This is a genomic window from Nocardiopsis sp. NPDC050513, assembly GCF_044457925.1.
In the GTDB taxonomy this organism is placed as follows: Bacteria; Actinomycetota; Actinomycetes; order Streptosporangiales; family Streptosporangiaceae; genus Nocardiopsis.
The window spans coordinates 228244-285627 of sequence record NZ_JBITHK010000001.1 but is presented as its reverse complement, the minus strand read 5'-3'; the positions used below and the strand labels follow the sequence as shown (position 1 = coordinate 285627).

Sequence of the window (57384 nt, the reverse complement as noted above, 5' to 3'; positions counted from 1 at the left end):
GCCGCGCTGCTGATCGGCAACACGATCCGCCTGTCCGCGTACAGCCGCCGCCGGGAGACGGGAATCATGCGGCTGGTCGGCGCGTCGAACTTCTACATCCAGCTGCCGTTCCTCCTGGAGGGCGCGATCGCCGGTCTCATCGGCGGTCTCATCGCGTCGGGGTTCATCGTGGCCACCCGGTTCACGCTGCTCACCCAGATCGAGGAGTGGTTCCAGTTCGACATCGCGCTGGACACCGGCGCGCTGCTCTACGTCATCGGGGTGTCGATCATCCTCGGCGTGCTGCTGTGCACCATCACCTCGTTCCTCACCCTGCGCCGCTACCTGAAGATCTGATCCGACGGTCGTCGGAAGGGGGCGCGCGGGGTACGGGGGCCGTGTGCCCCCTGACCGTATGAAGGGAATCCACTGTGGCACGGGAGACCGGTCGCAAGCCCATCGCGCAGAATCGGCGTGCCCGGCACGATTACCACATCGACGAGACCTACGAGGCGGGCCTGGTGCTCACCGGAACCGAGGTCAAGTCGCTCCGTGAGGGCCGGGCGTCGCTCGTCGACGGGTTCGCGCACATCAACAACGGTGAGGTGTGGCTGGAGAACGTCCACATCCCCGAGTACTCCCAGGGAACGTGGACCAACCATGCGGCCCGCCGATCCCGTAAGCTACTCCTGCACCGCTCGGAGATCGCCCGGCTCATCGGCAAGACCAATGAGCCCGGACGCACGCTGGTGCCGCTGTCGCTGTACTTCAGCGACGGACGGGCCAAGGTCGAGATCGCTCTGGCCCGCGGTAAGCGTCAGTACGACAAGCGCCACGACATCGCCGAGCGCGAGGCGAAGCGCGACATGGAACGCGCGCTTCGCCGCCGTCGATGAGGCGCCCGAAAGGAACACACACGGTGTCCCCCCGTCCCCTCGGCCGCGTCGCGGCCGCCGGAAGCGGCGTGGTCATGGCCCTCACCCTGGCCGCGTGCACACCCAATCCCAGCCCCGAGGTGGCTGTCCGCTCCTTCCTTCTGGCCTGGCAGAACGGGGACCACGAGACGGCCGCCGCGTACACCACCGGTGACCCCGGCGAGGTGGCGGCCACACTCGCCGACGTGCACGAGCAGTTGGACCTGGCGAGCCTGAGCTTCGGCCTGGGGCCGATCGAGCGCGGGGACGACTCCGCGACCGCCGAGTTCGACGTCACCGCCGACCTCGGGATCGGCGACCCGACATGGAACTACACCGGCCGCATGCCGTTGGAGTGGGGTCCGGACGGGTGGCGGATCACGTGGTCGCCGTCCGTGGTCCACCCCGACCTGGGCGAGGGCGAGCGGCTGGCGGTCAGCTACGAGATCCAGGAACGCGGCCAGATCCTGGACCGCGAGGGCGAGGCCCTGGTCACCACCGAGAGCGTGACCGCCTTCGGCGTGTACCCGGGGCGGATGGAGGACGCCGAGGCGGGCGTGACCGAGCTCGCCGACCTCCTCGACGAGGACCCCGGCCCCCTGCTCGACCGGGTGCGCTCGGCGCCGCCCGAGCAGTTCCAGCCGCTCGTGCTGATGCGCGACGCCAACGTCGGCCAGGCCCTGCTCGGACAGGTCGCGGCGATCCCCGGAGCGGACACCCAGGCGGTCGAGATCAACCTGACGCCGTCGGTGGCCCCGGCCGTGCTGGGCGAGGTCGCCGGGACGGCGGAGCACCGGGTGTCGTCCCGGGTGCCGGGCGCGTACCAGGCGGGCGACACCGTGGGCCTCAACGGCCTCCAGAACATCTTCCAGAACGAGCTGGCGGGGTCGGCCACCACGCAGGTGGTCTCCCTGGACGCCGACGGCCAGATCACGGACGTCCTGGAGTCCTGGCAGGGCGACCTCAGCGGCGGCATCGCCACCACGCTCGACGCCGGGATCCAGCGGTCGGCGGAGGCCGCGTTGGAGGCCATGCCGGGAAACGGGTACCTGGTCGCGGTCGACGTGGGCAGCGGTGACGTCCTCGCGGCGGCGGCGCGGCAGTCGGACGGGACCGGAGGGACCACCGACGACGCGGCCCTGACCGGTTCCTACGCTCCCGGCGGAGTGTTCACCATCGTGTCCGCCCTGGCCGCACTGGAGTCGGGCGCGGTGGCGCCGGACGCCGAGGTGCCGTGCGGCTACCAGACCGAGATCGGCGGACAGACCTTCACCAACCCGGACAACGGCGCGCTTCAGGTGGACCCGACGCTGGCCCGCAACCTGGCGTTCCAGTGCACCGTCGGTTTCGCGGACCTGAGCGGCGAGGTGGGCGCCGAGGCGCTCGCGGACACCGCCGGGCGCCTGGGCCTGAACACCGAATGGCAGCTGGCGCTGCCGGCCAACCCCGGTGGGGTGGACATCGGCGACGGTGCGGCCGACCTGGCCATGGCGATGAACGGCGACCGGGGCGTGCGGGTCAGCCCGCTGTCCATGGCGCTCGTCGCCGCGGCCGTGGCCGACGGGACCTGGAACGCGCCGTCCCTGGTCCGCGAGGAGGGTCCCACCCCGATCGCGCCGACCGAGCTGGACCAGGCCGACCTGGAGGTGGTCCGCGAGGGCATGCGCCAGGCGGTCGCGCAGCGGATGTCGCTGCTGAACGCGTACGGCGAGGAAGTCCTGGGGCAGGCCGCCCGGACCGAGCAGGACGGGACGGCGTTGCACTGGTTCGTCGGCTACCAGGGCGACGTGGCCTTCGCGGTGCTGGCCGAGGTGGACCCGGCGGTGACCCTGGTCAACCAGCACGCGGTGAGCTCGGCGGCGTCCTTCCTGAACTACCTGGCCAACGGCGTGCCGGAGGCCGCCGCCGCCACGGCGACCGACGGCGCGGTCGACCAGGGCACGGCCGGGGCCGGTACCACGGGGGCGACCGAGGGTACGGGGGCGACCGGGGCCACGACGGGCGGCACCGCGACCGGAGGAGCCGCGGGCGACACCACGGGGCAGACGGGTTTTTGACCGGGCACCGGCGTGCGCGCCGGACCGATCCGACGCGAACGGTCCTCCGGGGCAACCTCCCGGAGGACCGTTCGCGTCTTCCCCTATGACTGGAGCCGCGACAGGGGGTAGCGGCTCAGCCAAGGAGACAGGACCTCATCTCGGGGGAGGCTCTGTCGGTTCCCAAGGTCGGCCCGACCCTGCCGACCGCCCCCGTGGGCCGCGTCGACCTGTCTTGCGTCCGCACCCGCGGGGGTTTCTCCCTGTCCGGAGGGTGCGGACCCGGCGGGAATCCGCTTGGTACCCGCGTCGTTGTACCGGTAGAGTGAGGGTCAGCGAGCGCGCGCCGCTCGCGTGTCGGCCACCCGGCGACGGGGGGCTTTGACAACTGCACAGGGGGTGATCGGTTTCGACTTCGGTAGTCGTTCCAGGGGAAGCGGGTCGAGGGTTGCGTTTGTGACCTCGCAAATCCTGCATTCGCGTAAATTCAAGTGCCAATAAGAAGCACTCCGAGTTCGCTCTCGCTGCCTAAGCGATAGCGACTCTGTCGCTCTGAGCTCGTCATCGGCCCAGGTAGCGGCATCAGCTAGATGACTTACCACCCGGATCAGGCCACGAGGCCCGGGTGGGACACCTTCGTGGCTGGGCCTGTCAGCGATGTGTCCGTGCAAGCGCTGGGGCCGAGTAGAACGGCATCGCGGACTGCACCCGGAGAAGCCCTGGCTCGGTGCTGAAGGACGCGGGTTCGATTCCCGCCACCTCCACTCGTCGACGGGACGGCCCCGCTCGCAAGCTGTGCTTGCCCGCGGGGTCGTCCCGTCGTTTCCCCTGGGGGCGACCCCGGGGAACACCGTCGTGAGAACGCCTCCGACCAGTGGGAACCCCCACAGGCCGGGGGCGTTTCGTGCTTCATGTCCGTGTTTCAGGATGTCTGAATCAGATGACTTCGATGTCGGCTGACGTCTGTGCACCGCGCTTGACGCGTTCGTCGGCGGTGATGAGCGGGACACCGAGATCCTCGGCCAGCGCGACATAGGCCGCGTCGTATCCGCTCAGGTTGGCTGACAGCCCGCGCATACGGGGCCACAGGTGATGCAAGCCGTTTCGGACGATGGTGAGCCGCCGGTAGGACTCCATGACACGGTCACGCTCACCGGGAGCGAGCTTGGGTTTGCCTCCACGAGTGCCCTTCGACAGCGACAGGAGAACGGAAGCCACCTCCCAGTCGACGAGAGAGGGCGCGGCCAGTTCCTCGGGGCCCAATCGCTCCCGTGCGGCGCGGCCCGCGTCTTCCGTGCTGGTCAGTGCATTGACCAGGACTGAGGCGTCCACGATGATCACAGGTCCCCCCGAGCGTCGTCGACGGCCTCGGTGATGTCCTCGCGAGTCAACTGGGCGCCGATCGCGTTGCTGCTTTCCTCGAATACTTGGGCGTTGGCGCGCGTGATGTTGACGGGATGCAGGGTGATGGTGCCGTCCTCGTCCTTCGTCACCTCATAGTAGGGTTCCGTGGCGACCTTCTCACCCAGGGTGACGCGGCCTCTGCTTCCAGTCTTGACGAGCTCCATGTCGCCTCCTCTGTTTCCCAGTGTGGGCAATGCCCACAGTACCAAACGGGGTTCTTTGTGGGAGTTCTCCGACTCTGACTCTGGCGATGCGGACTGTCCCGGGCCGGAGTCCGTCCACGGCAGCACGCGGCCTCGCGCTCAGGAACGTCCCCGCAGTGCGGCCGCGAGGTGGTCGCGGGCGTCGGTCAGCGAGGGCCCGTACCAGGTCAGGGCGCGGCCGTCGACGCACACCGCGGGCAGGTCGGGGAAGGCCTCGGGGCCGTCGTCGGGACCGAAGCGGTAGGGCTCGTCGGGCAGGACGACGAGGTCCGGCGCGGCCGCCGCGATGACGTCCGGCGTGACCCTCGGGTAGCGGCCCTCCGCGTCGGCGAACACGTTCACCGCGCCGAGCCGGGCCAGGACGTCGCTGGAGAAGGTGTCGCCGCCGATGACCATCCAGGGGTTCCGCCAGATCGGGACCGCGACGCGCGGGCCCCGCTCCGGGACGGGCGCGCTCCACACGGCCTCCGCCTCCGCCAGCCAGTCGGGCGCGGGTGGTCCGCAGACCTCGGTGAGCAGGCGGCGCAGCGAGGCGAACGCGCCCGCGACCGTGCGCACGTCGGTCACCCACACGGGCATCCCGGCCTCACGCAGGGCGAGCACGTGCCGTTCCCGGTTCTCCTCCCGGTTGGCGACCACCACGTCCGGGGCCAGTTCGACGATGCGTGCGACGTGCGGGTTCTTGGTGCCGCGGACGCGTTCGACGGCGAGGTCGGCGGGGTGCGTGCACCAGACGGTGGCCGCGATGAGCAGACCGGGTGCGGTGCGGGCGATCGCCTCGGTCAGGGACGGGACGAGCGACACCGCGGTCTCCACCCGGTCCGGCAGCCGTACCGGGTGGCCGAGGTCGTCGAGCACGGTGCGGGCCACGGTTCCTACCGTAGGCGCTCCCGGGCGGCACGCACGAGCGCGTCGGCCACGGCGTTCGGAACGTCAGGCCTCCCCGAAGGCACGGGCGAGCGCGTCGGCCTCGGCGTAGGTGGGCAGACCGTCCGGGACCGGCAGGTCCTCGGCCACCGCCAGGGCCGCGGCCACCGTCGCCTGGAGGGCCGCCCGGAACAGCAGCGAACCGCAGCTGACGCGCCGCACGCCCAGATCGGCCAGGGCCCGCAGGGACGGGCCGCCGGGCGCGTACAGGATGTTGAGCGGCACGTCCAGCGCGTCGACGAGCGCGGCGATCGCCTTCTCGTCGCGCAGCCCCGGCACGAACACCCCGTCGGCGCCGGCCTCCCGGTAGGCGGTCACGCGCGCGGTCGTGTCCTCCCCGGTCCCCGGAAGCCAGTGCGTGTCGGTCCGGGCGTTGACGAACAGGTCGGGCGCCGCGCGCTTCACCGCGCGGATCACGGCGCACTGGTGCCCGCGGTCGGCGAGCCCTCCGCCGGGCCGCCCGTCCTCGATGTTGACCCCGACGACGCCCTCCTCCGCGAGCACGCGGACGAGTGCGCCCACCTCGCCGGGGTCCTCGCTGAACCCACCCTCGATGTCCACGCTGACGAGGGCGTCCATGCGGGCCAGGCCCAGGGCGAGCGCCACGGTCTCGGCCCGGGTGCCGCCCGCGGCGTCGGACTTCCCGGCCGCCGAGGCGACGCCGAGGCTGGTCGTCCCCACGGCGCGGAACCCGGCGGTGACCAGGGCCGCGGCCGAGGCGTGGTCCCAGGCGTTGGGCAGCACCAGCGGCGCGCCGGTGCGGTGCAGGTCGCGGAACTCCGCGTAGGCGTTCATCGGTTCTCCGTGCGTTGTCAGGCGGCCCGGGAGGGCCGGGCGCGGTCGGTCAGGTGTGGTCGTCAGCGGTCGCGAAGGAGGGGCCGTCCGGCGCTCCGGGCGCGGACTCCTCCAGGAGGACGTCGAGCACTCCGCACGCCAGCGCCGTGGCCAGGGCCGAGGCGGGGCAGGCGCGGCGGCCGTACCCGAAGGTGAGATGTCCGGGCGCCGGGTCGCCGAGGGCGGGGCGGTCGGGGTCGGAGAACACGTTCGGGTCCCGGTTGGCGGCGGCGAAGTCGAGCACGACCTCGGCGCCCTCCTCCACCGGCTGTCCGGCGAGGACGGCCCCGGGCAGGGCACGGCGGCGGGTTCCGGGGACCGGGGACGTGAGCCGGAGCGCCTCGGTGACGAGCGCCTCGGTCGCGGGGCGGCCCGGGCCGGAGAGGCCGAACTCGTCGACCACGGCCAGGACGCCGCGGATGAGCCCGGCGGTTCCCTCGCAGGACTGGACGAGCAGGGCGACGCGCTGGGCGACCTCCTCCGGGTCGCCGTCGGGCAGCAGGGAGACCAGGGCCGCCACCGCGTCGTCGGCCGGAGCGGTCGCGTCGGCGGGCGCGCCCGTCAGGTAGACCGCCGCCACCGTGCGAACGGCCGGGACGACCTGGGACAGGGCGGCGTGGGAGACGCCGAGGCATGCGGCGAGGACTTCGACGGGCACGTACGGGGCGGTTCCGGCGGGCGTCGCGCGGGCGCGGGTCCGGGCACGCGCCTGCAGGTCGTCGGGGTCGAGGCGGGCGAGGAGGCCCTCGACGACCGCGCGGCGGCGGTCGTGGGCGGCGCCCTCGGCGAACCGGACGGTGGTCCGCCGCAGCCAGCCCAGGCCGCCGACGGCGTGGGGTCCCTCCGGGACGGGGGGTACCGCGAAGCGGCGGTCGGCGAGGACCTCGCGGACCCCGGCGTGGTCGCGGACGTGGAGTGGAGGCGTCATGCCGCGACTCTAGGGCCGCGACGCTTCGGCGGTCGCCGAAGTGTCGTCGGGTCCGCGGAGGCCCGGGCGCGCGGGCGGATCCCGGACCTCGTCGGACACGGGTTCCGTCCCCCGGCTACGCCTCGCCGCCGGCCGTCCACCGGCCCCGGTACATGACCGCCTCGACCGCGAGATCCTCGGACAGGAGCACGAGGTCGGCGTGGCCTCCGACCTCGATCCGGCCCGCGCCGTCGAGCCCCAGCGCCGCCGCCGGGACCGAGGAGGCGGACCGCACCGCCTCGGGCACCTCCACGCCGAGGTCGCGCACCGCGGTGCGCACCGCCTGGGGCAGGACGATGGTGCTGGAGGCGATCGCGCCCGTGTCCACCAGGCGGGCCTCGCCTCCGCTGACCCGTACGCGCAGGTCGCCCAGGGTGTACTCGCCGTCGCCCAGTCCGGTCGCCGACATCGCGTCCGTCACCAGCGACACCCGTGCGGCCCCGGCGGCGTCGAAGACCAGCCGCGCCGCGCCCGGGTGGACGTGCACGTTGTCCGTGATCAGCTCGACCGTCACCCGCTCGTCGCGCAGCGAGGCGGCGATCGGCCCCGGATCGCGGTGGCCCAGCGGCCGCATCGCGTTGTACAGGTGGGTGGCGACGGTCGCCCCCGCGTCGAAGGCGGCCAGGGTCTGCTCGTAGGTGGCGTCGGTGTGGCCGACGGCCGCCACGACACCCGAGGACACCGCCGCGCGGACGAGGTCCAGCGCGCCCGGCAGCTCGGGGGCCACCGTGATCATGCGGACGTGGCCCCGTCCGGCCTTGAGCCAGTGGTCGAACTCGGAGGTGTCCGGGTCGCGCAGCAGCTCCGGGTCGTGCGCACCGCACCTGGACCGGGCGATGAACGGGCCCTCCAGGTAGATCCCCGCCAGCTCGCCCGCCTCGCACAGCTCCGCCAACGCCGACACCTGGCGCACGGTGGCCTCCGGAGAGGCCGCCACCAGCCCGGCCACGACCGACGTCACGCCGCGCGCCCGGTTGAACGCGACGATCTCCCGCGCCCCCTCCGGATCGGCGTCGGGGAACGCGTGCCCGGCACCGCCGTGGATGTGGGTGTCGACCAGGCCGGGGGCCACCCAGCCCCATCCGGCGTCGTGGGTCGGTCCGGCCGGAGGCGGACCGGCGCCGAGTTCGGCCACACGGCCGTCCTCGACCCGCAGCCAGCCGTCGTGGACGCCGCCGGGTGTGACCACCCGCGCGTGCGTGAGCGTGAGGGAGGTGTGCATTCGGGCTCTCTCTGGGTCTCGGAAGGGCGTGACGCGGCCTGTGTGTCGCAAATTACACCGGGTTCCCGGCGCGGTCCGGCGCGGGGCCCGGCGGCCCCCTCCCGCGCCCGGGATCCCCGGCGGAGCTGGGAAATCCTGATCCGTGGGACGGCCTGTCCACGACGTGGACGCCCAGGTCCGGGGTGTCCGCGGGGTGGCGGAAGGGTCGACACGCATTGACGATAGCGGTCGGTGCGCCGCATCATGGGTGCATGTCCGCCGGTGAGCTGCTTGTCCAGCGCCTGCACGTCGATCTTCGACAGCAGGCGAGCGCGCTCTGTCGTAGCTAGCGCTGAGCGGGGCCCGCGCCCCGCGCCACGGGTGTACCCCGTGCCCTCCGTGCCCTCGCAGACACCGGACACTCAGCTCTCCCAGCTTCTGGGTCCCGGGCCGCATCTCGGCCCGACGAGCACCCCTGCCAGGCCCGCACCACGTCTCGGACGACGGCGTCCGCGCCTGGTGTCGGCAGGGGAACGACGTCTCCTCCGGTGTCGACCAACGAACACCGCCCCTGACGCTTCCTCCGGTCGAACCCGGCAGGCTCTGACCGAACCCAGGAGTTCCGCATGACCCGCATCACCGTGCTCGTCGCCGCACCGCAGACCCGTTCCTCCGTCCGCGCCGCCGCTCTGGACGCGGCCGCGGAGATCTCGTCCCGCGTGGGCGTCGACGCCCGCCCCGCCGTGGTCGACCTCGCCGAGATCGGCCCCGACCTGCTCACCGACTCCGCTGCCTCCGTCGACGCCGCCTTGGAGCGCGTGCGGGAGAGCGACGTCCTCCTGGTCGCCTCCCCGCAGGTGCACGGCACCTACACCGGCCTGCTCAAGGTCTTCCTGGACCGTGTGCCGGAGCTGGGTCTCGGCCACACCGTCGCGGTCCCGCTGGCGGTCGTCGAGGACCTGCGCAACAGCCGCGGAATCGAGGAGGACCTGCGCGTCCTGCTCGCCGACCTGGGCGCCTGGGTGGCCGAGCCCGGCCTGGTGCTGTCCGCCGACGAGACCGACCGGCCCGGCGGCGTCGTGCGGGCGTGGGCCGACGTCGCCGCGCCCGGCCTGCGCGAGGCCGTGGCCGTCGCGGCCTGACCCCGGAGCCCGACCGGAGGCCGGAACCCGGCCCGGGCCTCGGATCCCGGCTCTGGTCCGGGCCGCGCGGGGGCGCGGCCCGGACCGCTCAGTCACGGGCGTGCGAAGCCGCCTCCGGGGTGACGGGACCGGCGGCGCGGCGGCGGCTGGTGTCGGCCTCGGCGCTGGCCGCGTTCCCGCGCACCAGGACGACCACGACCAGGGTCAGCGCGAAGCCGCCGATCCGCAGAACCAGCGTGACCGGGTCCTCGGGCAGGCTCTCGCCGAAGAGGACCGTCCCCGCCACGACCATGAACACGTTGCCGACCACGTTGGACACCGGTGCGGTGATCGAGGCGCGCGAGCGCTGCAACGAAGTCTGGAACAGCACGATCCCCACCGCCCATCCGAGCGCGTACAGGTAGGGGAACGGCGAGGTCAGCGCGGGCAGAACGGCCGCGACCACGCCGTGCTCGGCGAGCAGCCCGCCCAGGCCCTTGCCCTGGAGCCCGGCACTGCCCTGCGCCAGCCCCGCCGCCGCGCCCATCGCGGCGGCCGACACGTACCTGCCGCCGCGTCCGACGGCGCCCATCACCGCCACGCACGCGACCACGGTCACCAGACTGACGGCGACCAGGACCGGGGTGTTCGCGGAGGTCCCCGTCTCACCGCCGTCGTTCGTGGACAGGGAGAGCAGGCCGAGGGCGACCGGCATGACGCCGAGGGCGACGTACTCGCCCCGGGTGATGCGCTCACCCGTGAGCAGCGTCGCGACCAGGAGCGTGGCCGCCACCCCCGCGGCGAAGGCCGGTTGGGCGACCGACACCGGCGCCAGGCCCAGGGACACGATCAGGCCCACGCTGCCCAGCGCGGCGAACACGCAGCCGAACACCCAGCGCGGATTGCCCAGAAGGACGCGGGCCAGGTGGAGCGGGCGGTGGACGGAGATCGGCTCCGATCCGTGCAGGGCGCGTTGTTCGACGGACAGGCCGAGGGTGTAGACCACGGCGGAGGTCAGCGCGACCAGGAGTCCGATCACGGTGGGGCCCTTCGGTCGGGACGACGTGCGGACTCGCAATGTATAACAGGTTCTAGTCTGCGCGTCGCCAGGGGCTCTCGCGGAGGGCAGGTCACGATCGACGTATTAACCTGTTGAGGAGCCCCCTGTCCTCGTGTAACCGGCCGTGAACGGGGGAACCGTCCGTGACGGGTGAGAACCGGTTCCGGATCCATCCGCACGACGCCGCAGCGAGGAATGGGGCACGGTGCAGGACCCAGACGAGCCCGAGAGGGACGCGCGTGAGGCCGAGCCCGGGCCGGAGACCGAGGACACGGACGGCGCGCCGGACCGCTGGCGTACCCTCGTCGGCCTGGCCGCGCACGTCCTCCACCGCTTCGACCGCCTCCTGCCCGGTTCGTGGCGGGAACGCCCCTCGCGCTTCGAACCCGGACCGCTCGGACTGCTCGGCGTCATGCTCGCCGCCATGGCCGTCACCCTCCTGCTGCTCCAGACCGGCTCCGGCGGCGCGGGAGCGGCGCGGGGCGGCGGGGAAGGGCCCGTGGAGGTGCCCGGACAACCCGAGGGGCGGCTCCGGATCATGGTGGCGGGCGGCTCGCTGACCCAGGGCAGCAGCGGGGACTACACCTGGCGGTACCGGTTGTGGCGCCACCTGGCGGAGTCCGGGGTCGACGTGGACTTCGTCGGTCCCCACGACGACATGTACCGGCTCGCGGACGGCGGGTTCGGCGACCGCGGGTACGCCGATCCCGACTTCGACACCGACCACGCGGCCCGCTGGGGCGCCACCGCCGGCGACCTCGCCGACGGGATCGCCCGCGTGGCCGCCGAGCACGAACCCCAGTACCTCCTGCTCCTGGCCGGGATGGAGGACATCCTCGGCGGCGGAAACGCCGACCACGCCCTGGAGGGGGTCGGCGGGACCGTCTCGACGGTGCGGGTCGCGCTGGGGGAGGTCCGCTTCGTCGTCGGGGAGCTTCCGGCCGTGGCGGGGACCGGGGACGACGCCCGGGTCAACCGGGAGATCGAGCGGTTCAACATGGGTGTGGTCGACCTCGCCCAGCAGCTCACCTCCGAGACCTCGCCCGTGGTCGTCGCCCGGGTGGCGGCCGGATACGAGCCCACCCGTGACAACTGGGACGACGTGCACCCCAACGCCCGGGGCGAGGTGCGGATCGCGGCGGCGTTCGCCGACGCGCTCGCCGAGCCGCTCGGAGTGGGGGAGGGCTACCCGAGGCCGCTGCCGGCCATGGCGGTCGGGCCGCGGACCGCTCCCGAGCCGGAGGCCGAGGAGTCGGCGGAGGGGTTGGTGCTGAGCTGGGACGCGGTGGACGGCGCGACCGACTACCGGGTGGTCCAGCGCAGGGTCGATCCGGATCCCGACGAGGCGGTCGTGCTGCCCGCCGAGGTCGAGGCGGACGGGGACCGCCGGAGGGTGCTGGTCGGGGCGCTGCTGAGCGGGGCCCGGTACGAGTTCGTCGTGCGCCAGTACAAGGGGCGGGACGAAGGCGCGCGGTCCGCGGCCCTGAGCCTGGTGTGGAACTCCGACCCGCCCGCCGCCCCGACCGGTGTGCGCGTCGTCGACGGAGGGGCGGCGGTGCGGTGGGACGCGGTCGGGGACGCCACGCACTACGAGGTGTGGGTGCGCGCGCTGGCCTGCTCGCCGAGCGACGACTCCCGGACACCCGGGTACGGGGACGACGGGGAGCCTTCGGGGCGGCCGGACGACGACGAGCCGTCGGGACGGCCGGACGACCAACCCCCGCGGGGCGAGCCGGACCCCGAACCGAGGTCCACGCCGACCCCGGCGCCGGTTCCCGAGCCGACCACGGCCCCCGAGCCGACCGCGGGTCCCGAGCCGACCCCCGACCCGGGGCCGACGACTCCGCCCGCGCCCCAGGAGCCGGAGTGCGTTCCGGTCGACGACCGGGGACCCGGCAGCGGCCAGGGGTGGCGTCCCCAGGGGCCGACGGGAGCCGAGCCGCGCTGGACGGTGAGCGTGGGCGGGCCCCACGAGGTCGTGGTGCGGTCGCACCGGGACTACGTAGCGGGCGGCTACTCCGGGGCCGTCGAGCTGGGGGGCGGGTGAGTCCGGTGCGCTGGTGGGACCGATGGCTGCCGTGGGCGGTGGGTGTGCTCGCCGGCGCCGTGGCGCTGGGCCCGGCACTGGGGCGCGGGTACGTGCTGCGCTACGACATGGTCTTCGTCCCCGACCTGTCGCTGCGGGCCGTCCTGCGCGGCGCCGACGGATTTCCGCGGGCGATCCCGAGCGATGCCGTCGTCGCGGCGCTGTCGGCGCTCGTCCCCGGGGACGTGGTGCAGGCGGGGGCGCTGTTGGCCGTGTTCACCGTGGGGGCCGCGGGGGCGGCCCGGCTGCTGTGGGGTTCGCTGTGTCGGGGCGGGGACCAGGAGGGGGCTGACGAAGCCGGTGGCGGCCGGGGAGGCACGCCAGAAGGACTCGGGCCCGGTACGCCGGATGCGTCGGGGGGTGTGGGCTCCCCGGACGATGCGGGAGTGCGCGGTGGCACGGGTGCGGCAGAGGGACGGGAGCGACCGGATACCCCGGGTGGCTCCGGCTTCGCGGCCGACGCGACGGCGCCGTGGGCGATGGCCGCCGCGCGCGTGGCGTCGGCGGCGGCGGGGATCGCCTATGTCTGGAACCCCTTCGTCGCCGAACGCCTCCTGCTCGGGCAGTGGGCGATGCTTCTGGGATACGCGGGCCTCCCGTGGGTCGTGGGGGCTGTGGTGCGTCTGGGGCCGACCCGGCGGGCCACCGGGTTCGCCCGACTCCTGTGCTCCCTGATCCCCGCCGCCGTGGGCGGCTTCTCCTCCGTGCTCCTCACCGCGCTCACCGCCGGTCCCGTGGCGCTCGCCCGGCGCGGCCGGGTCGTGGCCACGGCTCTCCTCCTCCTCGCCCTGGTCCTGGTCTCACTGCCGTGGCTGCTTCCCGCGCTGGCCAGCGGGGCGGAGACCGATCCGGCGGGCGTGCCGGCGTTCGCCGCGCGGTCCGACACGCCCTTCGGCGCGGCCGGTTCGCTGCTGCTCCTGGGCGGCGTGTGGAACTCCGGCGCCGTACCGGTGGGCTACGGCGAGCCGGTGACGGCGTCGCTGCGCCTGGCGCTGTGCCTGGTGGCGCTCACGGGCTGGGTGTGGTGGTTGCGCCGGGCGAGACCGGCGTTCGGGGCCGGGCTGTCGATCGCGGCGGCGCTCGGCTTCGCGATCGCCCTGCTCGGCACCGCCGACGCGGGCCAGGCGGTGCTGGAGTCGCTGATCGGACTCTGGCCCGGCTTCGGCCCGCTGCGCGACGGCCAGTTGTACACGGCCCCTCTCGCGCTGGTCCAGGCCCTGGGGTTCGGGTCCGCCCTGTGGTGGCTGGCCCGCCCCAGACCGGAGGCGTCGGCGGGTCGTCCGGCCGTGGGCGGTGGGGACACTGCCCCGGACGAGTCCCCGGCGGACTCCGAGGACCCTTCGGCCCCCCGTCCTGCCCGGTCACGGGAGTCCTCCGGCGCGGTGGCGCGGTCCGTGCGGCGGTTGGGCGCCGCGGTGTTCATGGCGCTCGTGCCGGTGGTGGTGCTGCCGGGGCTCGTGTGGGGCGCGGGTGGTCGGCTCGTGCCGGTGGACTACCCCCGGGAGTGGATCGAGGCCCAGCGGGCGGTGGCCGCTGACGCGCGTCCGGGGGCGGTCCTGGTGTTGCCCTGGAGCGCCTACCGGGGGCTGGACTGGTCGGGGGAGCGGGTGGTCGTGCTGGATCCGGCGACCAAGCTCTTCGACCGGCGCACCCTGTGGAACGACGACCTGCGGGTCGGGACCGCGGACGGCGGCACGGTCGTGGTGGCCGGCGAGGACGCCCGGGCGCGCGAGGCCGCCGCGGCTCTGGGGATCGACCCCCGGACCGGGCTGCCCCGCGTCGACGACGTCGCCGGGGTTCTCGGTGGACTCGGTGTGCGGTACGTGATGGTCTCCGCCTCGATCGATAACGCGTTCTTGTTGCAGGCCGAAGGGCTGTCTCCGGTGGTCGAGGGCGCTGGCGCGGTCCTTTTCCGGGTCGACGATCAGCACGTAAAACCCGATAAAGCTGACGGATCGGGGTTGGAAGTTACCGGGGGGTTAGTTACAGTTGGGGCAATCGTCTGGTCTGTAGCTAGATCAGGTTCTAGTCTCGTTCTCCAGCGTTCCGGTTTCAGAGCGAGGCCGGGCGCGCGGAAGGAGATCCCCAAGTGATCAAGGTAATCGCCGCCTGCGTGATCGGCGCGGCTCTGGCGGGTGGGGCCACCGTGGTGGCCACGAACGTCGCCACCGAGTCGACCGCTACCGCGGAACCGGTGAACGAAACCCTCTACAACTACGGCGACCGCTAGGTCGTCGCCGTCGGGAGAGGCTCGGGACGCCCCGTTCCCAGCGGGGTGTCCCACTCCCCGCACTCCCCGGCCGGGTCGGTCCCGGCCGCCCCACCTGACGTCCGGTCGACGGGCTTGGTCGGCATGCCCTTCCCTCCCGTGATCGCTCAGTGGACACGCGTCGCGACAGTGAGTGTCCGACGCGGCGTTCCGGCCGGACACCGCGCGGAAGGAGAACGTGTGGTCATCGAGAAGGCCCACCACAGGGTGGGACCCGGCGTGCCCAGGCGGCCCCTCCCCGCTGTCGCGACGGCCCCGGCGGCGGTCACCGGGCCCGCCGCGGCCTCCCCGGCGGAGCCCGCCGCGGACACCGACCTCGGCCCGCGCCTCGACGGCGTGCGCCTGGTGATGATCAACTGGCGCGATCCCTGGCAGTCCACCGCGGGCGGCGCCGAGGAGTACGCCTGGCGGATCAGCCGTCACCTGGCCGAGCGCGGTGCCATCGTCACCTTCCTCACCAGCCGTGAACCCCACCAGGCCCGCGTGGAGACCCGCGACGGCATCGTCATCCGCCGCATGGGCGGCCGTTTCACCGTCTACCCCCGCGTCATGGCCTGGCTGGCCCTGTGGCGGCGCGAGTACCACCTGGCCTTCGACTGCATGAACGGGATCCCCTTCCTCTCCCGTCTCGTCCTGCGCCGCCGCACCAGAGTGGTGAGCGTCGTCCACCACGTCCACGACCTCCAGTTCAACGCCTACTTCCCCGCGCCGCTCGCCTGGTTCGGGCGGTTCGTGGAGTCGGCCGTCGCCTCGCGCGTCTACCGCCGCTGCACCACGGTGACCGTCTCCGAGTCCTCCCGCGCCGCCATGCGCGACAAGCTCGGCTGGCGCGCGCCGATCGAGGTCGTCCACAACGGCGGCCTCCCCGCCCCCGAGGACCCGCGCGCCCCCGAGCGGGCGTCCGCCTTCGACCCCTCGCGCCCCGCCGTCGTGAGCCTGGGCCGACTCGTCGTCCAGAAGCGCGTCTCCCGCGTGGTCGACCTGGCCGCCGCGCTGCACGACGAGCACCCCGGGCTGAGCGTGCACATCGTCGGCCGCGGCCCCGAGGGAGAGCACCTCGCCGAGCAGGTCGAACGCGACGGCCTCCACGACCGCGTCCACCTGCACGGCTTCCTCCCCGAGGCGGACAAGAACGCCGTTCTGGCCGCCTGCGACCTCCACGTCACCGCCTCCCGGTTCGAGGGCTGGGGCCTGACCGTCATCGAGGCGGCCAGGCTCGGGATCCCCACCGTGGCCTACGATGTGGACGGACTTCGCGATTCGGTCCGCGACGGCGAAACCGGTTGGCTGGTGCGCGAGGACGAGGACCTGACCGACGTGGTCTCCCGGGCGCTCGAGGAGCTGTCCGACCCCCACCGCGCCGAGGAGGTCCGCCGGGCCTGCCGCGCGTGGGCCGCGCACTTCACCTGGGAGGCCAGCGGGGCTCGGATGACCCGTCTCGTCGCCGCCGAACTCGGCCTGGCCGAGACCCCGGCGGGCGACGGGACCGAGAGGGAAGCAGGGAATTGACTTCGGCGGAATCCACCGCCAGGCGCGAACCGGAGGATTCCAGAACACCGTCCGCCCCCGGCGGATCGCTGGACCACACGCTGCTCTCGCGGCTCAAGGTCCTCACGGTGTGTCTGCTCTTGGGCGCGTTGGCGGCCAGCATCGACCCCGGAAGGATCGTCAGCGACACCAAGCTCGACCTGACGGCCGACCCCGCGGGGTTCCTGGAGCGCGCCCTGCACCTGTGGGACGCCTCCTACTTCGGGCAGATCCAGAACCAGGCCTACGGGTACTTCTTCCCGAACGGCCCCTTCCACCTGCTCTTCGACACCCTGGGCACACCCGACTGGATGACCCAGCGGCTGTGGATGGCGGTCCTGCTCGTCGCCGCCTTCCTGGGCGTGTACAAGGTCGCGGGCGCGCTCGGTCTGGGCACGGTCGACACCCGCATCCTCGCGGGGGTCGCCTACGCCCTCGCCCCGCGCGTGCTGACCCTGCTCTCCTACAACTCGGCCGAGCTGCAGCCCATGCTGCTCATGCCGTGGATCCTGCTGCCGCTGGTCCTGGGAGCCAAGGGCAGGCTCTCCCCGGCCCGTGCCGCGCTCCTGTCCGGACTCGCGTTCCTCCTGTGCGGGGGCACCAACGCGGCGTCGGAGCTGGCCGTCCTCGTCGTGCCCGGCCTCTACCTGGTCACCCGGGCGCGCGGCCCGCGCACCCGGCGGCTCACGGCCTGGTGGGCGGGCGCGCTCGTGCTCGCCTCGTTCTGGTACGTCGCGCCGCTGCTGCTGATGTCGCGGTACGTGTTCTCGTTCATGCCCTACACCGAGGACGCGGCCGTCACCACGGGTGTGACGTCCCTGCTCAACGCGGTGCGCGGCACCTCGAACTGGATGGGCTTCCTCCCCGACCAGGGCAACACCGCGCTGCCCTCGGGCGCCGCGCTGTCGACCACCCCCTGGCTGATCGCGCTCACCGCCGTGGTGGCGGGGCTCGGGCTGGCCGGGCTCATCAACCGGCGCACCCCCGAACGGCTCTTCCTCATCGCGTGCGTCCTCACCGGGACGGCGATCATCGCCGCGGGCTTCACCGGTGACCTCACCGGGCCCTTCGCCCCGCTCATGCGCGATCTGCTCGACGGCGCGCTCGCGCCCTTCCGCAACGTCCACAAGTTCGACGCGCTGATCCGCCTGCCGCTCGTCCTCGGCCTGGCCCACCTGCCCGTGGTCGTCGCGCGCGACCGCGCCGAACGCCGGGGGGCCGCCGCCGCGCCCCGCGTCCACCGCGCCGTCGCGGGCGCGAGCGCCGCGGTCTTCCTGGCCACACTCCTGCCGATCGCCACGGTCGGCGTCGCCCCGCACGGCGGGTACGAGTCGCTGCCCGAACACTGGCGCGAGGCCGCCGACTGGCTGAACGAACGGGCCGACGGACGCGGCATGACCATGGCCCTGCCCGGCTCCGCCCGAGGCGAGTACGAGTGGGGCCGCCCGCTGGACGAGCCGATGCAGCCGCTGCTCACGGGTGCGTGGACCAACCACCAGATCATCCCGTGGGGCTCGGCGGGCGTCTCCCGCCTCACCCACGAGATCGACCAGCGGGTCTCGTCCGGCCGCGGCTCGGCCGGGCTCGCCGACACCCTGGCCCGCATGGGCGTCACCCACCTCATCGTCCGCAACGACCTCCAGCGCGCCGCCAACAACGGCGGCTGGCCCGCGCGCGTCCACCAGGCCCTGGGCGACTCGCCCGGGATCAGCCAGGTCGCCGAGTTCGGCCCGGTCATCGGGTCGCTCGACCACCAGCCCGCCGCACGCTGGTTCGACCAGCCCTACCCGGCCCTGACGGTCTACGAGGTCGAGGACGCCGCGCCCGCGGTCGGCACCGTTCCCGCAGACGAGACCGTCCGCGTCACCGGCGGGCCCGAGTCCCTCCTCCACCTGGCCGAACAGGGCCTGATCAACGACGACCGCCCGGTCCTGCTCGGCGACGACCCCGGCGCGGACGCGGTCGACGCCGCGGACACCGTGGTGACCGACTCCGCGCGCCGCCGCGAGGTCGTCTACCCGGACGTGCGCCGCAACGTCTCGGCCACCCTGACCGAGGACGCCGAACTCGAACGCGACGTCCCCGCCCCGGACATCCTCGACCCGGCGTGGGAGCCCTACGTCGCCCACGCCGAGGACCTGGGCGTCGCCTCGGTCAGCGCCTCCTCCTCCGAGAGCGGCGCCGGGGCCCGCGGCTCCGACCGCGACCCCGGCCACGCTCCGCACGCGGCCCTCGACGACGACCTCACCACCGCGTGGCGGTCCAGCGCCTTCACGGGGGCGCTCGGGCAGTGGCTGGAGGTCGAGTTCACCGAACCCCGCGACGTCAGCGGGCTCACCGTCGCCTTCGACCAGCTGTCCGGGGAACCGCCGCCCTCCCGTGTCACGGTGATCACCGACACCGGTGAGACGGAGGTGCCCGTCGCCGAGACCGGCGAGCCCCAGGAGCTCATGGCTCCGCCCGGCCGGACCTCGACCCTGCGTGTGCGGGTGGACGAGCTGGCCTGGGAGCCGGAGTACCGGTTCGGCACCCGCGTGGGCGTCACCTCCCTGTCCCTGCCGGGGCTGGAGGCCGCCCGCACCCTGCACGTGCCGGGACCCGCGGACGCCGGCACCCTGCTGTTCACCGGCTCCACCGGCAGCGCTCCCGGGTGCATGGAGGGCTCGCACGTGTGGGTGTGCAACGCGCGGTTGGAGGTCCAGGGCGAGGACGCCAGCCGCCTCGACCGGACGTTCGAGCTGTCGGCCGCCTCGGCGGCGGGCGCGCACCGGGTGTCCGGCGAGGTGGTGCTCACCGACCCGCGCGAGGCGGAGAACGCCGCCAACCGCGCCAGCGACCACCCGCGCGTGACCGCCTCCTCCACCGCCGTGGAGCACCCCGCGGCGATGGGCCGGGGCACGCTCGACGACGACGCATCCACCGTCTGGTACCCGGACCCGGAGGAGAAGCACCCCTGGCTCGACATCGAGCTCGGCGCGCCGACGACGGTCGACCACCTGGAGGTGGACTTCCCCCGCGCCGACAGCGTGCTCCGGCCCATCCGGGTCACCGTCGAGGGCGGCGACACGGTCCGCGAGGGCTGGCTCGACGGCAGCGGCCGGGTCGACTTCGCCGAGTTCACGGCCGACTCGCTGCGCGTGACCTTCGAGCGCCCCGAGGGGCAGGACCTGGAGATCGGCACCATCACGCTGCCCGGCGTCGACCCGGTGGAGCCGCTGCCGGAGGGCGACGCCGCCACCGCCTGCGGCCTGGGCCCCATGCTGCGGGTCAACGGCCAGAGGGTGGAGACCCGGATCACCGAGGGCACGCTCGCCGACCAGCTCACCGGGCGTCCGCTGCGCTACGAGAGCTGCACCGGCCTCGACCTGACCGAGGGCGAGAACCGGATCGTCGTCGATCCGGGCAACCGCTACGACGTGCGTTCGGCCCTCGTCGAGGGGGACACGTCCCTGGCCGACCGGGAGCCGGTCGAGACGGCCGGGGTCGAGCGGGTGCACGCGTGGGGTCCGGGCGAACGCCGTTTCGACGTCGCCGTCGACGAGGAGAGCCTGCTCGTCGTCAACGAGAACTTCAACGAGGGCTGGGAGGCGACCCTGTCCGGCGTCGGGGGGACGCTGGAGCCGGTCCGGCTGGAGGGCTGGAAGCAGGGCTGGGTGCTCCCCGCGGGCAGCCAGGGCACGGTGACGCTGACCTACGCGCCCGACACCGCCTACCAGGTCACGCTCGTGGTCGGCGCCGGGCTGGCCGGGCTCCTCGCGGCCCTGGCGGTGTGGCCCCGGCGGCTCGTGCCCGCCCGGCTCGCGGGCGCGGTCGCACGTGCGGCCGGATCGACGGGGCGCGGCGGTCGGCCGTTGCCCGCCGCCGGACCCGGATGGCTGAACCGGTGGGCGGTCCTGCCCCTCGGGCTGGTCTACGGGGTGTGGGTGGCGGGCGCGGCCGGGGCCGCCGTGGTCGGGGCGGTCCTGCTGTGCGTCTGGTGGCTCGGCAGGCGGGCGCCCAGGGGGCTGCGGCACGCGCGGCCGGGGCGGCCGTCGCTCGGCGGGCGCGCGCTGCCGCACCTGGCGGGTCCGTGGACGGTCACGGTCTCGCTCGCCCTGGCCGGGGCGGCGATGGCCGTCGGCACGCATCTCGCGCTGTACATGCCCTTCCACGACGTCACGGAGGTGTTCGGGGGAGCGCTGCGCGGCTGGGCGGCCCAGGCGCTGTGCCTGCCCGCCCTGACCAGGCTCGTCCTCGCGCTCGGCCAGCGCGGGGAGCACACCCCGCCCCCCGGCGCGGCGCGGGTGCGGGCCGGCGGAGGCCGCCGCACCGTGCCGTTCGACCATCCGGCCCAGCCGGTCGGAACGGCCGCCGCCAACGGGCACGGGAACGGGTCCGTGCCCGCGCCGGACACCGATGCCGAGGAGGCCCGCACATGAGCGCACCGGTCGGGGAGCCCCGCCGGGGCACCGTCCTCGTCGCCCTGGGCGCCTTCCTGCTGACGCTGGCCGCCCTGCTGCCCCTCTACGTGTACGACCGCGTCGCGCTCCTGCCCGCCTCCGCCGAGTTCGAGCTTCGGATGGTCGACGAGGACGCCGCCTACCTCGACGCGGCCTCCTGGTCGTTGCGGGAGGGCGTCGAGATCCGGCGGGTCACCCGGGTCGGCGCCACGCCGCACGGCGGTGACTGGTCGGCGTGGGAGATGTCCGTGGACGTGTCCACCCCCGAGCGGATGATCGACCACTGGAGCCGCCGGGTCATCGTCGACCGCGCGTCCGGGCGCGCCGTCAACTGCTGCGGCGAGCACGTCAACGGCGACCGGGCCGTCCGGCAGGCCGGGCTCGTCCTCCACTGGCCCGCGGACGCCCCCGCGGAGGACGTCACCCACTACGACGCCGAGATCCGCTCGGCCCCGCTCCTGGAGTACGACGGCACGGACGAGGTCGCCGGGATCCCGGTCCGCCGCTACGTCCAGACGATCGGCGCCACCCAGGTTCCCGACTCCGCCCGGTCGGTGCCCGCCGCGCTGTTCACGGCCGGGGCCGGGGGCACCGCCACGGCGGCGCGCTGGGTGGAGATCACCCGGACCTACTGGGTCGAGCCCACCAGCGGCATGGTCGTCGACGCCCAGGAGTCGCGCGCCGAGAGCCTCCGCCCGCGTGGCGGGGGCGGCGAGGTCGGACTGCTGTCGGCGGAGTTCACCCTGTCCGAGGGGCAGGTGTCCACCCTCGCCGAGCAGGCGCGCGTCCGGGCGTTCCTGCTCACGGCCCTCGACACCTGGGCGCCCTGGATCCTCGTCCCGCTGGGCGGTCTCGCGGTGCTGGCCGGTTTCGCGCAGGCGTGGCGGACCCGTGGGGTCGCCCGGATGCGGCGGCGCGATCTGGGCGAACACGTCGACTGGGTCGACGGCCTCGGGGAGGCCGACCCCGCCCGCTGACTCCGGCGACCGACGGGGCCCTCGGCGCGACGAGGGTTGAAAACAAATGAATAATCTGTTTTTATAGATCCATATCCACGGCGCGTCACGGAAGGCACCCCGCATGGACCTGTTCGCCGACTTCCTCTCCTGGGCCTGGCCCCGCCACCTCAACCCGCTGAGCTGGTACATCCGCCCGCTGTTCTTCCTGCCCATCGCCTACTTCTGCTGGACGCGGCGTCCGTGGGCGCTGACGGCGACCATCGTGGCCATGCTGTCGAGCTTCTTCTGGTTCCCCGCCCCGCCTCCCGGGGAGGTCGACCCGAGAATCCAGGGGGTCCTGGAGATGGAGGAGGCCCTGTTCGCCGACCCGACGTGGGTCACCTGGCTGACGCTGCCGCTGGTCCCGGCGCTGATCGGCGGACTGTGCGCGGCCTTTTGGCGGCGCTCGCTCGGCTGGGGACTGGTGGTGATCGACGGCGGTCTCGCGCTGAAGATCGCCTGGACCGTCGCGAACTCCGGCGCCGACGGGCTCGCCACCGTGCTGCCCCTGGGGATCGGTGCGATCGTGATGACCGCCGTCATCGTCGCGGTCGCCCGCTGGCGGGGACTGCCGTTGGCGCTGACCGGCCGCCGACGCGCCGACGCCACCGCCGGGACCCCCTAGGATCGTCCGCATGTGCGGTCGCTATGCCCAGTCCCGGAACCAGCACGAGCTCCAGCTCGCCTTCGACCTCCCCGAGGAGACGATCGCGGAGGAGGCCGACCCCCGGGCGTGGCCCCCGCTGGACGAACTGCCGCCGGACTACAACGTCGCCCCGGGCAAGCCGGTGTACGCGGTGCTCGGCCCGCCGCCGCGCGGCGCCGGGGGCGACGACGAGCCGGCCGGGCCGCGCCACCTGCGCACCCTGCGCTGGGGGCTGGTCCCGTCGTGGGCCAAGGACCGCAACGTCGGCTACCGGATGATCAACGCCCGCGGCGAGACGGTGGCCGACAAGCCCGCCTTCCGGGCGGCCTTCCGCCGCCGCAGGTGCCTGCTGCCCGCCGACGCCTACTACGAGTGGCAGCTCATCGGAGCCGACGGCCGCGCGGAGGCGGGCACCTCGCCCGCGACCGACCCCCAGCACCGCAAGCGCAAGGCGCGCTCCGCCAAGAAACCGTTCGCCGTCCACTACGACGACCGCGAGCCGCTGGCCCTGGCCGGGATCTTCGAACGCTGGCGCGACCCGGAGGCCGACGAGAACGACCCCGCGGCCTGGCTGTGGACCTGCGCGGTCATCACCACCGGGGCCGCGCCCGAACTCGCCCACATCCACGACCGCATGCCCGTCGTCGTCCCCCGGGGGGACTGGGCGACCTGGCTCGACCCCGACTCCGGCGCGGACGACCTGGCCCATGTCATGGCCGGAACGCCGGTCGACCGGTTCGCGGTCGACGAGGTGTCCACCGACGTCAACAGCATCAAGAACAACGGTCCCGGGCTCCTCGCCCCCGTGCCCGGCACGGAGGATGACGGACCGGACACACTTTTCTGACCCGGGGGCGCCTGGACACGGCCCGGGGACCTCTGTGTATGGTGTGCGAGGCCACACGGCCACGCGCCCCGTACGGGGCGTACGCGCGTCGCTCACCCCATCCCCGACGTGCGCACATGTGAATACCGCGGGAGCTCGCGCCATGGCGGGCTGAGAGGGCGGCTCAACGGTGTCGCCGACCGCAGAACCTGTTCGGGTAATTCCGACGTAGGGAGGCATGCCATGACGGCTGCGGACAGCCGCGCCACGAGTTCCACCGCCGACGAGCACCAGGTGACCACGGGTCCCATCATGGGATCACGGAAGGTCTACCGCGAGATCGACGACCCCGCCGGTCTCACGCTCCGCGTCCCGCAGCGCCGGGTGGAACTGAGCAACGGCAGCCACTTCGACCTGTACGACACGTCAGGTCCGTACACCGACTCCACCGCCGACATCGATGTCCACCGGGGACTGCCCGGCACGCGGCAGGAGTGGATCGACGCCCGCGAGCCCATCGACGGAGCGGTCTCCCAGCTGGCCTACGCCAAGGCCGGGACGATCACCCCCGAGATGCGGTTCGTGGCCGCCCGCGAGCACATGGACCCCGAGTTCGTGCGCCAGGAGATCGCGATCGGACGCGCGGTCATCCCCGTCAACCGCAAGCACCCGGAGTCCGAGCCGACCATCATCGGCAAGAACTTCCTGGTGAAGATCAACGCGAACATCGGCAACTCCGCGGTCACCTCCTCCGTGCCCGAGGAGGTCGAGAAGATGGTGTGGGCCACCCGCTGGGGCGCCGACACCGTGATGGACCTGTCGACCGGCAAGCGCATCCACGAGACCCGCGAGCGGATCCTGCGCAACTCGCCGGTCCCCATCGGCACGGTCCCCATCTACCAGGCCCTGGAGAAGGTCAACGGCGACCCCACCAAGCTGAGCTGGGAGATCTACCGCGAGACCGTCGTCGAGCAGGCCGAGCAGGGCGTCGACTACATGACCGTCCACGCCGGCGTGCTCCTGCGCTACGTGCCGCTGGCGGCCAGGCGCGTCACCGGGATCGTCTCGCGCGGCGGTTCGATCATGGCCGCCTGGTGCCTGGCCCACCACAGGGAGAGCTTCCTCTACACCCACTACGAGGAACTCTGCGAGATCCTGCGCGCGTACGACGTCACCTTCTCCCTCGGTGACGGTCTGCGGCCCGGCTCGATCGCCGACGCCAACGACGAGGCGCAGTTCGCCGAGCTGCGCACCCTGGGCGAGCTCACCCACATCGCCCGCGCGCACGACGTGCAGGTGATGATCGAGGGGCCGGGCCACGTGCCGATGCACAAGATCGCGGAGAACGTGCGCCTGGAGGAGGAGCTGTGCGGCGAGGCGCCGTTCTACACGCTCGGCCCCCTGGCCACCGACATCGCCCCCGGCTACGACCACATCACCTCCGCCATCGGCGCCGCCCAGATCGGCTGGCACGGCACGGCGATGCTGTGCTACGTCACCCCGAAGGAACACCTGGGCCTGCCCGACCGGGACGACGTCAAGACCGGTGTGGTCACCTACAAGCTCGCCGCGCACGCCGCCGACCTGGCCAAGGGCCACCCCCGGGCGCAGGAGTGGGACGACGAGCTGTCCAAGGCGCGGTTCGAGTTCCGCTGGCAGGACCAGTTCAACCTGTCGTTGGACCCGGAGACGGCGCAGTCCTTCCACGACGAGACGCTGCCCGCGGAACCGGCCAAGACCGCGCACTTCTGCTCCATGTGCGGGCCGAAGTTCTGCTCGATGAAGATCTCCCAGGACGTGCGCAGGTACGCCGAGGAGAACGGCCTGGACACCGTCGAGGCGATCGAGAGGGGCATGGCCGACAAGTCCGAGGAGTTCGCGGCCTCGGGCAACCGGGTGTACCTGCCGCTCGCCGACTGACGCGGCACGGGGGCGGGGCCCTCCGCGGGTTCCGCCCCCGTGGCCCGGGGGCACCGGGCACGGTCGGAGAACGCGCCCTTGTGTCGGCACCGGGTCGTAGGGTGCCCGGTATGCGCCGAGCGTCCGAACCGAACCCGCCCTCCGGTCCGCGCGTCGTCAGGGGAGACGCCACGAACCCGGACGCGTCCGGGCCCACGATCATCGCCCATGTGTGCAACGACCGCGGGGGCTGGGGCAAGGGCTTCGTCCTCGCGCTGTCCAGGCGCTGGGCGGAGCCGGAGCGCGACTACCGGGCCTGGCACCGTGAGCGCGCCCGCAACGACTTCGCCCTGGGCGCCGTCCGGGTCGTGAGGGTCCGGCCCGACCTGTGGGTGGCCAACATGGTCGCCCAGCACGGAACCCGGCGGGGGACGGGCGGCCGGCCGCCCGTCCGCTACGAGGCCGTCGCGGCCTGCCTGCGCGCGCTGGCCGCGCACGCCGAGGAGCTCGGCGCCAGCGTGCACATGCCGCGCATCGGCTGCGGGCTGGCCGGAGGCAGGTGGAGCAGGATCCAGCCGCTCATCGAGGAGGAACTCCTGGCCCGGGGGATCCGGGTCACCGTCTACGACCCCGACTAGGCGGGTCCGGGCGTGCCCCGCCCGGGGCGGCGAACGATCCCTACCCGGGCTTGCGCGCGCTGGCCACCAGGTGCACGCCCACGTAGTCGTCGGACTCCGTGGCCCGCGTCTCCATCTCCACCAGGCGGCTCATCGACCTGGGGTCGCGGGCGAGCATCCCCTCGACCGTGGACGGCGACAGCACCGTGCGCGGTTTGATCCACTCCAGCCGCAGGCCCGCGTCCTCCAGGGTCTCGGCGAGCTGCTCCGAGGTGAAGCAGCGCGTGATGGACCCGTCCGGCCACGGCACCAGCAGGACGTCGGCGCTGGGCGCGTGGCTCAGCTCGGGCCAGCAGTCCTGTTCGGCCAACAGCGCCATTCCGAGCACCACGGAGTCCACGCACACGAGCGCGCGCCCACCGGGCCGCAGCACCCGCGCGATCTCCGCCATCGACGACTCCGTGGCCAGGTGCCGGGACAGCACGCGGTTGTCGGCGATGACCCCGTCGAAGGCCTCGGAGGCGAACGTGCGCAGCAGCGTCGAGTCGCCCACCACCCGGCGCAGCCGGCCCCGCGGGGCCGGACGCGGCACACTCGCGTGCCCGTTCACCAGCGTCAGCGGTTGCCGCACCGCCATGTCCTCGGACGGCAGCAGCGTCACGACGTCGTGCCCGGCGGCCACGGCGCGGTGCGTGCCCTGGAAGTCCGGGCTGGACAGGTCGAGCAGTCGGGCGGGCGCGGGAGGGAGCCAGCGCGCGATCTGCGCTTCCGCGACGGACCAGTAGAAACGCCAGTAGTCCGACAACCGGTCGGGTGCGGCGAACTGGGCGGCCGGGGACCGTGGTCGGTCGGACGCCGGGGTCGAGGACGGTCGCACGTGCACTCCTCTCCCATCCTTGTGTGGTCCTACCCGCACTCTCCCATGCCCTACCTCCGCCGATACAGCCAAACGACAAAGTTCACCGGTGGGCGGCCGGGTCCTCCCCGCCAGGCCGGAATCAGGCCGCGGAGAGCGTTGTTGTCACCGACACCGCGCCGGACGCCGAGGATGCCCGAGGGCGCGGATCGGACGTCGGGGAGGGGTACTTCGGACATGTCGACCGCCAGCGCGTGCCTGGAACGCGGGGAGATCGCGGCGACGCCGCGTGGCGCCGGTGCGCGTGTCCTGGTGCTGGAGCCGTATCTTGGGGATATGGATGCTCCAGCCGGGACCAGCGCAGGGAGGCCGACGGGATGGGAAGAGGGCCAGGAGACAGCACGTGAGCGGGAGGAGCGCTTCGAGAGGGACGTGCTTCCCTTCCTCGACCAGCTCTACTCCGCGGCGCTGAGGATGACCCGTAATCCCGCCGACGCGGAGGACCTCGTCCAGGAGACGTTCGCCAAGGCGTTCGGTTCGTTCCACCAGTTCAAGCAGGGGACGAACCTCAAGGCGTGGCTGTACCGCATCCTCACCAACACCTTCATCAACTCCTACCGCAAGAAGCAGCGGGAACCGAAGCAGGCCGGGACCGAGGACGTCGAGGACTGGCAGCTGGCGCAGGCCGCCTCGCACACGGCCGTGGGGCTCAAGTCGGCCGAGGCCGAGGCGCTCGAACACCTGCCCGACACCGATGTGAAGCGGGCGCTCCAGGAGTTGCCCGAGGACTTCCGGATCGCGGTGTACCTCGCCGACGTCGAGGGCTTCGCGTACAAGGAGGTCGCCGAGATCATGGGCACGCCGATCGGGACCGTCATGTCCCGGTTGCACAGGGGGCGCCGGCAGCTCCGGACCCTGTTGGAGGAGTACGCGTTGGACCGCGGTTTCCTTCCGACGGCGAGGGCCACGGCCTCCGCCGTCGCGTCGGGCGCGTCCGCGGTAGGTCGGGGACAGGCGAACGGGTCGGATCGAGGAGATCGGCAATGAGCGGCGGCCACGGCAGGGACAGCGAGACCCCTTGTAGCGAGGTGCTCGACAAGCTGTACACCTACATCGACGGCGAGCTCGAGGAGGGCAACTGCGAGCAGATCCGGGAGCACCTGGACGACTGCGCGCCCTGCCTCGACGAGTACGGCCTGGAGGAGGCCGTGAAGAAACTCGTCGCCAAGCACTGCGGATGCGATCCGGTTCCGCTGGACCTGCGCGACAAGGTCCTCGGCCGGTTGGCGCGCGCACGCGAGGAGTCCCTCGCGCGCGAGGTGAATGCGGGCGCGGAAAGCCTCGTGCGCGAGGTAAGTTCGGAGTAGTCCCGGGAGTCCCGACCGGGTGACCCGGGTCGGGCGGCGATGACGCCCGCGGCGGTGGCTGGAATTCCAGTCACCGCTTCTTCTTTTGTGCCATTTCTGTCGGTGTCTTGAATTATCCCGCCATGTCGGCCTGTGCGTGGTCTGTTGATGTTTGTGGGTATCCCGGGTTGGATTCCCCGTGTCTGCGCGGGTTTTGGTCACGCGTCCGTCGGGGGCGGGGGCGGGCGGGCTTCCGACACGCCCGGCGAGCCCGAGCACTTTCGCGTCGTGACCGACTCGGAATGATTTTTCCCGGAGCCGGAGTCCGGCCCCCAGGTTGGTGACTAAGGGTAGTCATTGCAGGTGAATGCTGTTGTGTGGACGGGGTGGGATCGACCTCGCCGTCGGATTTTTCGTGGTGGCGACCCGCGCCGTCCGGTGACGCAGGGTTATCACCCGTGATTACGAGTTGAATTAGTAATTCCATACTCCGGAAATGGCGGGTGCTGTGGCGCTCCGTGATGTCGTCGGTTCGGGTTGGGGGTAATCGGGGAGCTGCGTCGGCCCGTTAAACTGGACGCCATATCCAACGAATGGGGCAATTTGCGCCGCGTGTCCAGGGGAATGGGCGACACGCGGCGTCGGGGGAGAGGGGACCACCGTGTTCATCAGCATGCTGCACGTGATGATGGTCGTTCTTTGGTCGGTATCCGCCTTCACCGGATGGTCCTGGTGGTAGAACGGAACCGGTGAAATCATGACAGTCCGGTCGTCGTCGGCGGGGGGTGAACGGGGGTGCGGGCTCTTCCTGGGGGCGCGCGTGTCTACGTCGGAATCATCGTTGTCAGTGCTGTCACCATCGTGCTGGTCGGGCCGTATTCGGGCATCAACCTGAAGACCCTGGTCCTCGTGGCCGTGCTTTTCGTGGTCGCGGAGTCGATCAGCACCATCGTCGTCTCCAACGGCAAGATGGGGATGTCGCCGAGCTCGGCGGTGTCACTGGCCGCGGTCGTTCTGGTGGGACCCGTCGGGGCGGCGGTCGTCGGTTTCGCCTCCTGCCTGACCATCCGCAAGCAGATCCTGGTCAAGCGGGCGTTCAACGGCTCGCAGTTCGCCCTGGCCGCGTACGCGGCCGGCCACGTCTACCTGCTCTGCGGCGGCAACGTCGGCGAACCGGTGCGCGAGGACTTCCCCATGGTCCTGCTGCCCTACGTGGCGGCCGTGCTCACCCACACCGTGGTCAACTCCGCGCTCGTCGCCGCCCTGATGTGGACGCTTGGCGCGGTCCAGACCCGTCGCAAGCGGCCGATCCACTGGCGGCCGCTGGCCGCGGTGGAACTGTCCTCGATCGGCTACCAGATGCTCGGCCTGGCCATCGCCGCCGTGTGGGGCGGGGTCGGGATCATCGCTCCGCTGCTGGTCCTGCTACCGCTGTTCATCGCGCGCTGGACCTTCGCGCAGCAGGCCGACGAGGCCCGCGCCCACGAGGCCACGCTCGCCACGCTCTGCCAGGCGGTCGAGACCAAGGACTACTACACCCGCGGCCACTGCATGCGCGTCGCCGAGGGCTCCGCCATGATCGCGCGCGAACTGGGCATGCCCGCCGAACGGGTGCAGAAGATCCGCTACGCCGGGATGCTGCACGACATCGGCAAGCTCGGGGTGCCCACCAAGGTGCTGCAGAAGACCGGCAAGCTCACCGACGAGGAGTACGCGGCGATCAAGCTGCACCCGACGCGCGGCTACGAGATCGTGCGCGAGATCAGCTTCCTCGACGAGGCCCTGGCCGGGATCCGGCACCACCACGAGCGCCTGGACGGGCGCGGCTATCCCATGGGGCTGGTGGGGATGGAGATCCCCGAGTCGGCCCGCATCATCACCGTGGCCGACGTGTTCGACTGCCTGACCTCCACGCGCTCCTACCGCAAGGCCTGGTCGGTGGAGGAGGCCATCACCGAACTGCGGGCCTGCGTCGGAACCCAGTTCGACGGGCGCATGGTCGAGGCGCTCGTCCGGGCGGTCGAACGGGAGGGCTGGAAGACCCCGGACATCGCCGAGCCGCCCGGCGGCTGCTACGCGCGCGCCGACGCCGAGCCGACCGATGCCGAGCCGACCGCCGACGCGACGGGCACGGGGCCCGCCCCCGCGGAGGCGGTCCCGGGCGGGCGTGACCGATGATGACGCAGAGGCAGTCCGACGAAGCTCCGCCACCCCGAACCCCGCTCTCCGGACCGGAGGGCGGAGCCCTGGGCCTCCCCCGGCGGAGGGGGCCGATCTGGCGGACCACGCGCCCCATCCGCGCCGTGCTGGTCGTGGTGGCGGGGGCCGGAGCCCTGGCCGCGGTCGTGTGGACCGCCGCGCACGGGGCCGTCGACCCCTACGTCGCCCTCACGTTCTGCCTCGTCATCGCCGTCGGTGAGCTGGCCCGCATCACCCTGCCCGGGCACCGCGAGGTCGCGCCGATCGCCTCCGCCGGGGCGATCAGCTACGCGTTCCTGGTCGGTCTCGGCAACGAACCCGTCGAACACGCCGCGCCCCAGGTCGTCGCCGTGGTCGGCCTCGGCCTGGCGCTGGGCGAGCTGCCGCACGTCGCGGTGGGACGGAGCCCGCGCCTGGAGGACCTGGCCCGCCGGGTGCTGGACGTGATGCTGCTGGCGGCGGCGTTCCGGCCGCTGGTGACCGAGTGGTCGCTGTCGGAGCCCTCGGTACGCGTCACGCTGCTGATGACCTCGCTCGTGATGGCCGTCTGGCTCGTGGACGCCGCACTGGCCGGGATGATGCGCGCCGAACGGTTGCGGACGAACCTGCTGGTCGCGGTGCGCGACGAGGTCCGCGCCCAGTTCGCCACCGGCGCGGCGATCGGTGCCAGCGGGGTGCTCATCGCGCTGGCCTGCACGGTCACCGGCCTGGTGGGGCTGCTCGTGTTCAGCGCCCCGCTGCTGGTCTCGCAGGTGGCCTTCCGGCGGCACGCGGAGGTGCGCCGCACCTATCTGGAGACCGTGCGGGCGCTGTCGCGGGTCACCGAGGTCGGCGGCTACGTGGAGAACGGGCACTCGCGGCGCGTCAGCCACCTGGCCCACGGGATCGCCTGCGAACTGGGCTTCTCCGAGGACCAGCTGCTGGAGCTGGAGTACGCCGCGCTCATGCACGACATCGGCCAGCTCTCCCTGCGCGAACCCATCGCGGGCGGAGCGACCGTGCTCGCCTCACCGCGGGAGCAGCGGCGGATCGCCGAACTGGGGTCGGCCATCATCCGCGAGACCGGGGTCCTCGACAACGTCGCCGAGGTCGTCCGCCGCCAGTGCGAGCCGCTGGCCGGGGACGGGGACGAGGGCGTGCCGCCGCTCGGCAGCCGGATCATCAAGGTCGCCAACGCCTTCGACGACCTCGTCGGGGAGAACGGCGACGAGGAGCGCCGGGCCGCCGTGCTGGAGCGCCTGCGCATGGACACCGACAGCGAGTACGACCCGAAGGTCGTCGACGCGCTCGCCACCGTGCTCGCCCGCGTGTGAGGGGACCGGGGGCGGGAGTGCGGGGTCAGTCCGTCGGCGGGCGCAGCCGCGTGACGAACTTGTACCGGTCGCCGCGGTACAGCGAGCGCACCCACTCCACCGGGTGGCCGTCGGCGTCGAAGCTGTGCTGGCAGTGCAGGACGAGCGGCAGCCCCACGTCCACGCCCAGCAGCCGCGCCTCGTTGGGCGTGGCCAGAACCGTCTCGATCGACGCCTCGGCCTCTGCCAGGGACACGTCGTAGGCGCTCGCGAGAGCCTCGTAGAGCGACGCGTAGCGGTCGAGCTGGCGCCGGAGGCCGGGGAAGCGCCGCGCGGCCAGATGCGCCGTCTCGACGGCCATCGGTTCGCCGTTGGCCAACCGGAGCCGCTCGATCCGCAGCACGCGACCGCCCGAACGGATCGCCAGCATCTCCGCCAGGTGGTCGTCGGCGTTGATGTAGCTGACGTCGAGGATCCGCGTGGCCGGGTGCAGGCCGTGCGCGCGCATCTCCTGCGTGTAGCTGGTCAGCTGGAGGATCTGCGCGACCTTCGGCTTGGCCACGAACGTGCCCTTGCCCTGGATCCGCAGCAGGCGGCCCTCGACCACCATCTCGGTCAGCGCCTGGCGCACCGTCGTCCGCGACGTCTCGAACTGCGTGGCCAGGGCGCGCTCGGGCGGGACCGGGTTGCCCGCGGGCATCGCCTCGATGAGCTCCAGCAGCTGCTTCTTCACCTGGTAGTACTTCGGCACCCTGGGGTTGCCGTCCAGTGTGCTCTGACCTGTCATCGGTGTCCTCCCACGCGTCCCGCTCCGGCCACACACCCCTCCGGTGTGGTCGGCGCGGCGGGCCCTCCGGCCGCCGACTGGTGTGGACCACTGGTCGAGTGCGTACCTCTTGAGTATGCACGCCTTCATGGGATGATTTGTGAGTGCCTCACCTCAGTGATCTCATCCGACGCCACACCTCGCTCAAGCAGGCGGACCTCGAGTGGATCCACTCGCTGGTCTCGGACTGGCAGCTGCTCGCGGACCTGTCGTTCGCCGACCTGGTCCTGTGGGTGCGGCTGCGGGACGACAACGGCTGGGTGGCGGTCGCCCAGATGCGGCCCACGACGGGGCCCACGGCCTTCCAGGACGACCTCGTCGAGACGGTGCTGCTCGACGACCTGACCGACGTGACCTCGCGCTCGACCCCCCGGGTGATCGGGCGCCGCGCCCTCATCGACCGCGCCTGGACCGAGGGGCGGATCTGCCGGGACGGCGACCCCGACTGGTCGGGCGGCGTCCCCGTGCGCGAGGAGACCGTCCCGGTGCGCCGCGCGGGCCGGCTCATCGGAGTGATCCAGCGCAGCACCAACCTCAGCTCCGCGCGCACCCCCAGCCGTCTGGAGCTCACCTACCTCCAGAGCGCCGGGGACCTGGCGCAGATGATCGCCGAGGGCGCGTTCCCGTTCAGCGACCAGGGACCGCTCATGGTGCGCTCGCCCCGGGTCGGCGACGGCCTGTTGCGGCTGGACCAGAACGGGGAGGTGGTCTACGCCAGTCCGAACGCCCTGTCGGCCTACCGGCGCCTGGGTTTGGCCGCCGACCTGGTCGGCGCCCGGTTGGACCGCACGACGCTGGAGCTGGCCGCGCAGGGCGAGGCCCGCGACGAGGCCCTCACCTACACCGCGAGCGGCCGGGCGCCGCAGGAGGCCGAGGTGGAGGCGCGCGGGGTCACCGTCCAGCTGCGCGCCATACCCCTGGTCATCGACGGGGTGCGGATCGGCGCGCTGGTCATGGTCCGCGACGTCACCGAGCTGCGGCGGCGCGAGCGCGAGCTGATGACCAAGGACGCGACCATCCGGGAGATCCACCACCGGGTGAAGAACAACCTCCAGACGGTGGCGGCGCTGCTGCGCCTGCAGGCCCGGCGGCTGGACGTGCCCGAGGCGCGCGCGGCGCTGGACGAGGCGGTCGGGCGCGTGGGGTCGATCGCGATCGTGCACGAGATGCTGTCGCACACGCCCGACGAGGTGGTGGACTTCGACGACATCGCCGACCGCGTCATGCAGATGGCCGCCGAGGTCTCCTCGACCGGGAGCACGGTGGTGCCGCGCAGGGAGGGCGGGTTCGGACTGCTGTCGGCGCTGGTGGCCACACCGCTGTCGATGGTCCTGGCCGAACTGGTGCAGAACGCGGTGGAGCACGGGCTGGGGCAGGGTCCCGGGGAGATCGTGGTGCGGGTCCGCCGGTTCGACGCCGTGCCCGGCCACCCGAGGGCGAGCAGCCTGGAACTGGCGGTCTGCGACAGCGGCGGCGGGCTGCCGGAGGACTTCGACCTGGAGGGGACGACGAGCCTGGGGCTCCAGATCGTGCGCACGCTCATCGTGGGCGAGCTGGGCGGGACGCTGGCGATCAAGCCGCGCGACGACGGCGGGACCGAGGTGGCGATCAGCCTGCCCCTGGAGCAGCAGGAGGAGGCGGAACTGCGCTGACCCGGCCCCCGTCGCGTCGTCGGAGGCGCTCGGGGGCGTCGGTGCCCGTCCGGTGGCGGCCGGCCTAGCTGCGGACCATCGGGCGGCGCACGCTGCCGCGCCCCCGCATCCGGCGGCGCTCGTCCTCGCTCGTGCCGCCCCAGACACCGCCGTCCTGGCCGCTCTCCAGCGCCCACTTCAGACACGCGGAGCTGACGGGGCAGCGCTGACAGACCGCCTTCGCTTCCTCGATCTGGATCAGTGCGGGGCCGAAGTTGCCGATGGGGAAGAAGAGCTCGGGGTCTTCGTCACGGCAGGCTGCTTCATGGCGCCAGTCCATGCGGTCCACTCCTCACAGTGAGGCGATCGGGGGTTGTGAACATTTTCACGATCGTACGTGGGGCGCCCAGTGGACGGTTTCCACCGGAGGGGTCAGGGCCGAGACGGCGAGGTTTCACCCCACGGCCACGTGGGAAGCGCCCCAATTAACTCGCCCGTAACTCATGGCGATAACTTGAGCGTGACAGGCTTGCAGGGCCGGTGCAAGAGCTCTCGGGGCCAAAGGTCCTGATCGGCGTGTCGGGTGCGTCACAGTGGGCGTGAATGGTGTCTTTCCGGCCAATTAACAGATGATTCGTAATGCCTTCGGTACCGAGTGGAAGTTGACCCGTTCGCGCTCTCCCAGGTACTCCCCGTCGATTTGGAAAGCCCGGGGATGGGTGGACGAGATCTCGAGTGAGTCCAGGTCGTGCCAGGTGAGGTACCCGTCGCCGATCGCCGGGAGACCCTTGGGAAAGAACATCTGCGAAAGTACCCACCCGGTGAGCGGGTGCGAGGAGTTGGTCAGCGCGAAAGCGTCCAACCCCAGCTCGAAACGGGACGAGGGCGTCGGTTGGAGCGGCAGTGAGCCGGCGTAGGTCCACGGCGTGGTGTTGGTGACGAGGGCGAAATAGACCCCGTCCCGGGGCGGTCCGCCCGCGGACACGCGCAGTGACGGATCCCGGATATCCCCGCGGAAGAACAGCTTTACCGCCACTTCGGCGTACAGGGCCGGGGTGGCCCTGCGCCCTTGGGCGCGCGCGTGCTCGACCTGCTGGACGACGTCGGCGTCCCATCCGAAACCGGCGCAGAAGGTGAAGTAACGGTCGTCCTCGTCGCTCGTGATCCGGCCCAGGTTGATCTCCCGCTCCCGGCCCGCGCGGATCGCCTCCAGCACCGCGCTGGTCGCCTCGACCGGGTCGCCGGGCACACCCAGGGAACGGATGAACACGTTGGCGCTGCCCCCGGGGATCACGGCGTAGCGGGGGCGCGGCAGATCGTCCGGGGTCGCCAGGAGCCCGTTGACCACCTCGTTGACCGTGCCGTCACCGCCCAGGCTGAGCACCAGCTCGAATCCGTCCGCCGCGGCCTTGCGCGCCAGCTCGCTGGCGTGGTCGCGGTAGGCGGTCTCGACGACGGTGAGGTCCAGCTCCGAGGCCAGGGCGCCGACGATCACCTCACGCGTGCGTGACGTGGTCGTGGTCGCCTGGGGGTTCACGATGAATAGGGCGCGCACGGCCTCAGTCTAGGCGCTGTCGGCCCGCGCACCCGGGGCGCGAGGCCCGGTGTGGTCGGGTGCGCGTCCGCACCGGGCCGGGAGACGGTGTGACCTGGGCGGGGACCCGGGGGCGCCGGTCGGCGGGTCGCGTATAGGCTCGACGGGTGTCCTCACGTCCCGTCACCATCGTCGTCGCCGCCGCGCTGGAGGCCCTGATCGGGCTCGCCGCCGCCGTCGGCGGCCTCTACAGCTTCGTCACGGCGGTCACCGGCCGGGCCGCGTCGGTCACCTCGGCGGTCCCGCTGGCCGTCCTCGGACTCGGCGCGGGCGCCGTCCTGGTGTTCGTCGCGCGCGGTCTGTGGCGGCTGCGCGACTGGGCGCGCACGCCCGTGGTGGTCACACAGCTCTTCCTGGCGGTGGTGGCGTACTACATGTTCACCAGCGGCCAGTACCTGATCGGCGGGGTGCTGCTCGCCGTGGCCCTGTGCGCGGCCGGGACGGTCCTGGCGCCACCGACGACCGCGGCGCTCTTCCCCCCGCAGGAGAGGAAGTAGCCCCGCGGTCGCCGGTGGCCGACCCCCGGCCGGTCAGTCGTCCGTGGTCAGCGCCTGGCGCAGCTGGGCCAGTGTGCGTGCCAGCAGACGCGACACGTGCATCTGGGAGATGCCCAGTTCCTGGGCGATCTGCGACTGCGTCATGTTGCCGAAGAAGCGCAGCAGCAGGATGCGCTTCTCCCGCGGGGGCAGTTGTTCCAGCAGTGGTTTGAGCGACTCGCGGTACTCGACGCCCTCCAGGGACTCGTCGACGATCCCCAGTGAGTCGGCCACCGCGGGGGCGTCCTCGTCGCCGCTGTCGGGCGCGTCCAACGACACGGTGGAGTAGGCGTTGGCGGACTCCAGGCCCTCCAACACCTCCTCCTCGGTCATCTGCAGGTGTGCCGCGAGCTCGGCGACGGTCGGCGAGCGTCCCTCCCGCTGCGACAGGTCGCTCACCGCCTTGGTCAGCGAGAGCTTGAGCTCCTGGAGGCGGCGGGGCACCCGCACCGCCCAGCCCTTGTCGCGGAAGTGCCGCTTGATCTCGCCGACGATGGTCGGTGTGGCGTAGGTGGAGAACTCCACCCCGCGCTCCAGGTCGAACCGGTCGATGGACTTGATCAGTCCGATCGTCGCCACCTGCGTCAGGTCGTCGAGCCACTCGCCGCGGTTGCGGAACCGCCGGGCCAGGTACTCGACCAGGGGCAGGTGCAGCTCCACCAACTCGTCGCGGATCCGACGGCGCTCCTCGGAGTCCGCGTCGAGTTCGTTCAGGCGCTCGAACAACTCTCTCGCGCGAGCCCGATCGGGCACCGCGTGCTCGGTCTTCGCTGTCAGAGCGGGCCCCCTTTCGCTCACGCGGACTCCAGCGTGCCGCGACGCTTGTACAGGACGATGTGGACGCGGTCGTCCGCGCCGACGCCCGCGTCGACCTCGCCCGCCAGGGCGGACAGGACGGTCCAGGCGAAGGTGTCACGCGCCGGGAGGCGGCCGTCGGCGGTGAGCACCGACACGCAGATGCGCATGCCCTCGGGCGTGAGTTCGAACTCCGTGGTCAGTTCCGTGCCGGGCAGCGCCTGGGCCAGGAGCATGGCACAGGCCTCGTCGACCCCGATGCGCAGATCCTCGATCTCGTCGAGGGTGAAGTCGAGGCGCGCGGCCAGGCCCGCCGTCGCCGTCCGCAAGACGGACAGATAGGCGCTGTCCGCGGGCATGTTGACGGTGACAGCGTCCCGGACGCCGATGGCGTCGGCCGTGGGCACAGCGGTTTCTTCGGTCACGTCCCTCCTTCGGGGGGCGAGGTTGCCGCTTGAATGCAATGTATCTCGTTTCACCCTGCCACTGCCGCAGGGAGGTGAGATCGTGTCCGTCCGATCCGGTGCGAACGTGAGACGAACGGCGGTTCTCAGTCTTTTCGGGAGCCCAGAGCGCGCAGCGCGTCGCCGTCCAGCCGGCGGACCGTCCACTCGTCCATGGGCGTGGATCCGAGCGCGGCGTAGAAGTCGATGGCGGGCGTGTTCCAGTCCAGGACCGACCACTCCAGGCGGGTGTAGCCGCGCTCCGCGCAGATCTGCGCGAGCCTCCTGAGCAGTTCGAGGCCGTAGCCGTGGCCGCGCAGGTCCGGGCGGACGTAGAGGTCCTCCAGGTACACGCCGTGCTTGCCGGTCCAGGTGGAGAAGTTGAGGAACCACAGGGCGATCCCCGCGGGCTCCACCTCCCCGTCCTCCCCGACGTGCTCGGCGACGTGGCCGTACACGGCGGCGTCCGGGCCGAAGAGGGCGGTGCGGATGTCCTCCTCGGTGGCGGTGGCCGACTCCGGCTCCTTCTCGTACTCGGCGAGTTCCCTGATCATCCGGTGGATGACGGGAACGTCGTCGGGGCGGGCTGGCCGGATCATCGGATCACCTCGGTCGGAGAGGAGAGGAAGCGAGCCGTTCCAGCCTATGCGCAGCGCGGGACGCTCCCGCGGGAGCGGGTCAGGCGGGGCGGTGGGCGACCATCCGCTCCACCAGACCGAAGAGGAGGCGGTCGTGGTGGCCGACCTCGAAGCCGACCTCCAGCGCGACCTCCCGGGGGAGCCGGCGCGGACGTTCGCGCCGGGCCTCCACGAGGCGGGCGGGGAAGCGCGCGTACTCGATGCGGTCGACCAACAGGAGACGGCCGCCCGGGACGAGGACGCGGAACATCTCCGCGAGGGCGGCGCGCTGGTCGGGCGCCGAGCCGAGCGCGAGGGTGGAGACGACGGTGTCGAAGCACGCGTCCGGGAACTCCAGCCGGCCCGCATCGCCCTCGACGAGGTGGACCGGGCGGCCCAGTTCATCGGCGCGCTCCCGGGCCCTGGCCAGGGCCTCCGGGTTCGGGTCGACCCCCGTGAGGTGGATCTGGGGAGGGTAGTGGCGGAGGTTCCGGCCGGTGCTGATCGCCACCTCCAGGGTGCGACCGCGCGCTCCGGCGCACAGGATTTCGCGGGTACGGCGGAGCGCGGGACCCTGGAGGGCCCCGCCGAGGTCGTCCATGGTCGTTCTGCGGTTCCAGGTGCTGCGTTCGCGCTCGGTGCGCGGGTTCATGTCCTCCCCCGAAGGCCGTGTGGGTGCCCCTGCGTCACGACTCTCGTGGCGCGGCGTCGCCGGGTCAAGCTCGGGGGAGGGTGTTTCCCCGCCCGTTTCGGCCGGGTCGGCCGCCCGTCGGTTGCGGCGTCTCCGGTCCGTTCCCCTCTGCCCCTCTACCCGCCCTGGGGCTTCCCATGGCACTCCGTGCCCGACTGTCCCGATCCGGCCACCGCACGGACGCGACGTGCGGCAGACGACGGCGGGCGCCCCGCGCGCGGCGCGGGGCACCCGGGGTCACAGCACCTTGGACAGGAACGCCTGGGTCCGCTCGTGCCGGGGGGAGGCGAGCACGTCCTTCGGGGAACCCGACTCGACGACCACGCCCTCGTCCATGAAGACCAGGGAGTCGCCGACCTCCCGGGCGAAGCCCATCTCGTGGGTCACCACGACCATGGTCATCCCGCCGCGGGCGAGGTCCCGCATCACGTCGAGGACCTCGCCGACGAGCTCGGGGTCGAGGGCGCTCGTGGGCTCGTCGAACAGCATGAGCGTCGGCTCCATGGCGAGGGCGCGGGCGATCGCCACCCGCTGCTGCTGGCCGCCGGACAGCTGCTCGGGATAGGCGTCGGCCTTGTCCGGCAGCCCGACCTTCTCCAGCAGCTCCCTGGCGGTCTCGGTCGCCACCGCCCTGGGCACGCGCTTGACCTGGACGGGCGCCTCGATGATGTTGCCCAGCACGCTCAGGTGCGGGAACAGGTTGAACCGTTGGAAGACCATCCCGATGTCGCGCCGCTGGGCGGCGATCTCGTGGTCGCGCAGCTCGTGGAGTTTGCCGCCCTTCTGCCGGTACCCCATGAGCTCGCCGTTGACCCAGAGCCGCCCGGCGGACAGCTTCTCCAGGTGGTTGACGCACCGGAGGAAGGTCGACTTGCCGGAGCCGGAGGGGCCGATGACGCACATGACCTCGCCTCGGTTGACGGTGAGGTCGATGCCGCGCAGGACCTCCAGCCGTCCGAAGCGCTTGTGGACGTTCTCGGCGACGACGAGGGCGTCGTTCGTCTCGGTCATCAGTGCGCACCTCCGGTGACGCGCCCGCGCTGGCCCGGGTTGAACCTGCGCTCGACGAAGTACTGGCCGACCATCAGGACACTGGTGATCGCCAGGTACCACAGACACGCCGCGACCAGCATCGGGAAGATCTGGTAGCTGCGCGTCCCGATCGCCTGGAGTTGGTAGAACAGCTCGATCGTCACCGGCACGTAGGCGAGCAGCGCGGTGTCCTTGAGCATCGCGATGGTCTCGTTGCCGGTGGGCGGAATGACCACGCGCATGGCCTGCGGCAGGGTGATCCGCCACAGGACCTTGGCGCGGCTCATGCCCAGGGCCTGGGCGGCCTCGGTCTGGCCCTTGTCCACGGACTGCAGACCGGCCCGGATGATCTCGGCCATGTAGGCGCCCTCGGACAGCGACAGGGCGAGCAGCCCGGCGGTGTAGCCGCTCAGGAGGGTGCGCGCGTCGATCTCGAAGAACCGGAGATCGCCCTCCAGGCCGAACGCGGCCATGAGGTAGTTGTCGAACGGCACGCCCAGCTCGATGGTCGAGTACAGGATGGCCAGGTTGCCGAAGAGGACGGCCAGCACGAGGCGGGGCACGCCCCGGAAGAACCAGGTGTACAGCCAGGAGACGGACACCAGGACGGGGTTGCCGGACAGCCGCATGACGGCCAGGAGGATCCCCAGGACGACGCCGATGAGCATCGACAGCAGGGTCGCGCTGAGCGTGACGCCCACACCGCGCACGACCGGCTCGGAGAACATGTTCTCGAACATGAACGGCCAGTCGAAGGCGTCGTTCGTGACGAGCATGTGCACGAACATGGCGGCGAGGACCAGGATGAACGCCGCGGCGACCCAGCGCTCCGGGTAGCGGACGGGGACGGCGGTGACGGGTTCGACGGGGCGGTCCGGGGCCGTGGCGGCGGACTTCGGACCGCCCGTCGGTTCGCTCGGTGAGGACACGGTGGGGTCTTTCACTCGATGGACGGGATGGGCGTTCGGACAAGGGCCGGAGCGGAGGCCCTGGGCCAACGCGGTCAGCCCTCCACGGACGGGTTGACCTCGGCGGCCTCGATCGCCCCGGCCTCGATGCCCCACTCGGCGAGGATCTCCTCGTAGGTGCCGTTCTCCATGATCGCGCCGAACGCGTCGGCCAGCTCCTGCGCGAACTCCTCCTCGTCGCGGTGCACCACGATCCCGTAGGGTGCGGCGTTGTACTGCTCTCCGATGAACTCCAGCACCCCGTCGCCGGTCTGCTCCAGCGCGTAGGCCGAGGTGGGCATATCCGCGAGCGACGCGTCGTTGAGACCGGAGACGACGGTCTCGGTGGCCTGGGGCTGGTTCGGGAAGCGCTCGATCGTGACGGGGTCCTCTCCCGCCTCCTCGCACGCCTCGCTGCGGGCGGTGATGTCCTCGTCGTGCGTGGTGTTGGACTGCACGGCGATCCGCATGCCGCACGGGTTCTCCGGGTCGACGTCCTGGGGGTTGCCCGTCTGGGCGAACCACTGCGTACCGGAGGAGAAGTAGCTGACCATGTTGACGGCCTGCATGCGCTCCTCGGTCACCGTGAACGAGGAGGCGCCGAGGTCGTACTCACCGCTCTGCACACCGGTGATGATCGAGTCGAAGGCGGAGGGCACCCATTCGGCCTCCATGCCCATCTCGGCGAGGGCGGCCTCGACCAGATCGACGTTGAAGCCCTGGACGGTCTCGCCGTCGTCCTCCAGGAACTCACCGGGAGGGTACGAGGCCTCGACGCCGATGACCACCACGTCGGAGCCCTGCCCGGACCCGGAGGAGTCGCCGCCGTCGTCGCTGCCGCCGCCACAGGCGGACAGGGCCAGGATTCCGGCGAGGGAGAGGGCGCCGAACGCGGTGCGGCGTGCGGGGTCGGGCGTGAGCGTGGCCATGGTGGGGTCTCCTTCGAGCGCACGTCGTGCCTGGCCAGGGTCCGGGAAGGGGGCCCGATCGCCAGTTCCCAGGCAGCATCCACGACATTCTGTACAAAAAGGGGGTACTGAGGTGCCGTCAATGGTGGCCACCCGCGATGTTCCTCCGGTCACCGTTGTGAGAGGATTGCGTAACGGGTCAACCCCGTGAGAGGCGGCCGCGCAGTACTCGCATAGGAGTCCGGCGAAGCACGACCCTTCTCGGAACGCACCTCCGGTCCGACGCGACCGGAGCCGAGGAGGCTCCCCTAGCACTCACACGTCTTCGCGCGCAGCCCCCGCCGCTACCAAGTCCGCCCCCGTCATGGCCGACGCCGGGCGTACACGCGAAACCTGAGGGGTTTGAGAAGTTGTCCACTGATTCGCACACCCATGAGACGCCCGCCCACCTGGACCAGGATCCCGCCTTCGCCCTGCACCGCGGCGGCAAGCTCCACGTGACCTCCTCCGTCGACGTCAACGACCAGGCGAGCCTGTCCCTCGCCTACACGCCCGGCGTCGCCCGCGTGTGCGACGCCATCGCCGAGCACCCGGAACTGGTCGAGGCCTACACCTGGAAGAGCAACCTGGTCGCCGTCGTCACCGACGGCACCGCCGTCCTGGGGCTCGGCAACATCGGACCCGAGGCGTCCCTGCCGGTCATGGAGGGCAAGTCGCTGCTGTTCAAGCAGTTCAGCGGAGTCGACTCCGTGCCGATCGCGCTGGCCTGCACCGACGTCGACGAGATCGTCGAGACCGTCGTGCGCATGGCTCCGTCCTTCGGCGGCATCAACCTCGAGGACATCTCCGCTCCGCGCTGCTTCGAGATCGAGCGCAAGCTGCGTGAGCGCCTGGACATCCCGGTCTTCCACGACGACCAGCACGGCACCGCCATCGTGGCCGTCGCCGCGCTGCGCAACGCCGCCCGGCTGACCGGCCGGACCCTCGGCGACCTGCGCGTCGTGGTCTCCGGCGCCGGCGCGGCCGGGGTCGCGGTCACCAAGATGCTCCTGGACGGCGGCATCGGCGACATCGCCGTGGCCGACTCCAAGGGCATGATCCACGGGGACCGCGAGGGTCTCACCCCGGTCAAGCGGGAGCTGGCCGCCCTCACCAACAAGGCGGGGCTCCAGGGCTCGATCGAGAGCGCCCTGGAGGGCGCCGACGTCTTCATCGGCCTCTCCGCCGGCGAGGTGCCCGAGTCGGTCGTCGCCACGATGGCCGAGAACGCCATCGTCTTCGCGATGGCCAACCCGAACCCGGAGGTGCACCCGGACGTCGCGCGCAAGTACGCGAGCGTCGTCGCCACCGGGCGCAGTGACTTCCCGAACCAGATCAACAACGTCCTGGCCTTCCCCGGCGTGTTCCGGGGCGCGTTCGACGCGGGCGCCAGCGACGTCACCGAGAACATGAAGCAGGCCGCCGCCACCGCGCTGGCGGAGCTGGTCGGCGACGACCTGTCCGCCGACTACATCATCCCCGGCCCCTTCGACGAGCGGGTGGCCCCCGCCGTCGCGGCCGCCGTCGCCGCGCAGGCGCGCGAGGACGGCGTCGCCCGGAAGTAGGGCCGGCCCCGCACGACGGGTGGGGCCCGGAGCGCGTCCTGGCGACGCCTCCGGGCCCCACGCGTGTGCTCGGACTCCTAGTCCCTCGTCCCCCCGGTCCCTCCGTCCCCGTCGGCGTCGTCCTGTTCGCTGACCGCGGTGCCCCAGGGGTCGGCGGCGGTGCCGCCGCCGACGGGCGGCATCGGCCGGGCCTCCGGTCGCTCCTCGGCGGACTCCTCGGCGCCGGGTCCCTCGGCCGCCGGCTCCGCGGGCGGGCCGGTGTCCCCGGCCTCCCCGGCGGGCTTGTCCTCCCCGCGCCCCTCGTCCTCGGCGCGGTCGCACGGCGGGCCCCATCGGCGCACGTCGCGGCGGATCACCTCGACCGTGTCGTCGAGGATGCGCCGCAGGTCGGTGGCCGCCGCCTCGCCGACGTGACCGGCCTCCCGGACGACGTCGCGCACGCGTTCGGAGAACTCGCGCAGGGCCTGGTCGAACTCCGGGGTGTGCGAACGGTCCGAACCGCGGCCCCAGGCGGCGCCGAACGCGCCGCTGAACCCCTGGGCGAAGCGCTCCCACTCGCGGGCCCACGGGCCGCCCTCGCGGCCGTGTTCCCGTTGGTCGTCGCCCTCGCCTGGCCTCTCGTCCGAGCCGGGCTCCTCGGCGGTCGCCCCCGAGGGCTCGCCCGCGTCCTTCGGCGCCTCGGGTTCCTCGCCCTCCGTCTGGGCGGGACCGGCCGCGGTGTCCGCCGAGGGGCGGCGCGCGCCCCCGGCGGCGTACTTCAGCTCCTCGCGCAGGGAGCTGATGGTCGCGCGCACGTCCTGCTTGACCGCGCGGGCGACGTCGCGGACCGAGTCGGTGATCTCCCGTTCCAGGTCGTCCAGGTCACCGCTGCGGTCCCGCAGTTCCTGGCGTCCCTTGTCGGTGAGGCGGTAGACCTTGCGGCCGCCTTCCTCGGTGTGCGTGACCAGCCCCTCCTCCTCCAGACGCGCCAGGCGCGGGTAGATCGTGCCGGGGGAGGGCGAGTACACGCCCAGGAAGCGGTCGCGCAGGAGGCTGATGATCTCGTAGCCGTGCCGCGGGCTCTCGTCCAGCAGCTTGAGCAGGTAGAGCCGGAGCCTGCCGTGGCCGAAGATGGTGCTCATTCAGGCTCCCTCGGGGATCGCGGCGGGCGTGGCGGGCGCGCGGCGCAGGAGCGCGGTACGGGCCGACACGGTGGTGGTGGTGATGGCGGCGGGGTCGACGCCGGGGCCGATCTTGCCGCTGAGCACGTTGCGCGCCGGGGCGCTGCGCCGGTCCAGGGAGAAGTCGCTGTCCAGGGCGCCGGTGACCGACCGCATCTCGACGTTCGCGGAGGTCTCGGCGGGGACGCGCAGGGCGATCTCGCCGGAGACGGAGTTGAGCCGGACCCGCCCGGAGGGGGACAGGTCGGTGTCCGCGAGGATCTGGCCGGACGCGGTCTTGGCGCTGAAGTCCGACAGGCGTCCGCCCGCGACGGCGAGCTGGCCGCTGACGCTGTTGAAGGTCAGTGACCCGGACGGGTTGCGGACCGAGGCCTGGCTGTTGGCGGTGGTGATGTCGGTCGCGCCGGAGGCGTCGTCGAGGGTGATCTCGCCGGACGCGGTCCGGATGCTCGTGCGGGCCCCCAGGCCGGCGGCCACGACGGGCGCGCTGACCGTGTTGATCTCCACCGGGCAGTCCTTCGGGAGGCGGAGGTTCACGGTGGCCTTGCGGCTGCCCATGCTCTTGTAGCTGTTGAGCTGGATGGGCCGGAGGCGGTCGAGGAGCCCCTGGCTGGTGAGGTCCTCGTAGTGGATGGTGAGGATCCCCGCCTCCTGGGTCACCAGGACGGGTTCGCCGACGATGTCGGTGACCTCGAAGGTGACCGGGTCGTCGGTGGGGAGGATGTTGACGTGACCGCCGATGATCCTGACCTTCAACGCGACGATGCCGTCGAGTGTGTGGGTCATCGGCTTGTCGATGGTCCAACGTGCCATCGTGCACCCTTTCGCTCGCTCGATGTCATCACGATATGTCGCGAGTCGGGTGAACTCAAGATATGTCGCGGATATCGGGGGAGGTTCAGGGGAACGCCGGGGCTGACCCCGAGGCCGCCAGGTGTCCGCATCGTCGGGCTCGGGGTCGCCCTGATCGCTCCCGGCTTCCTCCTCCTGCTGCTGGGCCCGGGGTCCGGCCGGGAGCGGCTGCGGGTGACCGGTACCCGGTGGTCCGGGCACGCGGAAGGGCCCGGGTCATCGCGACCCGGGCCCTTCCGCGTCCGTCACGGACCTACTCGCCGTCCTCGTCGTCCAACCGGGCCAGCCAGGTGGCCAGGCGGTCGACGGCCGTCTCGAACTCGGGGTTGACGTCGGTGAACGTCCTCAGCTGCTCGGCGAGCCAGGCGAAGCTGACCTCCTCGTCGCCGCGGCGGTTCTCCAACTCCTCGATTCCGCGATCGGTGTAGTACACGTCGCCCCGTCCGTCCTAGTCGGCCGGCGGGAACACCGTGTCCACCAGGGCGCGCTGCTCGGCCTCGTGCCGCTTGGCCGAACCCGCGGCCGGGGCCGAGGAGGCCGGGCGCGAGATCCGGGTGAACGGGCGGTCGAGCTGCTCGGAGAAGACCAGCGCCACGAACGGCCACGGGCCCATGTTCGCGGGCTCCTCCTGGACCCAGAGGACCTCGCCCGCGTTCGGGTAGGCCTTGAGCTGCTCCCGGATCTCCTCGATCGGCAGCGGGTAGAGCCGCTCCGCGCGGATGATCGCGGTGTGCTTGTCGCCGCTCTTGCGACGGGCCGCGTCCAGGTCGTAGTAGATCTTGCCTGAGCACAGCACCACGCGGCGGACCTTGTCGGGAGCGATGGAGTCGTCCCCGACCAACGGCCGGAAGTGGCCCGACGTGAAGTCGTCGGCGGCCGACGTGGCGGCCTTCAGACGCAGCAGCGACTTCGGCGTGAAGATCACCAGCGGACGCTCCAGCTGCGACTTCGCCTGCCAGCGCAGCAGGTGGAAGTAGCTCGCCGGGGTGGTCGGCATGGCGACCGTCATGTTCTCCTGCGCGCACAGCTGGAGGAAGCGCTCGATGCGGGCGGACGAGTGGTCCGGCCCCTGGCCCTCGTAGCCGTGCGGAAGCAGCAGGGTCACGCTGGAGCGCTGGCCCCACTTCTGCTCGCCCGCGCTGATGTACTCGTCGATGACGGTCTGCGCGCCGTTGACGAAGTCACCGAACTGCGCCTCCCACATCACCAGCGCGTCCGGCCGGGTCAGCGAGTACCCGTACTCGAAGCCCAGCGCCGCGTACTCGCTCAGCAGCGAGTCGTGCACGTGGAAGCGGGTGGTGCCGGAGTCGAACTGCTTGAGCGGCGTGTACGACTCACCGGTCTCGCGGTCCATCAGCGTGGCGTGCCGCTGGCCGAAGGTGCCGCGGCGGCTGTCCTGGCCGATGAGGCGGACGGTGTGGTCGTCCAGCAGCAGCGACCCGAAGGCCAGCAGCTCACCGGTGGCCCAGTCGACGGCGTCGCTCTCGACCGTCTGCGCGCGGCGGGCGATCTGCGGCGCCAGCCGCGGGTGCGGTGTGAAGCCGTCGGGCAGGTTGACCTGGGTGTCGATGACCCGCTTGACGGTCTCGGTGCTGATGCACGTCTCGACCGCCGAGTGGTCCAGGCGGCCCTCGGTGAACACCTCGGGCTTGACCACGGAGCCGGGCTCGATCGGGCGCTTCTCGACCTCGCGGGTCTCGGTGAAGGCGCGCTCCAGCTCGGTCTGGTAGTCGCGCAGGGCCGACTCGGCCTCCTCCACCGTGATGTCGCCGCGGCCGATGAGGGCCTCGGTGTACAGCTTGCGGGTGGAGCGCTTGGCGTCGATGACGTCGTACATCAGCGGCTGGGTGAACGCGGGGTTGTCGCCCTCGTTGTGCCCGCGGCGCCGGTAGCAGACCATGTCGATGACGACGTCCTTGTTGAACGCCTGCCGGTAGGCGAAGGCCAGGTGCGCGACCCGGACCACGGCCTCGGGGTCGTCCCCGTTGACGTGGAAGATCGGCGCCTGCACCATCCGCGCGACGTCGGTGGCGTACACGCTGGAACGGCTGTCCGACGGCGAGGTGGTGAAGCCCACCTGGTTGTTCACGATGATGTGCACCGTGCCGCCCGTGCGGTAACCGCGCAGCTGGGACAGGTTCAGGGTCTCGGCGACCACGCCCTGCCCGGCGAACGCCGCGTCACCGTGGATGAGGATCGGCAGCACCGTGAAGCCGTGCGGACCCTTGTTGAGGAGGTCCTGCTTGGCGCGGACGATGCCTTCGGCGACCGGGTCGACCGTCTCCAGGTGGGACGGGTTGGCGGCCAGCGAGATGCGGATCCTGTCGCCCTCGCGGGTCTCGAAGAAGCCCTCGGTGCCCAGGTGGTACTTGACGTCGCCCGAGCCGTGCGCGCTGCGCGGGTCCAGGTTGCCCTCGAACTCACCGAAGATCTGCGCGTAGGACTTGCCGCAGATGTTGGCGAGCACGTTGAGGCGGCCGCGGTGGGCCATGCCGATCACGGCCTCGTCCAGCTCGGCCCTGGCGGCCTTGGAGATCACGCCGTCCAGCAGCGGGATCAGGGACTCGCCGCCCTCCAGGGAGAAGCGCTTCTGACCCACGTACTTGGTCTGCAGGAAGGTCTCGAACGCCTCGGCGCTGTTGAGCCGGTGCAGGATGTGCAGCTGCTCGTCGCGGTCGAGCTTCTCGTGCTCGCGCTCGACGTGCGCCTGGATCCACTCCCGCTCCTCCGGGCTCTGGATGTGCATGTACTCGATACCCACCGTGCGGCAGTAGGTGTCGCGCAGCACGCCCAGCACGTCGCGGAGCTTCATGACCTGCTTGCCGCCGAAGCCCCCGGTGGGGAACGAGCGGTCCAGGTCCCACAGCGTCAGCCCGTGCTGGAGGACGTCCAGGTCGGGGTGGCGGCGCACGTCGTGGTCGAGCGGGTTGGTGGCCGCCATCAGGTGGCCGCGCACGCGGTAGGCGTGGATCAGCTCCTGGACCCGGGTGGTCTTGTCGAGCTGGGTGGCCGTGTTGACGTGGATGTCCTGGACCCAGCGGACCGGCTCGTAGGGGATGTGCAGGGAACGGAAGATCTCGTCGTAGAAACCGTCCTCGCCCAGCAGGAGCTGGTGGATCCGGCGGAGGAACTCACCGGACTGCGCGCCCTGGATGATGCGGTGGTCGTAGGTGGACGTCAGCGTCATGACCTTGCTGATGCCCAGCTCGCTGAGGGTGTCCTGGGAGGCGCCCTGGAACTCGGCCGGGTACTCCATGGCGCCCACGCCGAGGATGGTGCCCTGGCCGGGCATCAGACGCGGCACCGAGTGCACGGTGCCGATGCCGCCGGGGTTGGTCAGGCTGATCGTGGTGCCCTGGAAGTCCGTCACGCCCAGCTTGTTGTTGCGGGCCTTGCGGACCAGGTCCTCGTAGCCGCTCCAGAACTCGGTGAAGTCCATCTCGTCCGCGCCCTTGATGGAGGGCACGACCAGCTGGCGGGAGCCGTCCGGCTTCTGGAGGTCGATGGCCAGACCGAAGTTGACGTGCTCGGGCTTGGCCACACCGGGCTTGCCGTCGAGCTCGACGTAGGAGTGGTTCATCTCCGGCATCGACTTGAGCGCCTTGACCATGGCGAAGCCGATGAGGTGGGTGAAGGAGACCTTCCCGCCGCGCCCGCGGCGGAGGTGGTTGTTGATGACGATGCGGTTGTCGAACAGGAGCTTGACCGGGACCGCGCGCACGCTGGTCGCGGTCGGCAGCGCCAGACTCGACTCCATGTTGGTCGCGGTCCGCGCGGGAGCCCCGCGCAGACGCTCCTGCTTGACCTGGAGCGCATCGTCGCTCTTGGGTTCGGAGGCCTGGGGGGACTTCTTCGGCGCGGGGGCCGCGGGAGCCTTGCTCTGCTGCGCCTTCGCGGGCTTGGCGGCTCCTCCGCTCTTCACGCCGGAATCCGCGGGCTTGTAGTCCGCGAAGAAGTTCCACCAGGCCTTGTCAACGGAGTTGGGGTCGGTCAGGTACTTCTGATAAAGCTCCTCGACCAACCACTCGTTGGGGCCGAAATCTGTCAGGGGTTGAGACGCCTCAGACGACACGGCGGAGATCGCCCACTTCCGCAGCTCGCTAGTGAATGTGTATGGAGACGGGTGGCTGCCGGCAAGGCGGGCTCAATGAACACGTGGGATAGCCCCCGCGGTCCGGGGAGTATCTGACCTGGCCAGCACTCGTCCTGGTCCCAGGCTACTTGTACCGCCCTCCAAGCGGGGAACGCGAGCGTTGTTGAAACTAGGAGATAGCTAACAATCTTTCACAGCCCCGTTGTCTCTGCGTGGCGTCGGCTTTGCGGAGCGTGCCGATCGTGTCGTGAATGTGCTGATTTGTAGGGGTTTTGGCGTGCGGCCGCCATGACCGAGTCCGGCCATGGCGGATGTGGCGCGTCACACGGGGCCCGTCCCGCGCCGGGGAGGCGGCTCCGCTCGTCCGGCGCCACCACGGTCCGGAGGCGGTCCGCCGTTCCTTCCGCGCCCGCCGCGCCGCCGCAGGTCGCGAAACGCCGGTGATCCCCGCCACGAGTGTGCGGATCTGTGTGCTCTCCGGCGTTTTCCCACGCGGGAGCCGTCGCCGTGCCTACGATCTCGGTACGAACTGGGGACACACAGCAGGGGGTGGGCACCGTGAGGGGGCTCGGGGAACTCGAGGCGGCCATCATGGACGCGCTGTGGCGGGCCGAGGAACCGCTGTCCGTGCGCCGTGTCCGCGAGACCATGGTCTACGACCGGGAGATCGCCTACACGACCGTGATGACCGTCGCCAACATCCTCTTCCACAAGGGCCTGTTGGACCGTGAGAAGTCGGGCCGCGCCTGGGTGTACTGGCCGCGCGAGTCGCACGCCGAGTACACCGCGCGCGTCATGGACGAGGTGCTCAACGCCGGGCCGGACCCGGGGGCGACCCTGCGGAGCTTCGTCGAGCGGTTCAGCGACGAGGACATGGCCAGGTTCCACCGGCTGCTCGACCAGGTCCGGGACCGCAGGGGCATCGCGATCTGACGGCGTCGGCACGCGGCTCCCCGGTCAGCGGCGGCGCAGGGTCCGCACGCTCCGGGACGAGAGCGCCGCCAGCGTCGCGGCCACGGTGAGCGCCGCCAACAGCGCGACGGCCGGACCGGGCCCGAGGCGCTCGGCCAACGGCCCCGCCGCCACCTGGCCCACGGGGACGGCCGCGAACGACCCCAGCGCGTCGTAGGAGTAGACCCGCGACAGCCGCTCCGCGTGCACGTTCTCCTGGACCGACACCTCCCAGGCCACGCCGAACTGCTCCACCGCGACCCCCGCCACGGCCATCGCGACCAGCAGGGGGAGGAACGGGACCGAGCCCGCCAGCGCGAACAGCGGCACCGTCTGCACCAGGATCAGCGCGACCCCGAACGCCAGGGCCCGCCGCGGCTGCCACCGCGCGGCCAGCACGCCGCCCGCCAGGAGCCCCACCGCGTTCGCCGCCATCAGCAGACCCCACTCCGTCCGGCCGAAGGCCGCGTCGGCGATCGCCGGACCCAGGACGGACACGGTCGCGGTCCACGAGGCGTTGACCACCATGAACTGCGCCACCACGATCCACACCCAGCGCCGGGCGGTGAACTCGCTCCACCCCTCCCGGAGGTCGCGGAGGACACCGGCGCCCCCGTGCCCGTCCCGACCCGGGCCGCCCGGCACCCGCAGGAAGGCGAAGGCGACCCCGGCCAGCGCGAACAGCGCCGCGTCCGCCGCGATCGCCCACCCGGAGCCCGCCGCCCCCACGACCGCGCCGTTGACCAGACTCAGCCCGACCATCACCGGGAGGGAGGCGGTCCCGGTGAGCAGGGCCGCGGCGAGCACCGCCTGGGAGCCCGCCGCCAGCACGCATCCGCCCCGGAGGACGAGCGAGCGGGGCACCCGGTCCGCGACCACCCCGCCCAAGAGCAGCAGGCACACGTTGGCCAGGGAGCGCGCACCCACCACCAGCCCCACGTTCACCAGGGAACCGGTCGCGTCCAGCACGGCGAAGGCCACCGCGACGGAGGCCATGCCGTTGCCCAGGAACATCAGCGAGCGGCCGAGAGCCAGGGCCCGGAAGGCCGGATGACGGAGGGGGAGGAGGACGCCGACGCCCGGATCGCTCGCCTCGTCGGCCCGTGCCATGCCCCACCGTCCTCGCCTCGACCACGTCGACCGGGGCACGATGCCAGGGCGCGGGGCACGGGGTCCACCGGATTTCCGCCCGGCGCGGGAGGGGGCGGTCAGGAGGCGACGGGCGGTGACCCCAGCACCCAGCTGCGCCCCTCGGCGGCCAGCTTCTCCACGAGCGTGGCGCTGTCGTGCTCCTTGGCGAACCGGTGCTCGGACCGGGTGATCGGCACGATCCACAGCCACCGCACCGGATCGCCCTGGAAGGACAGGCCGGCGGTCTCCGGCGGCCGGTGGTCGGGGCGCGTCACCAGCGCGGACGGGTCCTCCAGGAGCAGCACCGCCCCCGCGTCGCCGCGCATCGCCCGATCCTCGGGGTTGTCCAGCCACTTGACCGTGTGCCCCGTGCCGAACCACGTCACCGCGCGCCACGGGAACGCGCCGATCCACCGGAAGATCCGCGCGGCCCGGTGCGCGGGCAGGGTCGTGGCCAGCGCCAGCTCGACCCGCGCGTGCCGGGAGGTGTCGGCCATGTACCGGTCGAGGGTCGGCATCCGCTGGCCGCACATCCCCACGGTGGACAGCACCGTGAACGGGCGCTCGGCGCTGGGCGGGCGCTCGGACAGCCGCAGCAGCGGCGGATGGCCGTCGGACACGTCCCAGTAGTGGCCGGGCTCGCCCACGCGGCGGTTGAGGTGGCTGAGCACCGTGCGCTGCACGCTCCGCCACGCGCCCGCGGCCCGCCGCCAGTCCCAGTAGGCCTCGGCGTGCACGACCCTCGGCCACAGCTGGTCGCGCACCGAGTCCAGCTCCCAGGCGAAGGCGCTGCGTCCGACCGCCTCGCGCGCGTAGCCGGGGAGCCCGCTGTCGGCCTCGGCCCAACCGGGGATGACCGCGAGCAGCCCCTCCTCGTCGGTCAGGGCGACCCCGTCCCCCTCCTCGAACCACACGGCGCGCAGGCGCGCGGGGTCGAAGCGCGGTCGGCCCTGCGGGTGCTTGGTGTAGGCCTCGGGCATGAGCGGGGCGCGGCCCTCGAACAGCCCGCCCTCCTCGCTGGCCGCCGGGGCGACGTCGTGGTTGGCCAGCCACACGGGGACGCGGATGCGGCCGCGCGCGTCGAGCAGGTAGGCGGCCGTGGTGCGGGAGTCGCACTCGACGACGACACGGCGGCTCTGGTAGGGACTGACCTCGTCGAGTAGGACGTCCATCCCTGTCACTGGCCCTCCCACGTGCCGTACCCGTGCCGTCACCCGTGTCCGGTCCCGGACCAGCCCGGAGCGCTCTCGGAACGAGGCCGGTAGAATCGACCGTAGTGCCCTGACAGGCGGAGCCGCACCGCGGCAGCGTATAGGTCGTGTAACGACCGGAACCGCGCCGTCCCCGCGCCGGGCGCAGACCACCGACGCCACCCCTTACGGATACCTATGCCCGCCGAGCTCACCTTCGTCGCCCCTCGCCGTGCCCAGCCGCCGCGGCACCTCGCCGACCTCAGCCCCGAGGAACGGGCCGAGGCCGTCGCGGATCTGGGGGAGAAGCCCTTCCGCGCCAAGCAGCTCGCCAAGCACTACTTCGGCCACCTGGAGTCGGACACCTCGGCGATGACGGACCTGCCCGAGGCCTCCAGGGCCAGGCTCGGGGAGGCGCTGCTGCCGACCCTGATCACACCGGTCCGGCACATCACCTGCGACAACGGGATGACGCGCAAGACCCTGTGGAAGGCCTTCGACGGGGTGCTGTTCGAGTCGGTGCTCATGCGCTACCCCGACCGCGTCACCCTGTGCATCTCCTCCCAGGCCGGGTGCGGGATGAACTGCCCGTTCTGCGCGACCGGCCAGGCGGGGCTCACCCGCAACCTGTCCACCGGCGAGATCGTCGACCAGGTGGTGGCCAGCGCCCGCGACCTGGCCCGGGGCGAGGTCGCGGGAGGCCCGGGGCGGATCAGCAACATCGTCTTCATGGGCATGGGCGAGCCCATGGCCAACTACAAGCGGGTCCTGCAGACGGTCCGCCGCATCACCGACCCGGTGCCGAACGGGCTGGGCATCTCCCAGCGCGGCGTCACGGTGTCCACGGTCGGCCTGGTGCCCGCCATCGACAAGCTCACGGCGGAGCGGATGCAGGTGCGCCTGGCGATCTCCCTGCACGCCCCCGACGACGAGCTGCGCGACGAACTGGTGCCGATCAACACGCGGTGGAAGGTCGCCGAGGTCCTGGACGCCGCGTGGCGGTACGCGGGGACCACCGGGCGCCGGGTGTCGATCGAGTACGCGCTGATCAAGGACATCAACGACCAGGCGTGGCGGGCCGACCTGCTCGGCGAGCTGCTCAAGGGCCACCTGGTGCACGTCAACCTCATCCCGCTCAACCCCACGCCGGGGTCCAAGTGGACCGCCTCGCGCCCGGAGGACGAGCGGGAGTTCGTCCGGCGGCTCCAGTCGCACGGGGTGTCGGTCACCGTCCGCGACACGCGCGGCCAGGAGATCGACGGCGCGTGCGGGCAGCTCGCCGCGGCCGAGGGCTGAGCCGGCCGGCGGCCGGGGGAGAACCGTGACCGAGACCCTGCTGGCCTTCGTGGTCGCCTCCGTCTCCGGCCTGGTCCCGGTCCTCAACATCGAGGTGTACCTGGTGGGCGCCGTCGCCCTGGTGGACGACGGCGCCCTCGCCGCGATGGCGGCCGCCGCCGGGCTGGGACAGGCCCTCGGCAAGCTCCCCTACTACTACGTGGGCCGGGGCACGATCTCCGCGCCCTGGCTGCGCCGGAGGGCCGAGACCCCCGGACGCTGGACGGCGCGGGTGGCGCGCTGGCGGCGCAAGGCCGAGGAACGCCCCGTGTGGGGCGCGGGCCTGGTCGCGCTCAGCTCGTTCGCGAGCATCCCGCCGTTCATGGCGGTGTCGGTGCTCGCGGGCGTGGTGCGGCAGAACGTCGTGCAGTTCTTCCTGGTCACGTGGGTCACCCGGACCGCCCGCTTCCTCGTGGTGGTGTTCGCGCCCGCCTGGGCGATGTCCTTCCTGCCCGGGTGACGCCGGGCGGTCGGCGCCGGAGTCCCCGTCAGCGCGGGCCGAGCGCCCGGTCGGCCAGGCGGACCAGCGCCGCGACCACCTCCGGGCCGTACGCGAGCGCCGGGTCGTTGTGGTCGGCGCCCGCCACCACCACCTCCTCGACCAGCCGCGGACTGGCCTCGGCCACCGCGCGACTCTGCTCCGGGGGGACGACCAGGTCCCCGTCGCCGAGGACGACGGTCGTGGGGCGGTCGATCTCCGCCACGTTCGCGCGCACCGGGTAGCGGTCCCACAACAGGGCCCGGACCGGCAGGAACGGGAAATGGTGGGCGGCGACGTCGGCGAGCGAGGTGAACGGGGAGCGCAGCAGCAGTGCCGCGGGCGGGCGCTCCACGGCGAGCCCGCTGAGCACGGCGGCGCCGAGGCTCTCCCCGAGGTAGACCGTCCTCGCCGGGGGGTGCCCGCGGGCGGCGAGGGCGTCGGAGGCGGCTCGCGCGTCCGAGGCCAGACCCCGCTGGGAGGGCGTGCCCGGGTTGCCGCCGTAGCCCCGGTAGTCGAAGAGGAGAACGGTGAACCCCTCGGCGGACAGAGCGCGCGCCAGCGGAGCCCGGGTCTCCCGGTTGCCGGAGTTGCCGTTGGCCACCAGCACCGCCGTGCCGCGGTCGGCGCCGCGCGGAGGGATCAGCCACGCGCCCAGGTCGAGTCCGTCCCCGGTGCGCAGGCGCACGTCCCGAGCGCCGGCGACGACCTCGCCGGCCGGCGGCGGCGTCCCGCCCGTGGGCAGGTAGAGGAGCGACCGCTGCATGCCCCACATGAGACCTCCGAGCAGGATCAGGACGGCGACGGCGGCGACCGCCGCGGTGACGGCGCGGCGGCGCGGGTTCCGCCGGCCGCGCGCGGCGCCCGTCCCGGACACGGTGCCCTCCTCTCACGGTTCCGCCGGGGGAGTCCCCGTCGGCGCCCGCGGGGCGGCCGGAACCGCACCCGCGGGCGGGCGCCCCGGTCCTCAGACGCTGACCAGGTCGCGGCGGCGGAAGCCGCCCAGGCCCACGGCGGTGGCGGCCGTCGCGGCCAGCAGGACGAGGACGAACGGCGCCGCGTCGAACTCCTCGGCCGGAAGCTGCGCCAGGATCTGGAACGGCCCGGCGTCGAGCATCCAGTCGGGCAGGTCCATGAGGATGCCGAAGACCGCCACGACCAGTCCGTACCCGTACCAGGCCCACACCAGGCCGACCAGGCGGGGAGCGGTTCCCAGGAACAGGGTGGTCAGGCCGACGAAGAGCAGCACCACCGGCGCCTGGGCGGCGCCCGCCTCGGCGACCGTGCGGATCCAGTCGGTGTCCTCGGTGACCAGTCCCGCGCCGAGCCCCATCGCCAGCCCGCCCATGAGCAGCATCAGGGTCGCCGCCAGGGCGCTGACCAGGACCGCCGTACCCATCCACCGGATGCGGCCCACGGCCGCGGCCAGGGTGAGCTCCGCGCGCCCGGCGTTCTCCTCGGCCCGCGTGCGCAGGACGGAGAGAACGGCGAAGGCCGCCGCGGCCATCACGACGTACAGGACGAGCATGCCGAGGAAGCCGTCGGCCATGTTCGCGGCGTCCAGGCCCATCCGCGCCAGCAGTTCGGGGTTCTGCTCGACCATGGCGTCGATCTCGGAGACGAGCGTGCCGAAGGACAGCGCGAACAGCGCCACGGCCGCCGTCCACACGATGATGGAGGTGCGCTGCTGGCGCAGGTGCAGGGCGAACACCCCGTTGAGCAGGGGGCTCGCCCCGGCCGGTCCGGGCTTGGTCGTCACCAGCCCCGCGCCCAGGTCACGGCGGCCGGCCAGGGAGTACGCGGCGGCGAACAGCACCGCGATGACCAGCGCGTACAGCGCCAGCGGCCACCAGCGCAGGTCGTCGAACATCCGGGTCTGCTGGGCCCAGGCGAAGGGCGAGAACCACGACGGGGCGCTGCCGCCGCGCTCGGCGATGTCGCCGACCACGCGGAACATGAACAGCACGCCCACGACGAGGAAGGCCAGCCCGCTGGCGCCGCGCGCGTGCTCGGAGACCTGGGCGCACACGGCGGTGATCGCGCCGAAGGTGATCCCGGCCAGGGCGATGCCCCCGCCGAAGGCCACCGAGTCGGCCGCGGCCAGGCCGTTGCCCACCATGACCAGCGTCAGCAGCGCCCCGACGGCGCCGCAGACCAGGGCGTTGGTGGCGAGCGCGGCGGTCATCTGGGCGCTGGAGCCGAGGACGTTGGCGCGCAGGAGCTCGGCGCGCCCGCTCTCCTCCTCGGCCCGGGTGTGGCGGACCACGTGCAGGACGCTCATGACCGCCAGCGCGACCAGCAGGCTCATGGTCATCTCGTTGGCGACCATCGCGCCGAGGCCGTAGTCGTCGAGTCCGTATCCGGGGCCGCCGAAGACGATGCCGGTCGGCGTCTCCATCACGGCGGCGCGGGCCGCCCGCTGCTCCGGCTCGGCGAACATCTCCGCGAGAGTCGGCACGGTCATGGCGAGCATCCCGCTGAGCGAGAGCGTCCAGACCGTCATGCGCACCCGGTCGCGGCGCAGGATGAACCGGATCAGGTGCCCGGTCCCGGTGAACGTGCTCATGCCGCGCCCCTCCCCTCGCCGTTGAGGGCGGCCAGCTCGTCGCCGTAGTGGCGCATGAACAGCTCCTCCAGGGAGGGCGGGTTGCTGACGAGCGACCGGACGCCGAGGTCGGTCAGGGCGCGCAGGGCCTGGTCCATCCGGTCGTTGTCGACGTCGAAGGTCACGCTGCGGCCGTCGACGGACAGGTCGTGCACGCCGGGAAGCCCGTCCAGCACGCTCGCGTCGCCCTCGGTGGTGGCCCGGACGGTGGAGCGGGTCAGGTGGCGCATCCCGTCGAGGGTTCCGGACTCGACGGCCCGGCCCCTGCGGATGATCGTGACGGTGTCGCACAGCTTCTCGACCTCGGCCAGGATGTGGC

Annotated in this window: 51 protein-coding genes, 1 other RNA gene and 1 riboswitch (2 of these 53 cut by a window edge); of the genes, 25 read left to right on the top strand and 27 right to left on the bottom strand. The window is 72.3% G+C overall.

The features are described 5' to 3' along the window. The 4 genes from ftsX to ssrA all read left to right on the top strand — a co-directional run. Positions 1 to 336: the final stretch of a permease-like cell division protein FtsX gene (gene ftsX, locus ACIBFB_RS01200; protein WP_397224846.1), read on the top strand. It extends 576 nt beyond the left edge of the window; only the last 336 of its 912 coding nucleotides appear in the window; its start codon lies beyond the left edge, outside the window; it ends in the stop codon at positions 334 to 336. Between the two features lie 74 nt (positions 337 to 410). Next, positions 411 to 875 carry an SsrA-binding protein SmpB gene (smpB, locus tag ACIBFB_RS01195; RefSeq protein WP_397224844.1) on the top strand — a complete coding sequence of 155 codons (465 nt, stop codon included), beginning with the start codon at positions 411 to 413 and terminating at the stop codon, positions 873 to 875. Positions 876 to 898: 23 nt separating this feature from the next. Continuing rightward, positions 899 to 2950: a penicillin-binding transpeptidase domain-containing protein gene (locus ACIBFB_RS01190; protein WP_397224842.1), complete on the top strand. Its 2052-nt coding sequence runs from the start codon at positions 899 to 901 to the stop codon at positions 2948 to 2950. Positions 2951 to 3324: 374 nt separating this feature from the next. Continuing rightward, positions 3325 to 3696: a transfer-messenger RNA gene (ssrA, locus tag ACIBFB_RS01185) on the top strand. Positions 3697 to 3865: 169 nt separating this feature from the next. On the opposite strand, the gene ACIBFB_RS01180 is transcribed toward ssrA, so the two are convergent. The 6 genes from ACIBFB_RS01180 to nagA form a co-directional block, all read right to left on the bottom strand. After that, positions 3866 to 4270, bottom strand: a complete 405-nt coding sequence (locus tag ACIBFB_RS01180) for a type II toxin-antitoxin system VapC family toxin (RefSeq protein ID WP_397224840.1) — start codon at positions 4268 to 4270, stop codon at positions 3866 to 3868. Further along, entirely contained in the window at positions 4267 to 4497 is a 231-nt protein-coding gene (locus ACIBFB_RS01175; protein WP_397224838.1) for a hypothetical protein, read from the bottom strand. The genes ACIBFB_RS01180 and ACIBFB_RS01175 overlap by 4 nt, the downstream gene beginning before the upstream one ends. A 138-nt stretch (positions 4498 to 4635) precedes the next feature. Continuing rightward, positions 4636 to 5406 (bottom strand): helical backbone metal receptor, encoded by a 771-nt coding sequence (locus ACIBFB_RS01170; RefSeq protein ID WP_397224836.1) that lies wholly within the window; start codon positions 5404 to 5406, stop codon positions 4636 to 4638. Positions 5407 to 5469: 63 nt separating this feature from the next. Next, positions 5470 to 6258 carry an isocitrate lyase/phosphoenolpyruvate mutase family protein gene (locus ACIBFB_RS01165; protein ID WP_397224834.1) on the bottom strand — a complete coding sequence of 263 codons (789 nt, stop codon included), beginning with the start codon at positions 6256 to 6258 and terminating at the stop codon, positions 5470 to 5472. Positions 6259 to 6307: 49 nt separating this feature from the next. Continuing rightward, entirely contained in the window at positions 6308 to 7225 is a 918-nt protein-coding gene (locus ACIBFB_RS01160) for a cytochrome P450 (protein WP_397224832.1), read from the bottom strand. 115 nt (positions 7226 to 7340) lie between these two features. Further along, the gene (gene nagA / locus ACIBFB_RS01155; RefSeq protein ID WP_397224830.1) at positions 7341 to 8486 is read right to left on the bottom strand and encodes an N-acetylglucosamine-6-phosphate deacetylase; all 1146 of its coding nucleotides are present in this window, start codon (positions 8484 to 8486) and stop codon (positions 7341 to 7343) included. A 605-nt stretch (positions 8487 to 9091) separates the two neighbouring features. Here nagA and ACIBFB_RS01150 point away from each other — a divergent pair. Further along, positions 9092 to 9607 carry an NADPH-dependent FMN reductase gene (locus tag ACIBFB_RS01150; RefSeq protein ID WP_397224828.1) on the top strand — a complete coding sequence of 172 codons (516 nt, stop codon included), beginning with the start codon at positions 9092 to 9094 and terminating at the stop codon, positions 9605 to 9607. 88 nt (positions 9608 to 9695) lie between these two features. Here the strand turns inward: ACIBFB_RS01150 and ACIBFB_RS01145 are convergent, their stop codons facing one another. Further along, the gene (locus ACIBFB_RS01145) at positions 9696 to 10625 is read right to left on the bottom strand and encodes a hypothetical protein (RefSeq protein ID WP_397224826.1); all 930 of its coding nucleotides are present in this window, start codon (positions 10623 to 10625) and stop codon (positions 9696 to 9698) included. Positions 10626 to 11058: 433 nt separating this feature from the next. Between ACIBFB_RS01145 and ACIBFB_RS01140 the strand changes: the two genes are divergently transcribed. The 10 genes from ACIBFB_RS01140 (at position 11059) to ACIBFB_RS01095 (ending at position 25974) form a co-directional block, all read left to right on the top strand. Continuing rightward, entirely contained in the window at positions 11059 to 12693 is a 1635-nt protein-coding gene (locus tag ACIBFB_RS01140) for a GDSL-type esterase/lipase family protein (protein WP_397225418.1), read from the top strand. 5 nt (positions 12694 to 12698) lie between these two features. Then, the gene (locus ACIBFB_RS01135; protein ID WP_397224824.1) at positions 12699 to 14825 is read left to right on the top strand and encodes a hypothetical protein; all 2127 of its coding nucleotides are present in this window, start codon (positions 12699 to 12701) and stop codon (positions 14823 to 14825) included. Further along, positions 14822 to 14962 (top strand): hypothetical protein, encoded by a 141-nt coding sequence (locus ACIBFB_RS01130; RefSeq protein ID WP_358569914.1) that lies wholly within the window; start codon positions 14822 to 14824, stop codon positions 14960 to 14962. The genes ACIBFB_RS01135 and ACIBFB_RS01130 overlap by 4 nt, the downstream gene beginning before the upstream one ends. Positions 14963 to 15181: 219 nt before the next feature. After that, positions 15182 to 16510, top strand: coding sequence for a glycosyltransferase family 4 protein (locus tag ACIBFB_RS01125; protein WP_397224822.1), 1329 nt, complete (start codon positions 15182 to 15184; stop codon positions 16508 to 16510). Then, complete coding sequence (locus ACIBFB_RS01120; RefSeq protein ID WP_397224820.1) at positions 16507 to 20946, top strand: alpha-(1->3)-arabinofuranosyltransferase; 4440 nt, start codon at positions 16507 to 16509, stop codon at positions 20944 to 20946. Before ACIBFB_RS01125 ends, ACIBFB_RS01120 begins: the two co-directional genes overlap by 4 nt. Beyond that, positions 20943 to 21944: a DUF3068 domain-containing protein gene (locus ACIBFB_RS01115; protein WP_397224818.1), complete on the top strand. Its 1002-nt coding sequence runs from the start codon at positions 20943 to 20945 to the stop codon at positions 21942 to 21944. The genes ACIBFB_RS01120 and ACIBFB_RS01115 overlap by 4 nt, the downstream gene beginning before the upstream one ends. Positions 21945 to 22047: 103 nt before the next feature. Next, positions 22048 to 22590, top strand: coding sequence for a hypothetical protein (locus ACIBFB_RS01110; RefSeq protein ID WP_397224816.1), 543 nt, complete (start codon positions 22048 to 22050; stop codon positions 22588 to 22590). Between the two features lie 10 nt (positions 22591 to 22600). Next, positions 22601 to 23458 (top strand): SOS response-associated peptidase, encoded by an 858-nt coding sequence (locus ACIBFB_RS01105; protein WP_397224814.1) that lies wholly within the window; start codon positions 22601 to 22603, stop codon positions 23456 to 23458. Positions 23459 to 23575: 117 nt separating this feature from the next. Continuing rightward, positions 23576 to 23689: riboswitch (TPP riboswitch) on the top strand. Next, positions 23681 to 25357, top strand: coding sequence for a phosphomethylpyrimidine synthase ThiC (thiC, locus tag ACIBFB_RS01100; RefSeq protein WP_397224812.1), 1677 nt, complete (start codon positions 23681 to 23683; stop codon positions 25355 to 25357). It overlaps the preceding riboswitch by 9 nt. 110 nt (positions 25358 to 25467) lie before the next feature. Further along, positions 25468 to 25974 (top strand): macro domain-containing protein, encoded by a 507-nt coding sequence (locus ACIBFB_RS01095; protein WP_397224810.1) that lies wholly within the window; start codon positions 25468 to 25470, stop codon positions 25972 to 25974. Positions 25975 to 26014: 40 nt separating this feature from the next. Here the strand turns inward: ACIBFB_RS01095 and ACIBFB_RS01090 are convergent, their stop codons facing one another. Next, positions 26015 to 26836, bottom strand: coding sequence for a class I SAM-dependent methyltransferase (locus tag ACIBFB_RS01090; RefSeq protein ID WP_397224808.1), 822 nt, complete (start codon positions 26834 to 26836; stop codon positions 26015 to 26017). A gap of 309 nt (positions 26837 to 27145) precedes the next feature. Between ACIBFB_RS01090 and ACIBFB_RS01085 the strand changes: the two genes are divergently transcribed. The 4 genes from ACIBFB_RS01085 (at position 27146) to ACIBFB_RS01070 (ending at position 31667) form a co-directional block, all read left to right on the top strand. Beyond that, positions 27146 to 27856, top strand: coding sequence for a sigma-70 family RNA polymerase sigma factor (locus tag ACIBFB_RS01085; protein WP_397225416.1), 711 nt, complete (start codon positions 27146 to 27148; stop codon positions 27854 to 27856). Continuing rightward, positions 27853 to 28176: a mycothiol system anti-sigma-R factor gene (gene rsrA / locus ACIBFB_RS01080; protein WP_397224806.1), complete on the top strand. Its 324-nt coding sequence runs from the start codon at positions 27853 to 27855 to the stop codon at positions 28174 to 28176. The genes ACIBFB_RS01085 and rsrA overlap by 4 nt, the downstream gene beginning before the upstream one ends. 840 nt (positions 28177 to 29016) lie before the next feature. Further along, the gene (locus tag ACIBFB_RS01075; protein ID WP_397225414.1) at positions 29017 to 30333 is read left to right on the top strand and encodes an HD-GYP domain-containing protein; all 1317 of its coding nucleotides are present in this window, start codon (positions 29017 to 29019) and stop codon (positions 30331 to 30333) included. Further along, positions 30333 to 31667, top strand: a complete 1335-nt coding sequence (locus tag ACIBFB_RS01070) for an HD-GYP domain-containing protein (RefSeq protein ID WP_397225412.1) — start codon at positions 30333 to 30335, stop codon at positions 31665 to 31667. Before ACIBFB_RS01075 ends, ACIBFB_RS01070 begins: the two co-directional genes overlap by 1 nt. Positions 31668 to 31692: 25 nt before the next feature. On the opposite strand, the gene ACIBFB_RS01065 is transcribed toward ACIBFB_RS01070, so the two are convergent. Continuing rightward, positions 31693 to 32433 (bottom strand): GntR family transcriptional regulator, encoded by a 741-nt coding sequence (locus ACIBFB_RS01065; protein WP_075926201.1) that lies wholly within the window; start codon positions 32431 to 32433, stop codon positions 31693 to 31695. A 143-nt stretch (positions 32434 to 32576) separates the two neighbouring features. Here ACIBFB_RS01065 and ACIBFB_RS01060 point away from each other — a divergent pair, with 143 nt between their 5' ends. Continuing rightward, positions 32577 to 34124, top strand: coding sequence for a sensor histidine kinase (locus ACIBFB_RS01060; RefSeq protein WP_397224804.1), 1548 nt, complete (start codon positions 32577 to 32579; stop codon positions 34122 to 34124). 64 nt (positions 34125 to 34188) lie between these two features. Here ACIBFB_RS01060 and ACIBFB_RS01055 read toward each other — a convergent pair whose 3' ends face one another. Then, entirely contained in the window at positions 34189 to 34443 is a 255-nt protein-coding gene (locus ACIBFB_RS01055; RefSeq protein WP_397224802.1) for a WhiB family transcriptional regulator, read from the bottom strand. Positions 34444 to 34725: 282 nt separating this feature from the next. Beyond that, positions 34726 to 35658: a diacylglycerol/lipid kinase family protein gene (locus ACIBFB_RS01050; protein WP_397224800.1), complete on the bottom strand. Its 933-nt coding sequence runs from the start codon at positions 35656 to 35658 to the stop codon at positions 34726 to 34728. A 146-nt stretch (positions 35659 to 35804) separates the two neighbouring features. Here ACIBFB_RS01050 and ACIBFB_RS01045 point away from each other — a divergent pair, with 146 nt between their 5' ends. Further along, entirely contained in the window at positions 35805 to 36194 is a 390-nt protein-coding gene (locus tag ACIBFB_RS01045; RefSeq protein ID WP_397224798.1) for a hypothetical protein, read from the top strand. Between the two features lie 33 nt (positions 36195 to 36227). On the opposite strand, the gene ACIBFB_RS01040 is transcribed toward ACIBFB_RS01045, so the two are convergent. The 7 genes from ACIBFB_RS01040 to ACIBFB_RS01010 form a co-directional block, all read right to left on the bottom strand. Next, positions 36228 to 36986, bottom strand: coding sequence for an RNA polymerase sigma factor SigF (locus tag ACIBFB_RS01040; protein WP_051059085.1), 759 nt, complete (start codon positions 36984 to 36986; stop codon positions 36228 to 36230). Positions 36987 to 37027: 41 nt separating this feature from the next. Beyond that, on the bottom strand, positions 37028 to 37453 hold the full coding sequence (locus tag ACIBFB_RS01035; RefSeq protein ID WP_397224796.1) for an anti-sigma factor: 426 nt from the start codon (positions 37451 to 37453) through the stop codon (positions 37028 to 37030). Between the two features lie 125 nt (positions 37454 to 37578). After that, entirely contained in the window at positions 37579 to 38070 is a 492-nt protein-coding gene (locus tag ACIBFB_RS01030; protein ID WP_397224794.1) for a GNAT family N-acetyltransferase, read from the bottom strand. A gap of 79 nt (positions 38071 to 38149) precedes the next feature. Continuing rightward, the gene (locus tag ACIBFB_RS01025) at positions 38150 to 38740 is read right to left on the bottom strand and encodes a class I SAM-dependent methyltransferase (protein WP_397224792.1); all 591 of its coding nucleotides are present in this window, start codon (positions 38738 to 38740) and stop codon (positions 38150 to 38152) included. Between the two features lie 276 nt (positions 38741 to 39016). Beyond that, on the bottom strand, positions 39017 to 39790 hold the full coding sequence (locus ACIBFB_RS01020) for an amino acid ABC transporter ATP-binding protein (protein WP_397224790.1): 774 nt from the start codon (positions 39788 to 39790) through the stop codon (positions 39017 to 39019). Then, complete coding sequence (locus tag ACIBFB_RS01015; protein ID WP_397224788.1) at positions 39790 to 40740, bottom strand: amino acid ABC transporter permease; 951 nt, start codon at positions 40738 to 40740, stop codon at positions 39790 to 39792. Before ACIBFB_RS01015 ends, ACIBFB_RS01020 begins: the two co-directional genes overlap by 1 nt. 74 nt (positions 40741 to 40814) lie before the next feature. Beyond that, entirely contained in the window at positions 40815 to 41687 is an 873-nt protein-coding gene (locus ACIBFB_RS01010; RefSeq protein ID WP_397224786.1) for an ABC transporter substrate-binding protein, read from the bottom strand. Between the two features lie 389 nt (positions 41688 to 42076). Here ACIBFB_RS01010 and ACIBFB_RS01005 point away from each other — a divergent pair, with 389 nt between their 5' ends. Continuing rightward, positions 42077 to 43270: an NADP-dependent malic enzyme gene (locus tag ACIBFB_RS01005; RefSeq protein ID WP_397224784.1), complete on the top strand. Its 1194-nt coding sequence runs from the start codon at positions 42077 to 42079 to the stop codon at positions 43268 to 43270. Positions 43271 to 43347: 77 nt separating this feature from the next. Here the strand turns inward: ACIBFB_RS01005 and ACIBFB_RS01000 are convergent, their stop codons facing one another. The 4 genes from ACIBFB_RS01000 to ACIBFB_RS00985 form a co-directional block, all read right to left on the bottom strand. Next, positions 43348 to 44391 carry a helix-turn-helix transcriptional regulator gene (locus ACIBFB_RS01000; protein ID WP_397224782.1) on the bottom strand — a complete coding sequence of 348 codons (1044 nt, stop codon included), beginning with the start codon at positions 44389 to 44391 and terminating at the stop codon, positions 43348 to 43350. Then, complete coding sequence (locus tag ACIBFB_RS00995; protein ID WP_397224780.1) at positions 44392 to 45243, bottom strand: DUF4097 family beta strand repeat-containing protein; 852 nt, start codon at positions 45241 to 45243, stop codon at positions 44392 to 44394. A gap of 292 nt (positions 45244 to 45535) precedes the next feature. After that, positions 45536 to 45715, bottom strand: a complete 180-nt coding sequence (locus tag ACIBFB_RS00990; RefSeq protein WP_397224778.1) for a DUF6104 family protein — start codon at positions 45713 to 45715, stop codon at positions 45536 to 45538. 15 nt (positions 45716 to 45730) lie between these two features. Continuing rightward, a complete protein-coding gene (locus tag ACIBFB_RS00985; protein WP_397224776.1) occupies positions 45731 to 49354 on the bottom strand; it encodes a multifunctional oxoglutarate decarboxylase/oxoglutarate dehydrogenase thiamine pyrophosphate-binding subunit/dihydrolipoyllysine-residue succinyltransferase subunit in 3624 nt (1207 codons plus the stop codon). Between the two features lie 579 nt (positions 49355 to 49933). Here ACIBFB_RS00985 and ACIBFB_RS00980 point away from each other — a divergent pair. Next, a complete protein-coding gene (locus tag ACIBFB_RS00980; RefSeq protein WP_397225409.1) occupies positions 49934 to 50308 on the top strand; it encodes a BlaI/MecI/CopY family transcriptional regulator in 375 nt (124 codons plus the stop codon). Between the two features lie 24 nt (positions 50309 to 50332). Here ACIBFB_RS00980 and ACIBFB_RS00975 read toward each other — a convergent pair whose 3' ends face one another. Continuing rightward, positions 50333 to 51436: an MFS transporter gene (locus tag ACIBFB_RS00975; protein ID WP_397224774.1), complete on the bottom strand. Its 1104-nt coding sequence runs from the start codon at positions 51434 to 51436 to the stop codon at positions 50333 to 50335. 98 nt (positions 51437 to 51534) lie between these two features. Next, positions 51535 to 52638 carry a suppressor of fused domain protein gene (locus ACIBFB_RS00970; protein ID WP_397224772.1) on the bottom strand — a complete coding sequence of 368 codons (1104 nt, stop codon included), beginning with the start codon at positions 52636 to 52638 and terminating at the stop codon, positions 51535 to 51537. Between the two features lie 207 nt (positions 52639 to 52845). Here ACIBFB_RS00970 and rlmN point away from each other — a divergent pair, with 207 nt between their 5' ends. Together rlmN and ACIBFB_RS00960 are read left to right on the top strand one after the other, a co-directional pair. Next, complete coding sequence (rlmN, locus tag ACIBFB_RS00965) at positions 52846 to 53943, top strand: 23S rRNA (adenine(2503)-C(2))-methyltransferase RlmN (RefSeq protein WP_397224770.1); 1098 nt, start codon at positions 52846 to 52848, stop codon at positions 53941 to 53943. A 25-nt stretch (positions 53944 to 53968) separates the two neighbouring features. Further along, entirely contained in the window at positions 53969 to 54442 is a 474-nt protein-coding gene (locus tag ACIBFB_RS00960) for a hypothetical protein (protein WP_397224768.1), read from the top strand. Positions 54443 to 54470: 28 nt separating this feature from the next. Here the strand turns inward: ACIBFB_RS00960 and ACIBFB_RS00955 are convergent, their stop codons facing one another. From ACIBFB_RS00955 to ACIBFB_RS00945, 3 genes are all read right to left on the bottom strand, one after another. Continuing rightward, positions 54471 to 55337 carry an alpha/beta hydrolase gene (locus ACIBFB_RS00955; protein WP_397224766.1) on the bottom strand — a complete coding sequence of 289 codons (867 nt, stop codon included), beginning with the start codon at positions 55335 to 55337 and terminating at the stop codon, positions 54471 to 54473. 90 nt (positions 55338 to 55427) lie between these two features. Beyond that, positions 55428 to 57026, bottom strand: coding sequence for an ABC transporter permease (locus tag ACIBFB_RS00950; RefSeq protein WP_397224764.1), 1599 nt, complete (start codon positions 57024 to 57026; stop codon positions 55428 to 55430). Continuing rightward, a protein-coding gene (locus tag ACIBFB_RS00945; RefSeq protein ID WP_397224762.1) for an ATP-binding cassette domain-containing protein crosses the window boundary here: on the bottom strand, positions 57023 to 57384 show its 3' end. It continues 562 nt past the right edge of the window; 362 of the gene's 924 nt are visible here — the last part of the coding sequence; its start codon lies beyond the right edge, outside the window; it ends in the stop codon at positions 57023 to 57025. Before ACIBFB_RS00945 ends, ACIBFB_RS00950 begins: the two co-directional genes overlap by 4 nt.

Excerpts from the sequence above, each read along its gene's own strand:
- ACIBFB_RS01175 (WP_397224838.1), bottom strand. The coding sequence starts at position 4,497 with ATGGAGCTCGTCAAGACTGGAAGCAGAGGCCGCGTCACCCTGGGTGAG.
- ACIBFB_RS01165 (WP_397224834.1), bottom strand. The coding sequence starts at position 6,258 with ATGAACGCCTACGCGGAGTTCCGCGACCTGCACCGCACCGGCGCGCCG.
- ACIBFB_RS01160 (WP_397224832.1), bottom strand. The coding sequence starts at position 7,225 with ATGACGCCTCCACTCCACGTCCGCGACCACGCCGGGGTCCGCGAGGTC.
- nagA (WP_397224830.1), bottom strand. The coding sequence starts at position 8,486 with ATGCACACCTCCCTCACGCTCACGCACGCGCGGGTGGTCACACCCGGC.
- ACIBFB_RS01150 (WP_397224828.1), top strand. The coding sequence starts at position 9,092 with ATGACCCGCATCACCGTGCTCGTCGCCGCACCGCAGACCCGTTCCTCC.
- ACIBFB_RS01140 (WP_397225418.1), top strand. The coding sequence starts at position 11,059 with ATGCTCGCCGCCATGGCCGTCACCCTCCTGCTGCTCCAGACCGGCTCC.
- ACIBFB_RS01115 (WP_397224818.1), top strand. The coding sequence starts at position 20,943 with ATGAGCGCACCGGTCGGGGAGCCCCGCCGGGGCACCGTCCTCGTCGCC.
- ACIBFB_RS01110 (WP_397224816.1), top strand. The coding sequence starts at position 22,048 with ATGGACCTGTTCGCCGACTTCCTCTCCTGGGCCTGGCCCCGCCACCTC.
- ACIBFB_RS01105 (WP_397224814.1), top strand. The coding sequence starts at position 22,601 with ATGTGCGGTCGCTATGCCCAGTCCCGGAACCAGCACGAGCTCCAGCTC.
- thiC (WP_397224812.1), top strand. The coding sequence starts at position 23,681 with ATGACGGCTGCGGACAGCCGCGCCACGAGTTCCACCGCCGACGAGCAC.
- ACIBFB_RS01095 (WP_397224810.1), top strand. The coding sequence starts at position 25,468 with ATGCGCCGAGCGTCCGAACCGAACCCGCCCTCCGGTCCGCGCGTCGTC.
- ACIBFB_RS01085 (WP_397225416.1), top strand. The coding sequence starts at position 27,146 with ATGGATGCTCCAGCCGGGACCAGCGCAGGGAGGCCGACGGGATGGGAA.
- rsrA (WP_397224806.1), top strand. The coding sequence starts at position 27,853 with ATGAGCGGCGGCCACGGCAGGGACAGCGAGACCCCTTGTAGCGAGGTG.
- ACIBFB_RS01070 (WP_397225412.1), top strand. The coding sequence starts at position 30,333 with ATGACGCAGAGGCAGTCCGACGAAGCTCCGCCACCCCGAACCCCGCTC.
- ACIBFB_RS01065 (WP_075926201.1), bottom strand. The coding sequence starts at position 32,433 with ATGACAGGTCAGAGCACACTGGACGGCAACCCCAGGGTGCCGAAGTAC.
- ACIBFB_RS01055 (WP_397224802.1), bottom strand. The coding sequence starts at position 34,443 with ATGGACTGGCGCCATGAAGCAGCCTGCCGTGACGAAGACCCCGAGCTC.
- ACIBFB_RS01030 (WP_397224794.1), bottom strand. The coding sequence starts at position 38,070 with ATGATCCGGCCAGCCCGCCCCGACGACGTTCCCGTCATCCACCGGATG.
- ACIBFB_RS01025 (WP_397224792.1), bottom strand. The coding sequence starts at position 38,740 with ATGAACCCGCGCACCGAGCGCGAACGCAGCACCTGGAACCGCAGAACG.
- ACIBFB_RS01020 (WP_397224790.1), bottom strand. The coding sequence starts at position 39,790 with ATGACCGAGACGAACGACGCCCTCGTCGTCGCCGAGAACGTCCACAAG.
- ACIBFB_RS01010 (WP_397224786.1), bottom strand. The coding sequence starts at position 41,687 with ATGGCCACGCTCACGCCCGACCCCGCACGCCGCACCGCGTTCGGCGCC.
- ACIBFB_RS01000 (WP_397224782.1), bottom strand. The coding sequence starts at position 44,391 with ATGAGCACCATCTTCGGCCACGGCAGGCTCCGGCTCTACCTGCTCAAG.
- ACIBFB_RS00995 (WP_397224780.1), bottom strand. The coding sequence starts at position 45,243 with ATGGCACGTTGGACCATCGACAAGCCGATGACCCACACACTCGACGGC.
- ACIBFB_RS00975 (WP_397224774.1), bottom strand. The coding sequence starts at position 51,436 with ATGGCACGGGCCGACGAGGCGAGCGATCCGGGCGTCGGCGTCCTCCTC.
- rlmN (WP_397224770.1), top strand. The coding sequence starts at position 52,846 with ATGCCCGCCGAGCTCACCTTCGTCGCCCCTCGCCGTGCCCAGCCGCCG.
- ACIBFB_RS00950 (WP_397224764.1), bottom strand. The coding sequence starts at position 57,026 with ATGAGCACGTTCACCGGGACCGGGCACCTGATCCGGTTCATCCTGCGC.